The following is a 56510-nucleotide window of genomic DNA, read 5'->3' as shown; positions in this document are numbered from 1 at the left end:
GCGGGTATCTTTTGATTCGGTGTAAGGAAAATCTTTCATTTCTATTTCGTAAAAAGTTTTATGGTCGTTGTTACAGCCGACCGGATTTCGAAATCCTGAACATCGGTAAAATTGCTGCCTTTCGCAAATTTGGAACGGTACACAATCCGGTATTTTCCTGGTTGCAAAGGTAAATTTGTTTTGCTATTTCCTTCTGGTAAATTATAAATCCATTCCTGGGCACCTGTGTTGCTTAGTGTATAAATACTACCATAACCCTGTAATTCATTTGGGATGTTGAGAATACCGGGTGGTGGATAAGTAATGGTATTGGTTACGCCTGGTTTTACCGTATAGTTGTTTATTTGGATTCGGGGTAAGGTTAATATTTCAATATCATAATTTCCGGCTAAAACTTTCTGTTGGCTACCAAATGGCAAAGCCAGCAAATTAGTAGTAGCACCTTTTTGTTTCAGAATAGCCTGCACCTGGCCGTATGAGCTGGGGTTGTCCTGGCGCAGGTATAATATACCCTGAGGTGCTTTTACAGAAAATACGTTATGCTTACCAGGTTTAATAGCTAATTGAGATAACTCGATAGGTGGCACCGTATTTATTACCAAGTCATAACTCATCATAGCATCTATATCCAGAACATCCGGGTTGCCATTCTGCTCGCGGTAATGCACATAATTATATTCGGGCTGGCCCGTAATGCTATTTTTAAAAGTTAAATTAACATTGGACTCAATTGGTTTGCCTTTTTCATCGGTCAAATCAACCGAAACAGTAGTTTTATTAAGGGCCAGGTTTACAACATCACTCAGGATGTTACTAAAAGTATGAATGTTGGCTGCATCAAAATATTGGCCTACACAGGAAAATTGCTTCGACCAATCTGTATCTGCCCCAATTCCAATAACGAACGGCCGGAGAAATATTCGTTTCTGCTGCAAAGCCAGCGAGGCCGCACAAGGATCTCCACCGCAGGATTCTAATCCATCGGTAATAATAATGGTAATGTTACGGGCATTTTTATCAGGGGGAAAGTCATTGGCTGCCTGGGTTAGCGAATACGTAATGGGCGTATTTCCTTTGGGTGTAATTTGTTTCAGGCGGGTAATAATTTGACTTTCGTTGCCCTCAGAAAAAGGCACTTCCAGTTTGGTGTCTTTACAATTATTGGCCTCTTTGGGGTACAGATGCCCGTAAACCCGTAACCCAAGTTCTAAATTCTGAAAGTGTTGTAATGAATCGACCAGTCTGGAAAGCATTACTTTGGCTACCGCAACGCGGGTACTGGTTTCCCATTTAGCCTGCATACTGCCCGACATATCGAGCATAAATAAAATGCGCGTCTTTTGAGGAGGTGGTGTAGTATTTTGAGCTGATACCCACGTACTGCTAACTAGGCAGAAAACCAAAAAGAGTATAGCTAAAATCCGACGAATAGACATAGGCAAAAAAAAGCATTAGCGTAGGCTATACCATATAACCTACGCTAATTTTTAATTTTTAAAAGTTATAAATTAATAATCTCCCAGCGTCTCCATAGCTTGCAATAACGCCTGCTGCAATTGTGCATCATTGGGCGCTACTCCATGCCATTTATGGCTACCCATCATAAAATCAATGCCGTAGCCCATTTGGGTATGCATAACAACCATAATGGGCTGCCCCTGACCGGTTAATGATTTAGCTTCTTCTATAGTTGGTACTAATTCTGCAAAATTGTTTCCATTGGTTTCTAAAACTTTCCAGCCGAAAGCTTCAAATTTTGCCCGCAGGCTACCTAAATTCATAATGGCATCGGTAGGGCCATCAATCTGCTGCCCATTATGATCAATGAAAGCAATCAGGTTATCTACTTTATGGTGGGGGGCATACATGGCTGCTTCCCAAATCTGGCCTTCATCTAACTCCCCATCACCCATAAGTACATAAACCAGTTTATCATCCTGGTTTAATTTTTTTGCCTGAGCCGCACCCGTAGCCACTGATAAGCCTTGTCCCAGAGACCCAGAAGCAATCCGGATACCAGGTAAATGTTCATGCGTAGCCGGGTGGCCCTGTAAACGGGAATTCAGCTTCCGGAAAGTACCTAGTTCTTTTACATCAAAATAGCCTGCTCGTGCCAGCACGCTGTACCAGGCAGCCGAAATGTGACCATTGGATAAGAAGAACAGATCTTCGTCGGTTCCGCTCATGTTAAACTTTGGATTGTGATCCATTATTTTAAAATACAGGGCTACCAATAACTCGGTACAGCCAAGCGAGCCACCGGGGTGACCAGAATTTACAGCATGTACCATGCGCAAGATATCACGACGGACCTGGTAAGCTACGTTAGTTAATTCTTCTGTATTTTTGTTGAATGGGTTCATTCGAAAATCCGTTTATAGTACAAAACCTGATTTCAGCTGATAATTAAATTATTCAGCAATTTGTTTAGCGTGTTCTTTGGTATCTACTTTGGTAATAATGTCCTGTATAATTCCATTTTCGTCTATAATAAATGTATAACGCATGGTACCCATGTATTTCCGACCGTACATAGATTTTTCCTGCCAAACACCGTAATCTTCTACCATTTTTTTCTCTGTATCGGAAAGCAGGGTGAAAGGTAATTCATACTTTTTAATAAACTTTTGGTGGGCTTTAGTATCGTCTACGCTTACACCTATTATTTCGTACCCTTTTTGGCGAAGGGCATAATAATTATCGCGCAGGTTACAGGCCTGGGCAGTACAACCAGGAGTATCGTCTTTTGGATAAAAGTAAATTACGAGTTTCCGGCCGGTATAATCCGACAGTTTATGTAAAATACCATCCTGATCGGGTATTGCAAAATCAGGAGCAGGATCGCCAATATTTAATTTCATAAGAATAACGTACGGTAAAAATTATTTTGGGGCGGAAAGGTAATTAAATTAACCTGCTTGCTGCCCCGGTATTAAATTTAAAAATTATAAGTCTTTTTAAAGCTGGGTCCGAAAAACAGTTTCATTTCCAGCTGCATCTTTTAGCCGCACAACTAATTCCCCGGATAAGGGTTGCGTTTTATCCAGCCTTTCAGAGTAAAGCAATGCTTCTTTATGTTCCTGTTTAAGTAATAAAAACTTACCATTTAATTCGGCGCGGAAGGAAGCTATTCCCGATAAATCATCGGCATACTTTAACCTGACTTCCATCGGCGATTTGGAAACGAGTTTAAGCGTAGGCGGTTTTATATCGCTTAAAATCCTGTATTTCCCAAAGTTACGAGCCAGGAATGTAATGTTTTCGCCTTCCCAGACGCCACCCGTAAAGCCACGGCTTTTTCCCCAACCCATATAATATACATGCGTTTTACTTTTATCAAAGCTGCCGGCAGGGCCTTTTAAAGTTACTTTTAAGGGCTGGAAAACCGGAGTTGTTGGATTATTGATGGTGTACACGCCGTTTTCCATATTGGTATCAATATAAAGCGTATCGTATAAAGATTCCTTCTGGAAAATAATATTCATATTGCGGGTAGCAAAAGAGTAATCTGTACCCGAAGGGATTACTTGCTGAAAATTAAATCTGCGAGACACTCTATTCAATGCCATGGAGTCGGGCAAGCCACCACGTAAATCATATAAATAAACCGTATAAGAATCCTGTGTATAGCTTGGAATCAGGTCGTAGCGTATTTTGCCCACATACAGCTGTATGTTTTTAGCAATTTTAGCGGTGTCGGTGGCTATTACTTTCAATATATTTTCCGCAACCTCATACGATAAAGCTGTTTTCTTAATAGCAGGATTACGGGTAGCAAAGTAGATGGGCTTTTCGCCTTTCACCATGAATTCGAGGGTAGTGGTATTGTTGTAAGAATCCTTAAACAACATACTTATCCGCCGCTTTTCACCGGGTAAAACGCGTAGTTTGCCTTTTGTGGTGCCGGCATTATACAAAGGCAACTTGTTCCCATCATCTACATAACATTTTTGGAAGTTACGGCCACTGGTTTTGTAGAATTCGTAATTTATATGCCAGTTTACCTGTTTGGTATAATCAAATGGAACGCCATCTATTACATGCGAATAAAAGGGTTGTCCATCTACCAGAACCTCTACCTGTTGAACGCCATTTTTATTTAAAGCTCCTGTAAACTGGTCGTAAGCCTGGAATTCTAAGCCAATTAAGCCATGAACTGAAACCGTATCTGGCAGGGTAAAGTTTGTACCTTGCTTTACCGGTGAAAATTCGTACCGGCCAAAGCGGTTATTAATGCGTCCGTCTATCGAGAGGGTTTTAATAGCAATAGCACTGATGGTAGGAGCTATATTATCCTGAATTTCAGAGAATCCATATTTTAATGGATTCTGTAAGTTATTTTGCGCATCCCGGACTTCAAAGTGTAAATGCGGACCACCGGAGCCTCCCGTATTGCCGGAATAGGCAATAATATCTCCTTTTTTAAATACGAATTGGTCTTTTGGGAAACCTAATCGTAATTCAAAAGATTCTTGCTGGTAATGTTTTTGTAAAACATAATCGGCCACCGGCGGAATAAATTTTTCCAGGTGGGCATAAGTAGTTACCAAGCCATTCGGATGAGTTAGGTAAATCATATTCCCGTACCCATACGACGATACCTCAATACGGGAAATGTAACCATCAGCGGCGGCATAAACGGGTAGGCCTATCATCTGATTGGTTTTTATATCAATTCCTCCGTGAAAGTGGTTTGGACGGATTTCGCCCATACTTCCAGAAAGAAAATTTTGTTTTCCCGGCATGATGGGAAATTGAAAATAGCCCGTTGGTACCTGATTAACCTGTGCTTGGGTGGTAAGGTTAAACCAAGTGCCAATGGCCAGTACTCCTACTAAAAATTTCTTATTTAACTTCAAAATCTAAAAGCTTTTTATCCTCAATAAACCCTTCTAATCTGTCACCAATTTTTACCGGACCCACGCCCGCAGGAGTGCCGGTAAAAATTATATCTCCTGTTTTTAAGGTTATAAAGCGCGACATATACGCCAGCATATCGTCAAAGGAGTTTAACATCATACTAGAGTTTCCTTTTTGTTTTTCTTCCCCGTTTACCAATAACTTAAAGTTTATGTTTTTTAAATCCGGGAAATCTGTAAGAGGTAAAAATTCCGAAATGGGGGCTGAGCCATTAAATCCTTTGGCTAAGGTCCAGGGCAAACCTTTACTTTTGGCTTTCGCCTGTAAATCACGGGCCGTGAAATCTATGCCTAACCCAATTGCGTCGTAATATTTGCTGGCAAACTTGGCCCCAATATTTTTTCCTTCCTTGGAGATACGCAAAATTAATTCTACTTCGTGATGGATATCCTGGGAGTAATCAGGGAAGTAAAAAGGCTCGTTATTTCTTAAAATGGCCGTATCAGGTTTAAAAAATATTACGGGCTCATCCGGAACCTCATTTTTTAATTCGGCAATATGTTCCGCGTAGTTACGTCCAATAGCTAAAATTTTCATTTTCTTAAGATTTAGAACCCAAAATAAAACATTTATTCCTTTGCCTAAAAGTTTATTTATAATTGAAATTTAAATTGGAATGAATAAGGGTGTACAACCAGACCAGAACATTTTATATGTAAGAAACCGTATATACCAGCAATTGGCATACATTGTGTATATACCTAATTAAGCCAATGTACTTTTTAAATATTAAGCCTGTTATATATTTGCTGCTTTATACGTGAAAAGTAAACCTTTAAATTATTAACTATTTAAAGACTAAACTATGTTAAAAAAAATATTCTATTCAATGCTTTTAATGGGTACAGTGGCATGTACCACTGTACCCATTACCGGACGGCGCCAACTGTCCCTTGTATCTAGTTCAGAAATTCAAGCTATGAGTAACCAGGCTTATCGGCAGGTTATGGATACTTCCCGAGTGCTGAACGACAATAATGCGGCCATGGTAAAACGAGTAGGAGGTCGTATTCAGCGGGCTGTGGAACAATACATGGCACAAAATAATTACTCTGCCCAATTGCAAGGTTTTGCCTGGGAATTTAATTTAATTCAGAATAAGCAGATAAACGCCTGGTGTATGCCAGGAGGTAAAGTAGCCGTGTATACCGGCATATTACCAATTACGCAAAACGAAACTGGTTTAGCGGTGGTAATGGGACACGAAATTGCTCATGCCATTGCTAAACACGGCGAAGAGCGGATGAGTCAGGCGGTAGCAGCGCAGGCCGGAGGTTCTTTGGCAGGTGCCGCTTTAGGTGGCCGTTCCGGCGCTTCCTCCAATGTGTTTGCTAATGTTTTTGGTATTGGTAGCCAGTTAGGTATGTTACGGCACGGCCGTAGCCAGGAATCAGAAGCCGACCATTTAGGCTTAATTTTTATGGCCATGGCAGGTTACGATCCGCAGCAAGCTGTTCCTTTTTGGGAAAGAATGGCGGCTCAAAAAGGAGGTGCTGCAACGCCTGGATTTTTATCTTCTCACCCCTCCGACGAAACACGTATTAGGGATTTACAACGTTTAATGCCAGAGGCCCTGAAATATTATAAGCGGTAATTGTAAATAAAAAACAAATAAAAAAAGCTGATGCCTTATGTGCCATCAGCTTTTTTTTTGCGTATTTATAAATCTAAACTACTATTTATGTCTAAGAAAAGAATTGCCTTTATCTCTTTTCTGATTTTAGCTTTTTGCCTGAAATCAGATAAAGTAAAATAGCAATACCGCTTGAATTTAAGAGCTTACCTTCATAAAGCTGTTTCTGAGCTTAATGCGGGTTAATACCTTCTTCGTATACAAGGGGAATTCGCCTTTCATCATCCAGTCGTAATAACTTGGCTCTTTCCGTAGAACTTCTTCTACCGATACATTTTTATGTTTCCCGAAATTAAATACTTCTACGCCATCCGCATTAAACACAATTCTTCCCAATAAATCGGCGGCATTTTGAGAGGTAAATTTATGTAACTGCTGCATGTCGTTGGAAACCGGGAAAACTTCTTTTAGATCTGCAGAAACCATGGAAACGTTTTCGTACCTTATAATTTGAGCCTTTAAAATTTCGTAGGTGGCAATGGTATCGGCTTCGGCACTATGGGCATTTTCCAACGTTTTATCGCAATAAAATTTATAAGCTGCCGATAAAGTCCGTTGCTCCATCTGGTGAAAAATACGGCAAACATCTACTACTGACCGATTGGTAATATCAAAGTCTATGTTGGAGCGCAGAAACTCCTCGGCCAGTAACGGAATATCAAATTTATTTAAGTTAAACCCGCCTAAATCGCAGCCCTGCATAAATTCGTCCATACCTCTGGCTAACTGAGCAAAAGTAGGACAATTTGCCACATGTTCATCGTATATCCCATGAATCATGCTCGATTCCAACGGTATAGGTATAGTGGGGTTGATGCGTTTGGTTTTTAAAATCTCCTCACCAGTAGGTAAGACCTTTAGCATACTTATTTCTACAATCCGGTCTTTACAAATATCTACTCCCGTAGTTTCCAGGTCGAAAAAGATAATAGGTTTTTTCAGGTTTAATTTCATAGTTTTAACCGCTTATGCTTTTATGATTGATTGACCCAGTTCGGTAAGATTCATGTTATTGTAGGTTCCGGAACTCATCAATAGTAAGTTCTGGTCTTCCCACTCCAACGATTTTAAATAATCTGCTAATAAGATACTATCTGTAAAAACTTTAATTCTTGGGTTATTAAAATTGCTTAAAATATCCTGCTCTGTTATAGCAGGCATTCTTTTATGCTCTAAAGTTTTAGGGTTAAAATAAACTAAAGGTAAATCTGCCGCATCTAAAGCTCCTTTATACTGGGGCAAAAATTCTTTATTAAGGCTACTAAAGGTATGAAGCTCCAGGCAAGCTACTAAGCTGCGTTTTGGAAATTGTTGTTTCAGGGCATCGGTTGTGGCTTTTACTTTGGAAGGCGCATGGGCAAAATCTTTGTAAATCTGGCTGTTATTGTTACCAGTAATTAACTCTAACCGGCGAGCAGCCCCTTTAAAAGTGGCAAGGGCCTCATAAAACGCCGTTCCCTTTATGCCTATTTGCTTACAAACTTCTTTCGCCGCACTAATATTCCGTAAGTTGTGCTCCCCAAATACCTGAAGCGGAATATCCTCTTTTTTGGTTGCTAAATAAGTAATGCCGTTATGAATCTGGTGCTCATGAATAGAATAGCCAATATATTTTACATCCGGGTTGCGGGGAACACAAACGTGTAATACAGTCTCGTCGTCCTGGTTATAAATTAAGGTTCCGGCTTTAGGCGTTTGTTCTGAAAAAATGCGGAATTGTTTCCGGTACATATCTGCATCCGGAAAAACATTTATATGATCCCAGCTAATGCCGCTTATTACCCCGATATGATGCCGGTATAAATGAAATTTAGGTACCCGGTGAATAGGAGAGGACAGATATTCATCTCCTTCAATAATAATAATTGGTGCGTCTTCAGTAAGTTTTACCATATTTTCGAAGCCTTCCAACTGCGCGCCCACCGCGTAATCGAAGGAACGTTTATGGTATTTCAGCACATGCATGATGATGGAGGTAATGGAGGTTTTTCCATGACTGCCACCAATAACAATGCGTTGTTTATTTTGAGATTGTTCGTAAATAAATTCTGGAAACGAATAAACCGGTAATCCCATTGCTAAGGCTTTCTGCAACTCCGGATTATCTTCCCGGGCATGCATACCTACAATTACCGCGTCTAAATTTGCAGAAACCTTTTCCGGAAACCACCCTTCCTGTTCAGGTAATAAGCCAGCTTTAGCTAACCGACTTTTTGCGGGTTCAAAAATTTCATCGTCAGAACCAGTTATGTTTAAGCCTTTTTGGTGTAAAGCTAAGGCCAAATTATGCATAATGCTGCCACCAATCGCAATCAGGTGTATATTTTTAAGCTTCTGATTATCCATGTATAGATTCTATAGAGTAAACAAATGTACAAAAATTATCTTCGGGTGAAAGGCAGGTTTTTAAAAATGTGTTTCGGTTATGGGCTATTTTAAATAGCCGATGAAAATAGGTCGGTCCTGCTGTACTTCGGCAACAAATCTTAAATAATAATCTTTATATTTATAAAAAGCTGATTAGTTGAGAAGTAGTTAATCCACAGGCACGATGTGTATAACTTGTGCATAAAAGGCAAGCTGCTTTTTTTAGATTTGTACATGGAGGATAGCAAGTTAAAGATGACAACAATAAAAACAAAGGCACCCTGGACCAGTAAGTCTACTATACCGGCAGGTGTGGGAAAGTTGCCACCGCAAGCTTTAGAGTTAGAAGAAGCAGTTTTAGGAGCATTAATGCTGGAGAAGGATGCCCTTACTTCGGTAATTGATATTTTGAAACCGCAAAGTTTCTACAAAGATGCACATCAACGCATATTCTCGGCTATCCTGGCTTTATTTGACAAGTCTGAACCCATAGATATTTTAACGGTTACGCAGCAATTGCGGGAGCAAGGGGAATTGGAGATGGTAGGTGGCCCGTATTATGTCATGAACCTGACCACGCGGGTAAACTCAGCGGCTAATATTGAGTTTCACGCCCGTATTATTACTGAAAACTCCATCAAACGGGAGCTTATTTCAGTTTCCTCTGAAATTTTAACCCGAGCCTACGAAGATACCACCGATGTTTTTGAGCTTTTAGATAGCACTGAAAAGCATTTATTTGATATTTCTGAATCCAACATTCGGAAAAACTTTGATGATATGCGTTCTTTGATGCACAAAGCCATTAAAGAATTAGAGGAAAAGAAAAACCAGAAAGATGGTTTAACCGGAGTGCCAAGTGGTTTTACAGCCTTAGACCGGATTACTTCTGGCTGGCAACCTTCTGATTTAATCATTTTAGCAGCTCGTCCGGCAATGGGTAAAACGGCCTTTGTTGTATCTGCTTTGCGGAATGCGGCCGTAGATTTCAGAAAGCCAGTAGCCATTTTCTCTTTAGAGATGTCTTCTATTCAGTTGGTAAACCGTCTTATTTCGGCTGAAGCCGAGTTGGAAAGTGAGAAACTGAAGAAAGGTAATTTAGCAGATTATGAGTGGGCCCAGCTTAACCATAAAATTACTAAGTTATCAGAAGCTCCAATTTTTATTGACGACACCCCTGGTTTATCTATCCGGGAGTTACGAACAAAATGTCGTCGTTTAAAAGCCCAGCACGATATTCAGATGATCGTAATTGACTACCTGCAGCTGATGAGCGGAAATTCAGAAGGTGGCAAAGGTGGTGGAAACCGGGAGCAGGAAATTGCTTCTATTTCCCGGGCTCTGAAAATGCTGGCAAAGGAATTAAGTGTACCAGTAATTGCTCTTTCTCAGTTAAGCCGGGCCGTAGAAACCAGAGGTGGAGATAAAAAGCCTCAGCTTTCTGACTTACGGGAATCTGGCTCTATTGAGCAGGATGCGGACATGGTGTGTTTCTTATATCGTCCGGAATATTATGGCATCACAGAAGATGAAATGGGGAACCCAACCCAAGGAGTAGGTGAAGTAATTATTGCTAAACACCGGAACGGCTCTTTGGCTAACGTACCACTTAAATTTATCGGTAAGTTTACCAAGTTCGGTGACTTAGATCAAGGTTTTGGAGATAATCCCTTTGGCGAAATGGGCGCCTTGCCACCAAGTAATTTTGACGATCCGTTTGGGGGAGGAAATGCCGTAAGGTTACCAAGTAAAATGAACGGCGATTCCTTACCTAAGTCAAATTTTGAGGTAGAAGAACCACCATTTTAATTCTTAAATTTTTTAGAAAATACATCAATAAAAAAGGCCTTCTGCAGAAGGCCTTTTTTATTGATGTTAGCTAAACTTAAAATTATTTTAATTTCATATCAGAAATTATATTCTGAATACGACCTGTCAATTCCTGATCCACCTGATCAAAATCTGCTTCCGACGGTAATTCAGCGTTTACGCTAAAATAAAACTTAATTTTTGGTTCTGTTCCGGATGGTCGGGCAGAAATCTTGGAGCCGTCTGCTGTAATAAACTGTAATACATTGGAACGTTCCATATCAAAAGATTCTTCTGTACCAGCTTCAACGTTATTAATAATACCTGATTTGTAATCCCGGATTTCTACTACTTTAGATCCATTAATTTCTTTAGGAGGGTTAGAACGCAGTTCCTGCATCATTTCAGCAATTTCCTGCTGACCGCGTTGTCCTTTTTTTGTTAGCGAGATCAAATCTTCTTTGTAGAATCTGAATTCCTGATACATGCTAATCATTAGCTGGTATAGGGATTTTCCCTGATCCTTGGCCGCTGCTGCCATTTCGGCAATCATGGCACAGGACGCAACGGCATCTTTGTCCCGCACAAAATCACCCACCAGGTAACCATAGCTTTCTTCACCGCCACCAATAAATTGTTCTTTCCCTTCCAGGCTCCGAATTACTTCGGCAATGTATTTAAAGCCGGTTAAGGTCTGATAAGATTTTACCTGGTATTTTTTAGCTACTTCACCAATTAGTTCTGAAGTAACAATAGTATAGGCCACAAATTCTTTACCGGTTAATTTACCAGCTTCATGCCAGGCCTTAATTAAATAATAAACCAGTAAGCTGCCGGTTTGGTTACCATTCAGCAATACAAACTCGCCGTTAAGGTTTTTAACCGCAATACCAACTCTGTCTGCATCCGGATCGGTGGCCAGCACCAAATCAGCATCAATTTCTTTGGCTTTGTTTAAGGCCAGATTCATGGCATCTTTTTCTTCCGGGTTTGGATATACCACCGTTGGAAAGTTGCCGTCCGGAGTGGCTTGTTCTTCCACAATGGTTACATTAGTAAATCCTAAACGCTCCAGAACTTTAGGAACTAAGGTAATACCAGTACCATGAATGGGTGAATAAACAATTTTTAAATCTTTCTGGCTCTCAATTACTGCTTTATTTACGGCTGAGCCAACTACCCGATTAATATAAGCTTCGTCAACTTCGGCCCCAATTGTTTCTATGTTTTCTTCTTTTGGCTCAAATTTTATATCTTCTATAGAGGTAATGGCATTTACTTCAGCAATAATATTTTTATCGTGAGGAGCTACTACCTGGCCACCATCGTTCCAGTAAGCTTTATATCCGTTATATTCTTTGGGATTGTGCGAAGCCGTTAAAACTACACCGCTATGGCATCCCAAGTGCCGGATGGAAAACGACAGTTCAGGAGTAGGGCGTAAGGCTTCAAAAAAGTAAACTTTAATATCGTTGGCACTAAAAACGCTGGCTACAATCCGGGCAAACTCAGGGCTGTTGTTGCGGCTATCGTGCGCAATAGCAACTTTTACTTGTTCGTTGGGGAAAGATTTCTTCAGGTAATTACTTAATCCTTGAGTAGCGGCACCTAAAGTATATTTATTCATCCGGTTACTACCAACGCCCATAATGCCCCGTAAACCACCGGTTCCAAATTCCAGATCACGGTAAAAGGCATCTCCCAATGCTTCTGTTTCGCCAGTTTCGGTTAATCTGCGTATTTCTGCTTTGGTTTCTTCGTCATATGGGCCATTAAGCCAAGAATCAATTTTACTTTGTATAGCTGCTTCAATCATAAGTTTTAGCGTAGAAATGTTAAATTGTTTGGTGCAAGATGCACAAATTTTGTAAAATATATATTAAGAAAAAGATAATGTTTCGGATTCTGCAAGTATGTTCTTTGTATCCTTAGCAATTAAAAGATACTAAAAGATTTATACTAATTAATAGTTTACTGCTATCTTTTCTAAGAGTTAGTTAAACTTAAACTTAAACTATTTCCGATACTACTAATATTTGCAGTTGTGGGTTTCGGTTACTTACCGGAATAAAAGAATTTAGAATAGTTAGTTAATTTAATTTTTAAAATATTTAGATTTACTTGGAAATGCTGATTCCTGTTGTAAAATTTGTGTCACACAATAGCTAATGCTTTTATGAATATTACAGAGTTAAATTCTTCCTTGGAAGCTATAATCCGCAAAAAAGAGGAGTTAAGTAAATTATCTTATAATGACGCCCGCTATGATGATGTAGAGGAAGAACTGCACGACATGGAAGATGATTTTAATGATAATTACGGGGAATACTTAGAAGAAGTGCTGGCCGAAGTACATGACCGTATATGCCCAGATTCGGATGTATTGTTGCCAACAGCTTATTTGCCAAATAATTTAGCCGGCGATGAAGAGGAGCTTTCACATAAGGAAGGTGTTTGGGTGGATTCAGATGAGTTTCCTGACCGGGAAGTTCGTTTAGTATTAATACCTAACCCAACCCGGTTAATTTTATCGGTAGGTAAAAATATTAAAAAAGAAGTTTGGAAAGCTTAAGCCACTTAAAAAGTTGCTTCAGGCCATTAAGCTTTGAAGGTAGGCCATAAAAAAAAGTCCTGAGTTATATAACCCAGGACTTTTTTTTATGGCCTACTTATTTATTTTGGCAGGTACCCAAGCTTTTCCCTTACCCGGTTTAGGGTTTGGGAGCCTATAGCCCGGGCTTTATCAGCTCCAATTTTTAACTTTTCGTCTATTTCGGGGAGGTTATTCATGTAATAGTTAAACTGCTCCCGTTCCTTAGCAAATTTATTTACAACCAGCTCATAGAGTGCTTGCTTGGCGTGGCCATAACCATAATTTCCATTCAGGTAATTCTGGCGCATAGTTTCTACCTCGGCCTCTGATGCCATTAATGAATAAATTTTAAAAGTAGTATCCTCATCCGGGTTCTTAGGTTCTTCCAAGGACTTGCTATCAGAAACAATAGACTTAATGGCTTTCTTTAGCTGGTTATCCGGGGCAAAAATATCAATTATGTTACCGTATGACTTACTCATTTTTTCACCGTTGGTGCCCGGTATAATCATTACCGATTCGTCGATGCGGGCTTCTGGCAGAACAAAAGTTTCGCCGTAACGGTGGTTAAAGGCACTGGCTATATCCCGAGCCATTTCCAGGTGTTGCAGCTGGTCTTTTCCTACGGGTACAAAGTTTGCATCGTATAATATTATATCGGCAGTCATTAGTACCGGGTAAGTAAATAAACCTGCATTCACTTCGGCCAGCCGGTTTGATTTATCTTTAAACGAATGTGCATTGGCCAGCATGGGATATGGTGTAAAGCAGCTTAAGTACCAGGTAAGTTCTGTTGTTTCCGGTACATCCGATTGCCGGTAAAATATATTACGGTCGGTATCAAAATCAAAGGCTAACCAGGCAGCAGCTACCGCATAGGTATTCTGACGTAAAACCTCGGCATCGCGGACAGTAGTTAGTGAATGTAAATCTGCGATAAAGTATAGCGATTCGTTCTGACTTTTTTTAGAAAGCTCAATGGCCGGAATAATGGCACCTAGTAAGTTACCTAAATGCGGACGGCCAGAGCTTTGAATTCCGGTTAATATGCGTGACATGAAAACTTATTTTTTGCAAATAAAGCTATTTTAATGGAAAAATGCCTGCTTGTTTAGTCGAAAGAACAAGAGTTTAAAGTAATGTCGGGTTAAGACACAATGGAGCGGTCTTGAGCGGCTTCCGTTACTAATTGATTAGCTTGATTTATTCCCAGGTATTTATCTATAATAGCATGAGCAACATAAAGTATTGGGGTCATGATTATAGCTACAAAAAATTTATAAAGGTAATTTATAATAGAAACCGAAAAAACCATGGTAAGGGTCCAATTACCAAAAACGTAAAAAGCTACGAATAAAACCACTACGGTATCTACCAACTGTGAAACCAGGGTAGAGCCGGTAGCCCGGAGCCATATCTTTTTTTTGCCGGTAAGTTGACGCAACCAATGAAATACCGATGCATCGAGCAATTGGCCCAGTAAAAAAGCACAAACTGAACCAATGATAATGCCGCCTCCCTGGCGATAAATACTGTTAAAGGCATAATCAATATCAAAGGGCTTGCCATCTGGTGTTTTACTGTTTACATCCAGCCAGAAAGCTGCTGGCGGTAAGTTGGTGATAACAGTTATAACTAAAAAGGTATATAAAATAAGGCAAACGGTAATAATACTGATTTTCTTTACGCCTTCCTTACCGAAATACTCGTTTATAATATCAGTAGTAATAAAAACCACAGGCCAAATAATTACGCCGGCTGTTAAATTAAAATCAAAGGGCGTATCGGCAAAAAGATTTAAATGAGCAGGAGGTAAACCTAAGGAAGCTTCGCCGGAAAATATTTTAACCCCAATAAGTTCTGCTAAAACTGCATTGGTTAAAAAAATACTGCTTAAAATCAGAAAAAGGAGTGTTTTTTTTCGCTGAAACGGTGAGTCCATTATCTAAGGAGTAAAGTAAGTTGGTACTCCTGCAAAGAAAGCATAAAATTTTGTTTTGCCTCTTTTTAATCTAAAATACCAATTGTCTTGCCTTCCAAAGCCAAATTAGTATTATCAAAAACTTCTTTGGCCTCTTCCAGTAAAGGCGTTAAATCTTTATAGCGGGCAGAAAAATGACCAATCAATAAACGTTTTACCTGAGCCTTTAAAGCTAACGTAGCTGCTTGCCTGGCAGTACTGTGGAAGGTGTATTCAGCTCTTTCCCGCATATTATCCAGGAAGGTGGCTTCGTGGTAAAGCAAATCTACCTGCCAGATGTAAGGCAGAATATCTTCTTTATACCGGGTATCGCTGCAAAAGGCATAGGAGCGACTGTGCGATGGGTGGGTGGTGACATCGGCATTTCGTACGAGTATCTGACCGGAATCATCCAGTATATCTGCGCCATTTTTCAATTTAATTAATTGGGGCGGAGTCAGAAAATTAGGAAGTTTAGATTTTACCAGGTGCCTTGGTTTTGGCTTTTCCCGAAACAGAAAACCACAGCAGCTTACCCGGTGCTGCATGGGCAAAGTATGTACGGTAATGTACTTGTCTTCAAAAATCTGGGTGTGAACAGTAGTATCCAGTTCGTGAAAGGTAAGCTTAAACGAAAATTGGGTATTAGAATACTTAAACTGAAGCGTTAAAATATCAGCTAAACCAGGCGGACCATATAAAGAGAGGGGAGCCGTGCGCTGTTGTAAATGCATGGTAGAGAGCAAACCAAATAAACCAAAGAAATGGTCGCCATGCAAATGACTAATAAAAATACTAGAAATGCGCTGATGCTTTACTTTGTAACGCATCAGCTGCATTAGGGTGCCTTCGCCGCAATCAATCAGGTATAATTGATTACCTATTGTTAGTACTTGGGCGGTATGGTTTCGGTTAGGTGAAGGGGTTGCCGAGGAACTGCCTAATATTTTAAGCTCAAAGTCCAATCTGCTACCCGCTTTAACTATTCTTCTTTATTGGTTAAATCGCGTTCGATCTCATGTAGAAATACACGGTCGACAGCTTCTTCTACGGTAGGCAGAATGTTAAGAACCGATTCTAATTTAGAAATAGTAATCAGTTTCATAACGTGATCTTGCAAGCCAGCCAGGATTAATAAACCGTTAGAAGAATTGCACAAGCGATTCGCGATTAAGATAGAGCTTAAGCCAGATGAATCTGTATACTTAACATTGCTTAAATCCAGAATTAAATTCGTGATTCCTTCAGCATTTAATTTTACAAATTCAGATTTCAGATCAGGAGCAATAGTCGTATCCAGCTTTTTCTCATCTATCGTGATGATTGTATAATTCTCTTTTTTATCGATGGTGTATTTCATACGTACTGCTATATGGTTTTAAAGTGCGAATCTACCAAATATAATTGAAAAATATCGGTTTTGTTTATAAAATGTTTTGTTTTATGCTATTTTCAATCCGGTCTAAAATAGCATCATAACTTGTTTTAATAAATGATTGACCGGTAACTACTTCGTACAATTCAATGTAGCGGGCAGAAATTTGTTCTAACCAGGCATCCGACATTTCAGGTATTTCCTGTCCTGGTTTCCCCTGGAAATTATTGTCAATCAACCATTGACGTACAAATTCTTTCGAAAGCTGCCGCTGCGGAGCCCCTTTTTCCTGTAGTTCTTCATACCCTTCGCTGTAAAAATACCGGGATGAATCTGGGGTGTGAATCTCATCAATCAAATAAATTGTTCCGTTTGCCTTGCCAAATTCGTATTTGGTATCTACTAAAATCAGGCCACGTTTGGCTGCCAGTTCAGTACCCCGGGCAAATAAAGCTTTGGTATAGTCCGCTAATTGCGCATAATCATCTGCCGATACCAAGCCAGTCGCTACAATATCTTCCGGCGAAATGTCTTCATCGTGTCCTTCGGCCGCTTTAGTAGTAGGTGTAATTATGGGCTCCGGTAACTTATCATTTTCACGTAAACCTTCGGGTAACTTCTGGCCGCAAACTTCCCGTTTCCCACTGTTGTATTCCCGCCAGGCATGGCCGGCCAGATAACCTCTAATTACCATTTCCACTTTAAATGGCTCGCATTTCAAACCAATTGTCACATTTGGATCTGGTTGCACCTGCACCCAGTTGGGCACTAAGTCCGAAGTGGCTTTTAACGAAAAAGCAGCAATCTGGTTTAAAACCTGCCCTTTATAAGGAATGGCCCTGGGTAAAACCACATCAAACGCAGAAATCCGGTCAGTAGCTACTACTGCTAATTTATCCTGAAAATGGTAAACGTCGCGTACTTTCCCACGATAGAATTCAGTTTGACCGGGGAATTGAAAATTTGTTTCTTTAAGCGCTTGCATGTGTATTTTAACGTAAGATGTGGCAAAGTTAAAAAGATATTTGTACCCTCAAAATCAACATGAATATAGATTTTGATTTCTTATGCTTTAATAGCTTTTTCTTTAGTGATACCTTTCATAGGTAAGGGTTTTGGCAATAAACAAGGGAATGAAATAAATGTTATTTAAAGCAACAAAAGGGAAAATATATTATTTAGGTTTATACTCTTTTATATAAAAAATCCTATTATTAAAGTTAAAAGAAGTCGTATATAAGCATATTGAACATAAATATTCTTATTATGAAATACATAAATTTACCTTTAATTTTATTTAGTTTAATATTCGTTTCATTTGGTTGTCAAAAAGAATATATTGAGCCAAAGTCTTTAACAGAACAAACGGTTATAGATCTTCCAAGTAGAGCAGAAAATACACCTTGTAAGTCTTATTTTTACTATTATAATCAAGATAAAGTGCAGTTAGGAAATGTGTCTACCAAACGGGTTATTATTGGCTTCCAGGATGGGTTTACTACTGAACAGAAAAATCAGTTTATCTCAAACCACTCTTTTCTACAGAATATTGAAAGCGAAAACCATACAGGTAGTGCTGATGCTACGGTTATATTATTAAAAGAAGGCATTACTTGTTCACAGGTTCAGGCAGGACTGGATCTGCTAAAACAAAGCAAAGCGGTGCGTTATGCCACACCATTCTTTTCTAATGACGGTTCTGATCGTGGTATAACTAACCAGTTTATTGTTAATTTAAAATCTACTTCCACACTTGCCGATTTAGAAAATATGGCTAAAAGAACAAATACCAAAATAGTAGATCAGCTTTCCAACTTAACTTATATATTAAGTGCGGATAAAACCTCGCAGGGAAACGCTCTGGAAATGGCTAACTTCTTTCATGAGAATAACAAAATAGATTCAAGTGAACCTGACTTTTTCTTTATTTTTAGTGGCAGTTATGTTAGTAAAGATTAAAATAAAAAAGCCTCCCATTCGGGAGGCTTTTTTATTTTAAACAATATATTTTTTAACTAACATATACCGCATTTGCTTTATCTCGCAGGTTGTATTCCGAAGACATAACCTCGCCGTAAGCACCAGCTGTGCGCAATGCCATTAAATCATGGCGGTTTGTTTCCGGTAACATTACATCTTTAGCAAAGCAGTCGGTTGATTCACAAATAGGTCCTACTACATCGTATTTTACTTCCGGTAAAACGCTGCTCAGGTTTTCTATTTTATGATAAGCCTGGTATAGCATAGGACGCATTAATTCGGTCATGCCAGCATCCAGAATTGCAAAATTTTTGGTACGTCCTTTTTTAATGTATAAAACTTTAGTAATTAAAGAACCACATTGTGCTACCAAAGAGCGGCCTAATTCAAAATGGACCTGTTGTCCTGGCCGAACCTTTAAATTTTCGTTAAAAATTGCAAAATAACTTTCAAAATCCGGAATAAGATTCTGATCCGGATGGTAATAATCCACGCCCAAACCACCGCCTACGTTCAGGTGCGGTAATTCAAGACCCCGATCGTTAAACCAATCCTGTATTTCATTCACCCGGGCGCAAAGGTTATTAAACACCGTAAGATCTGTAATCTGAGAACCAATATGGAAGTGAAGCCCTATCAGTTCTATATTGGGCAGGGATTGTATTAGTTGGAGAACATCTTCCAGTTCCCATATATTTATTCCAAACTTGTTTTCATTTAAGCCGGTAGTGATGTGCTTATGGGTATTGGCATCTACATTTGGATTAATGCGTAGCGCCACGCGGGCCATTTTATCCTGTTGTTCAGCCAGCTCATTTATAACAGCTAATTCGTGCGACGATTCACAGTTAAAACAGAAAATATCGTGTTTTAAAGCAAAGTTAATTTCAGCATCTGATTTGCCTACACCGGCAAAAACAATATGTTCCGGCGAGAACCCCCGCTTTAAAGCCCGTTTTACCTCGTTACCACTAACGCAATCAGCGCCAAAGCCATATTTTTTTACTAATCGTAAAATAGGCTTATTGCTGTTTGCCTTCATGGCATAATGTACCTGAAAATTATACTTGCTGGCAGCACTTTGTGCTTTTTCCAGGGTTTGTTCAAACAGGTTTAAATCGTACAGGTAAAAAGGAGTAGGCTCATTTTTTAACTCCTTTAACTGGTCTTTAAGCATCGAAAAAGTTTCGGTTGAGCTAACTAATGCTTCGTTAATAAGGGACATTATCTGACTTTACTTTTTAATAAACTAATAGCAGAGTTACTTTTAAAATAGCAAAGAAATAGGAAAGAAACCTAAAACCAGGATATTCAAAAATAGAAATCTGAATAATTTTTACACAAAGGTAATGAAAATAAGCTACTTTGCCGTACTTAAATTACCTGGTAGCATATAAGAACGCTAACAATAAAAATTTCATTTTCGTTTAATAAGCTAAAAAAGAAGCGGTAACAGTTGAATTGTTTATAAATAAAAAGAGCGTTTCGTCTTATCCCGACAAAACGCTCTTTTTATTTTTGTATATTTAAGCTACCTGCTTCCTGCCGATGAGCCCACATCCTGGCCACCATCCTGAACGCTTTTTGCGCCTTGCCGGCCACCTGATTTAGGATACATATTTTGCGGAAGGTTTAAATTATCAGCATTATCTTCTGATGCCTTATTCACAGAGTTTATATCTTTAACCAACTGTTTGTCCTGATCTTTCTTTTGATTTTCCTTCATAGTAATTAAATTTTAATAGGTTCAAAAAGAAACCTTCTTGTAAAGGCTTACTTTATGTACGCACAATTCTTAATTATGGTACCAAAACTTCTGAAGAAATACAGGATCAGGTAAGGCTATTCTTCTTCGCGGAAGAATAATTGGTAATAATGGAGGTTTCGTTCTTCGTCGTAGCCTTTTACTATTTGGTCGGAGCGGCCATGTACGTAAATATGAAAGTTCTTATCCAGTTTAATAATGCTTTTCATGATCCGGCTTTGTTTCTTAAACGCTGAATCATGAATATCAAATTCTGGTAAAATTTCAATGTTATTTTCGTTTTCGTAATGACTTTTATAGTTCTGAAAGCTTTCAATCAGCTCGGGCTGGGCAATAACCTCGTTCTGGAACTGGTGCAGGTCAAACACCTCTTTCTCTTTCATAAAATCCACTGACTTTTTTAATAAGTCTACCTGGTCCATCCGGTTCATTTCATATTCTTCGGGAAGCCTTTCCTCCACAAATGATTTACACATACTCATCAGGTGCTGGGTGTGGAAATAATTATCCTGGCGGGATTTTACCCTCAAAAACTCGTCTTTCCAGTATTGGGCTTCGTTTCCTTTGTTCAGGTTGTCTATGGTAGCTACCAGATAGCCCTGGTCCCGGTCGGTATTAAAAATAAGGCAGCCTTTATCCAATTTATTTATGTTTACGCCGTCTTCGCTGTCTATATCAAATGTGTCGCCGTTCGGATATACTTTCAGGTACGTTTCCCGGGATTCTGATTTAAACAAACCAATGGCATCCATGGCTTCGCCGTCCAGTACACAATCTTTTAAATAAGTAATGTAAAACTCACCTTCTTTTACTTTGGGATGAGAACTTTGCTCATATAAATGCCGGGCCAGATTCACCGATTGCTCATAAATATCTTCCGGATTATCGAATATCCTGGAAACAAAGGAAAAAACCTCGTTCAAGTTGATATCAGATTCATGATGCAGGTTAAAATATTCATCGGACTTAAATGGAGAAAGGAAATACTTTAGAAGTAAATCTTTCACAAAACCATCCAGCTTCAGCTCGTCCTTCGAAAAGCGGATTCCTTCCTCTCTGGATTTATTGCCAACTTTATGTAATATAAGGTGCTCTAACTTAACTTCAGAAGTAATTAACATGAAATGCTATTATAAATTGGGGCACAAAGATACACCAGATTTTGGTGGGACAGATAAAGCAACACTAGCTAAAAATAAAAAGAGCCCGCTGTATAACAGCGGGCTCTTTTTATTGTAAGTAACGGTAACTTATTTAATTGCTAATTTAGTTTTTACTAAAGGTAAAACATCGTGGCTTTCTTTAGCATAAATAAAGGAACCAGAGCTGGTATCAAAAATATAATCGTAACCATTTTCTTTACCCACTTCCTGAATTGCTTTTTCAGCTTTATCCAGAACAGGTTTAAATAATTGCTCACGTTTGGCCGCTATTTGTTGCTGACTAACCATTTGCGCTTGCTGCATTTGCTGTTCTAAGTCTGTAATAGCTTTAATCCGGGTTTGTTTAACGGCATCAATCATAGTTCTTTCCTGTGCCTGGAAATCTGTGATTTTGCTTTGATAATCTTTTTGCAAAGCTCCGAATTGGTTTTCTAAATTCCGGACATAAGCAGTTAAATTCGCATCTGCCCGTTTTGCTTCGGGCATTAATTTAATTAATTCACCTGTGTTAATGTACCCAAATCGCTGGCTTGGGGCAACACTCGGTTCTTGAGCTGAAGTAGTGTTAGCCGCCTGAGCGGTGGTATCATTTGTTGGAGTAGCAGCAGGTGCCGGGGTGCTGGTTTCTGATTTTGTTTCAACTGCAGCTTTTTCATCAGCCTGCTTTTTCTGGCAGCCGGTAAAGAAAGCTGATCCGCCTATTGACAAACTTAAAATCAGTACTAAAAAAGGCCTCTTCATAAATGGTGTTAATTGGGTATTTTAAAAGTTTAGGGGTAGCAAAGTACCCATATTATCTGAGTTTTTCCAATTAATTTTAGTTAAAGGTTTTAAGAGTTTCTTTCAACATGCATAAATCAGAAAAATCTGGTGCCAAAATATGGGTTTTTCAGCATTAGCTAAAGGTTTGGTACTGTCTGATTTATTATAATTTTCACGGTAGGAATACTAATAAAAACCCAGATTTGACTTATTAAAATTGATAATAAGATAAAATATTGATCAATATTTGTATAATTAGCAAAATTATACAAACCCAAACTCCTTTTAATTAGATAAAATTTAGCTTACCAATGAGCCAGACTGTTGCTTTTACCGAAAAAAAATATGTGCCCACCCTTATTTTTGTCACTTCTTTATTTATGCTGTGGGGCATTGCCATTACAATGGGCGATGTCTTGAACCGGCATTTTCAAAATGTATTACACGTTTCTAAAGCAGAATCTGGATTAGTGCAATTCTCCATTTTTGGTGCTTACGCTGTTATGGGTATTCCGGCGGGGTTATTCATGAAAAGATATGGCTATAAAAATGGGGTGTTATTAGGGCTGATTTTGTATGCTATTGGCGCATTCTTATTTGTGCCAGCCGCTAACAGTGAGTCTTTTCTTGGTTTCAGGGCAGCTTTGTTTATACTGGCTTGTGGTTTAGCTACCCTGGAAGCCGTTGCGCACCCTTTTATTGGCGCTTTAGGCAATCAAAGTTCCAGTGACCAGCGCATAAACTTTGGCCAGGCCTTTAATGGTCTGGGTGCGGTAATTGGGCCCTTAATTGGAGGTTATTTTATTTTGCGAGCTTCCAGTGAGGCTCCAAACGACTTAAGTTCAGTTAAAACCTTATATTTTTGTATTGGAACGGTAATAGCCAGTATAGCCTTAGCATTTTCTTTTGTGAAAGTGCCTGCACTTTCTGATGCCCATGCAGCTCATGCTAATGCGGCAAATGGGGCAGCAGGCGCTCAGGTACAAGATAAACCATTAATTAAACAACGTCATTTCGTTTGGGCGGTAATTGCACAGTTCTTTAATGTTTGCGCGCAAGGAGGAACCTGGGCATTTTTTATTAATTATGGCCACGAAAAGATGGGCTTTGCCGATGAAGTAGCGTCCTATTATTTTAGCTTAAGCATGGTAGCCATGATGGTCGGTCGCTTCATTGGCACTTTTTTAATGCGATATATTGCTCCAAATAAATTACTAGCCACTTATGCCGTGGCCAATATAATCATGTGCTTGCTGGTAACACAGAATTTGGGATGGGTATCTTTTGTAGCTTTAATTATGTTGAATTTCTTTTTCAGTATCATGTTCCCTACCATTTTTAGTTTAGGGCTGAAGAACCTGGGAAAGAACACGCAGCAAGGGTCTTCTATTATTGTAATGGGTGTAGTTGGTGGAGCCATTTTTCCGCCTTTAATGGGTTTATTAGCTAACGAAGATGTAGCCAAAGCTTATTACCTGCCGATTATTTGTTATTTTGTTATCTTCTTATTTGGGGCTAAATTTTCAAAAGTGCAGGAGTAAGCAATTGGTTAGGCTTATTTTTAGGTTTACTCAAAAGATGAATCAGATTTTATAATAAAATGCCAAGTAATGGAGTTTGGTTTAAATATAAAGGAAGAGCAGTTTTAAATAAGTACGCCTATTTATAATTGCCTTGGGTAAAGTAAATTATTACATTTGTTTACATGGACAGAACCAAATTTAAAAGCTACCTGAAAAAGTTAGGAATTGCGGGATTCCTTTTTTTCCTGATAAAAGGCCTGATTTGGTTAGTTATATTATTTGGCGGGGCCAAATTTTTCTTTGGTGACTAAACCGGGTATTTTTATTTATTAGTAAGCCACATAAAAAAGAGGGAGGAAATAAGCGTTTCTTCCCTCTTTTTATTTTTATGCCTGCCTCCAAAGAATTCCAATTTTTAGCACAAAATAAGTTTTCTGGTGAGGATGCGGTAAAGCAATCAAGGTAAAGGCAATTTGAAAATGTATTCAGTATAAAACCTTTATCGGCACTATAGTCGCTAAAAGTATTCTTAAAAATTAATTTCTTTCTGCGCTTAATATTCAAGAATACTTCTAATCCTGCCACAATCCATTTTTTTGGCTTTAAATTTGGTATAATATTAAAAACATAAATGAAATCTGGGAAGTAATTTAGTTTATGAACGGTTAGGGTTTAAAATTAATATCAAATAAAACTAAGCTTTTTATTTTCTGAATTATCCCTTAATATGCAACCAAATGTGCCTGAACAAAAAGGCACTTTATTTATAGTTTATTTACATGAAGCGTAGAGAATTTTTATGGCAGACAGGTGCTTTAGCAGCTGGTGGTTTATTGGTACCTCAATTTTTAAATGCTGCCAGCCGGGAGCCTATTGGTTTGCAGCTGTATACGGTGCGCAGCTTATTAGAGCAAGACCTGAAAGGTACTTTGCAAAAAGTTGCTGACATTGGTTTTAAAAATATGGAATCGGCTGCTGGTTCTAAAGGGCATTATTACGGTTTAAAACCTAAAGAATTCAGCAAAATGCTGAAAGATATGGGTATGAAGCTCCGGAGCTCCCATGTAAAAGTAGGGTACAACGCTGGCAGCAACAAGCCTAAAAATGAGACCCTAACTTATGATTTACAAAAATTGGTAGATATGGCGGCGGAAGCTGGTCAGGATTACCTAACATGCGCTTACCTTGATCCGCATGAACGAACTAAGCTGGATGATTATAAAAGCCACATTGAGCTGTTTAACCGGGCTGGTGAGGCGTGTAAAAAAGCAGGAATTAAGTTTGCTTATCACAACCACGACTTTGAGTTTGTACCTATGGACGGACAAGTACCTTATGACCTGCTTTTGTCACAAACTGATAAGGACCTGGTAAAAATGGAACTGGATTTATATTGGGTAATTAAAATAGGGAAAGATCCGCTGGAATTGTTCCGGAACCATCCGGGCCGATTTGCTATGTGGCATGTGAAAGACATAGACAGAACTGAAAAAAGGTTTTTTACTGAAGTAGGAAATGGTACTATAGATTTTAAGCCCATTTTTGCGGCGTCTAAAACAGCCGGCATGAAATATTATTTTGTAGAACAAGATATTACGCCGGGAAACCCTATGGATAGCATAACTACCAGCTACCGTAACCTGAAAAGGATATTAGCTTAGTTATTTAATTTATACATTTATGGGCGGCCTGTTCTAAAACAGGTCGCTTTTTTTATGCGAATAGTGTAAGGCGAAGTTTCCATTTATTAATAGAGTGGGACTTGTTTAGCGGGAAGTCCTCTAAAAAGGTGAAGGTAACCATCTAAAATTATTTTAATTAAAATTGGGTTTAACTTTTGAAACCACATTAAGAAAAACAACAGATATACCTTTTAGTTAAAGTACACCCACCATAGAGGAGTCTGAAAGCTACCAGCTTTTAGAACCAAAACTTACTACCAACCTTAAACTTCAGACTCAAAGCCCTGGGATAAATTTAGTTAGAATATTGTTGCAATTAAAACGAGAAATTACCTACAAAATCAAAGCTTTAGGAGTTAATTAGCTATCAATATAGTCTCTTTAAGAGCCAGGACTTCTGGTATTTGGTGTAAAAATTAAACTGCTTTAAATTTTCCTTTATCGCAGATTTACAGTAATATGCTTCTTCATAATAACTAATAACAACCACCACAAAATTTAACCCAATGACCCTTAACCGAAGAGAGTTCTTATGGCAGGCCGGTGCCTTAACGGCCGGTGTCATGCTTGCCCCTCAATTAGTTCAAGCCGCAACTAAACCCCGAATAGGCCTGCAATTATATACTTGCCGGCAATTACTGGATCAGGATTTAAACGGTACATTAAAACAAATCGCCTCTATTGGGTACAAAGAATTAGAGTCCGCCTCCGGTGCAAAAGGACATTACTATGGTATGAAGCCAAAAGAACTTTCCAATATGGTAGCGGATATGGGTATGAAATTACGGGCGCATCATGTTACAGCGGGTCGTATCCCGCAGGCCGGGCAACCAGTACAAACCGATCCTACCCGGATGACTTTATTTGATGGATTACAACAACACGTAGATATGGCGGCAGAAGCCGGATTAAGTTATCTGGTTTGTTCTTCTTCCAATTTCTCCAACTTAGATGAGCTTAAAAGGGTTATCGAGTTATTTAATCGGGCAGGAGAGGCCTGTAAAAAAGCCGGAATGACTTTCGCTTTCCATAACCACGATCGGGAATTTAAACCAATGGAAGGGCAAATTCCATACGAGCTGATGCTTTCCCAAACCGATAAGGACCTGGTAAAATTTGAACTGGATTTATTCTGGATTTTAAAAGCTGGTACCGATCCGGTAGACATGTTTAAGAAGAACCCAGGGCGCTATGCCTTGTGGCATGTAAAGGACATGGATAATACCGAAAATAAAAACTTTACCGAAATTGGTAACGGGACAATTGATTTTAAACCCATTTTTGCCGCGGCTAAAACCTCCGGAATGAAATATTTTTTTGTAGAGCAGGATCGGACGCCCGGTAACCCGCTGGATAGTATTGCCATTAGTTACAAAAACTTATCTAAAGTGCTGGCTTAGTTTTAAAAAAAGTATTAACTATTAAAAAAGCAGCAGCTATTAATGGCTTCTGCTTTTCAATTTACTGTATTCCTGATTGAATAAATAAATAATTACAGTATTCAATTCACTTACCATTTGGCCCGTTCTAGGTTAATCTTTATTAAATATTAGACCTGTTGGTTTTGATTTTACCCCACAATATGAAAGTTATGACCTCTATTGGCAGGTTAACTTGTCTAGGATAAAGTTATTTGAATGCAGTTAAATGCATAAAATCTTTTTATACAAACTAATTGAACCAGAACTTAACCGTTATTAATAGATTCATTTTAATATAGAATAACTTTACAGCTCAGCATAAATAAAAAGGGCGACTAATAGTAGTCGCCCTTTTTATTTATGCTGAGCTATTTTTTACCAGAAGATGATATAAAGTGCGGCAACAATACCACAAATTAAAGTTGCACCAATGGCAAAAGGAGTAGATGTTTTAAACATAGAGGCATCGATTTCCAAACCTTTTGGATTGTTCTTGCTCTTCGGATCAAGCAGCGTCATGATAACCATTAAAGCTACCAATATCAAGAATACAATACCCATTCTATCCAGGAAAGGAATCTCCTCGAATTGGAATTTTAAGAAGGTAGAAAGTGGAATGGTAAGTACAGCGGCGGCTAGGGCAGCAGCAGAAGTGGTACGCTTCCAAAAGAAACCTAAAGCAAAAATGGCAAATACACCCGGCGAAATAAAACCTGTATACTCCTGAATGTATTGGAAAGCCTGGTCCAGGTTACGTAATGCAGGTGCTACTACTAAGGCTATAATAAACGAAACAACTACTACAATTCTACCAAAACCTACTAAACGTTTTTCAGAAGCATTTTTGTTAAAGAATTTCCTGTAAATATCTAAGGTGTAAATGGTAGAGATACTGTTTGCTTTACCAGCCAAAGAGGCCACAATAGCTGCAGTTAAAGCCGCAAAGGATAGGCCTTTTAATCCTGTTGGTAATAAGTTTAATAATACAGGGTAAGCGTGGTCTGGAATAACGTGGCCTGCCTGATTTGCCATTTCCTGTTGGAAGGAACCATTTTTAAACAAAACGTAAGCTGCAATACCTGGCAATACCACAATTACCGGCATTAATAACTTTAAGAATGCTGCAAATAAAAGACCATTACGAGCAGTTGGTAAAGTAGCGCCTAAAGCACGTTGGGTAATGTATTGGTTACAACCCCAGTAGTTCAGGTTAACAATCCACATACCACCAATCAGTACAGATATACCAGGTAAATCCATGTAAGCATCACGGGTTCCGCCTTGGCCATTCGGAATCATTAATTCGCCTTCCGATAAAATCATGCTGAAGTGGTCAGCCGCTTCTTTGCGAAGCATGCTTAAGCCATCTAAAAAGCCATTGCCGCCTGTACTAGTGGCAACTAATTCTAAGGCCAGATAAGTAGTAGCCAAACCACCTAAAACCAGTACGAATACCTGGATTACGTCGGTATAACCAATTACTTTCATACCACCCAGAGTAATGAAGATAGCGAATATGGCTAAACCGTACATGCAGTAGTAAAAATCAATACCAGTAACAGTTTCGATAGCTAAGGCACCTAGATAAAGGATAGAGGTTAGGTTAACGAAAACGTATACCAGAAGCCAAAAAATAGCCATTAAAGTACTTACGGCATCGTTATAACGATGGGATAAGAACTGAGGCATGGTATAAATTTTGTTCTTCAAATATATTGGAATGAAGAAAATAGCTACTACCATTAAGGTAACAGCTGCCATCCATTCATAAGTAGAAATGGCTAAACCCATGGCAAAGCCAGAACCGGCCATTCCAATAAATTGTTCGGCAGAAATGTTAGAAGCAATCAGAGAGGCCCCAATGGCCCACCAGGTTAAAGATCCCTCTGCCAGAAAGAAGTCTTTTGAGTCAGTAATTCCAGTGTTTTTTTTCTTGTAAATCCAGTAACCGTATCCGGAAACAATAAAAAAGTAGATAAAAAAAACGATGTAGTCGATCGATTGGAGTCCCATTAATTTTTTTAGTTATAGCCTCTAAATATAGCAGCCTTGCTATTCACTAGCAAGGCTGCTGAAAAAAAATCAAAACTTAGTGAAGTTCACTTTTAGATTTTTAAATATTAGATATATTGATTAATAATATTTTCAAGCAATTCTTGCTTACCGCTGATTTGCTGAGGCTCACCGTTGCGAATTGCAATTTGGGTTAACTCTTCGAAAGTAAGTTTACCTTGCTCAAACGCCTGGCCATCACCACTGTCGAAAGAAGCATACCGCTGCTGACGGATTTTTTTGTAATCAGATTTTTCTAATACATCAGCTGCGATTAATAAACCACGGGCAAAGGCATCCATACCACCAATATGCGCATGGAATAAATCATCCAGGTCAGTAGAGTTACGACGTAGTTTAGCATCAAAGTTAACTCCACCCGTCATGATTCCGCCACCTTCTAAGATAACCAGCATGGCTTCTGTTAATTCGTAAAGGTCTACCGGGAACTGGTCAGTGTCCCAACCGTTTTGGTAGTCACCACGGTTAGCATCAATAGAACCTAACATACCAGCATCTACAGCTACCTGTAATTCGTGGGCAAACGTATGGTTAGCTAAAGTTGCGTGATTAGTTTCTAAGTTTAATTTGAAATCGTCTTGTAAACCAAATTTGTTTAGGAAACCAATTACTGTTGCAGCATCAAAATCGTACTGGTGTTTGGTTGGTTCCATTGGCTTAGGCTCAATTAAGAAAGTACCTTTAAAGCCTTGTTTCCGGCCATAATCACGTGCCATTTCTAAGAAACGAGCCATGTGCTCCACTTCCCGCTTCATGTTTGTGTTCAATAAAGACATATAGCCTTCACGACCACCCCAGAACACGTAGTTTTCGCCACCTAAAGCAATAGTAGCATCAATAGAGTTTTTAACCTGAGTAGCGCCGTAAGCAATTACATTAAAGTCTGGGTTAGTAGCAGCACCGTTCATGTAACGTGGGTTAGAGAACAGGTTAGCAGTGCCCCATAATAATTTAATGCCTGACTCTTGTTGTTTTTGCTTGGCATACTCCACAATAGCTTGCATGTTCTTTTCAGTTTCCTGAATAGAGCTGCCTTCATCAATAAGGTCTACATCGTGGAAGCAGTAATAATTTACACCTAACTTAGAGGTAAATTCAAAAGCAGCATCCATTTTGGCTTTAGCATTACCTAAAACATCGGTTTTGCTTACCCAAGGGAACTGGCGGGTACCCGGACCAAATGGATCTTCACCGGTACCGTTAAAAGAATGCCAGTAAGCAATAGCAAACCGGAAGTGTTCGGCCATTGTTTTGCCAGCAACAACACGATTTTCGTCGTAAAATTTAAAAGCTAACGGGTTGTTGGACTCGCGGCCTTCGAAGCTTATTTTTTTGATGTTCGGGAAGTATTCTTTACTTCCGGTAGTGACTTTTACTGCCATTGAATTTGTTTAAGTTTATGGTTTAAAATTTAATTCGTACAAGTAAATAGTGTACGGAATAAAGTTTTAAGTTTGTTTAAAAAATTGATTAAAAGTAAATAGTATTCTTATTGAACAGCTGCTAACTGGTTTTCCAAAACCTTTAGCCAGCGCTGATAAATTTCTTCGTACAAAGATTGTAACTCTTTCTGGGGCTCTAAAGAGCGGGTACAGGTTAATCCTACAAAGGAAGAGGCATAATCTGGATAAATACCCGCACCCACACCTGCGGCACGGGCAGCTCCCTGCGAACCATCTGTATTATAAAGCTCAACTACTGTATCGGTAACGGTAGCAAATGCCTGCGCAAATAACGGACTTAAGAACATATTGGCATCACCGGCTTTTACGGTCTTTGCTTTAATGCCCATTTTGTTCATGATGTCAAAACCGTATCGTAAGGCAAATATGATTCCTTCCTGAGCAGCGCGAGCCAAATGGCCCCGGGTATGGGTGGTAAGCGAAAGCCCGGTAATAGTAGCACCTACCTGCTTGTTTTGTAGTATTCTTTCGGCACCGTTACCAAAAGGTAATATTGTTAAGCCATCGGCACCAATAGGAGCTTGGGAAGCAATGTCATTTATTTCCGGATACGAATACTGGTATTTATATTTTTCGGAAGTAAATAAGTTTTTGCGTAACCAGGAGTTTAATATACCGGTTCCGTTAATACAAAGTAAGGTGCCGGTTATAGGATTAGTCTCGGTGCTGTTTACATGCAAGAACCCGTTTACCCGAGAAGCCGGATCATAAGCAGGTGTTTGGTTTATACCATAAATTACGCCGGAGGTACCGGCAGTAGCAGCAATTTCACCCGGATTTAAAACTCCCAACGAGTAAGCATTATTGGGTTGGTCACCGGCCCGGTAGCCAATTGGGGTGCCGGGAGCCAAACCTAATTCCTGAGCAGCCACTTCAGAAACTTCTGCTTGACGACTAAAAGTTGGTACAATTTCAGGAATCAGATTAGCATCAATGCCATAATATTCCAATAATTCAAAAGCCGGCCGGTTTTCTTTAAAGTTCCAGAGAATGCCTTCAGAAAGACCGGAGGCAGTAGTTTGTGCCTTACCAGATAATTTCATAGCAATAAAATCACCAGGAAGCATAAATTTATCTATTTGGGCATAAATATCCGGTTCGTTTTCTTTAACCCATTTAAGTTTAGAGGCGGTAAAGTTGCCGGGTGAATTTAGGTAGCTACCCAGGCATTGTTCTGCCCCCAGGTCTATAAAAGCCTGATTGCCTATTTGCACGGCCCGGCTATCGCACCAAATAATAGATGGCCTTAATACGTTTTGATTTTTATCCACAACCACTAATCCATGCATTTGATAAGCAATACCAATTGCTTTTACATCAGCCGCCTGTATACCAGTTGCCTGCAATACCCGCTGCGTGGTCTCCTTAATATATTGCCACCAACGATTCGGATCTTGCTCGGCCCAGCCTTCATTCTGAACCAACATTTCCATTTCAACTTCCGGGGCAAAAGCCGATGCAACTGCTTTCCCAGAACTTGCTTCAAGAAGAGTAGCCTTCACTGAAGAGCTGCCAATATCATATCCTAATAGATACATGAATTATAATGTTATTGTAAATTTTACAATATTATAAATACTAAATTATATCTCCAAGTATATTTATTTTAAAATTATAAAAGTATTTTTGAATCAGGTTTTCACTATCAATAAGTAAAATAAATTAATTTACTAAATCAGATCAGCATCTGAAAAGAGTTTATACCTGCTTATTTAGTAATATTTTGTATTTTAGTTGCTTAATTGATTAACCTCAGTAAATAACAACTTTTTCCCATTATATCTTTTTATACGGACACCTTTAATATTTTATGGATTATAACCCGGACCATATTCTTCCCTCCATTTCTACCGACTCTATTATTTTTGGTTTAGACGATGATAAATTAAAGGTTCTATTGATGAAACGGGTAATTGAACCCGTAGGGAAGTGGTCGTTGCCCGGCGGATTTGTGCTGGAACATGAAGATTTGGATATTGCTGCTCGCCGTATTCTGGATCATACCACAGGTATGAATAATGTGTACATGGAACAGGTACACACTTTTGGGGAAGTAGATCGCTTTCCGGGCCGACGGGTAATTACGGTTGCTTATTATGCCTTAATTAACTACACCTTAGAAAATTTAAAACCGGGACCAGAAGCTTCTGAAATCCATTGGGTTGATATTACACAATTACCGGAACTGGCATTTGATCACCGTCATATAATTGATATAGCCCTGGTGCGGTTACAGGCTAAAGTAAGAACAGAACCAATTGGCTTTGAGCTCCTGCCTGCAAAATTTACCTTAACGCAGTTACAAAGGCTTTACGAAGCCGTTTTAGGCACTGCTTTTGATACCCGCAACTTCCGGAAAAAAATCCTTAAAATGAATTTGTTATTGCCGCTTAACGAAAGCCAAACCGGCGTGCCGCACCGGGCTGCTCGTTATTATAGTTTCAATAATGATACTTATGTTAAATTGAAGAAGAAAGGTTTTACTTTTGAACTATAACAATGGCATCGTACTATGAAAATATTAGTTGTAGAAGATGAACCAAAGGTTGCCGCCTTTATTAAAAAAGGGTTGGAAGAGCAGGCATATGAAGTAGATCAGGCCTACGATGGTTTTTATGGCAGAAGGCTGGCGCTGGAAAATGAATATGACTTAATTATTCTGGACGTAATCTTACCGCAGCAAAATGGACTGGAGGTTTGTAAGCAAATTCGGGAGAATAATGCGGTTGTGCCAATATTAATGTTAACGGCCTTAGGAAATACAGAAGATAAAATCAGAGGTTTGGATTCAGGAGCAGATGATTATTTGGTAAAGCCTTTTGTTTTTCAGGAGTTATTGGCCCGCATACGGGCTTTAACCCGACGCACCCACGATGGTCCGCGTAATGAGGTATTACGTATTGCTGATTTAGAATTGGATTTAGCTAAAAAGACGGTTAATCGATCTAACGTACCTATTAATCTTACAGCCCGGGAGTTTGCCTTATTACATTACTTGATGCGTAACAAAGAAAGAGTTGTTTCGCGGGTGGATATAATAGAACAGGTGTGGGAAACTTCTTTTGATACCGGTAGTAACGTAATAGATGTTTATATTAATTTCCTTCGGAAAAAAATAGATAAGGACTTTAGCCCTAAGCTTATTCATACATTAGTAGGTATGGGCTACGTGTTAAGAGAAGGGTAACTGTATGAAAATCCGGACCCGGTTAACACTCCAGTTTACCTCCATTTTTGCCATAATTTTAGTTTTATTCTCCTTAATTGTTTATTTTTTCTACTCCTATTCTGATAGTAGTGCCTTCTATGATAGTTTGGTAAACCGGGCTAATGTTGTGGCTCATGTTTACTTAGATGCTGATAAAGTAAGCAAAGAAAGCTATAGAAGGCTACTGCGTAAATATTACCAGACCCTGCCACACGAAATAGTACAGGTTTATAATTGGGAAGGGAAAAATGTATTTCGGGAAGGGGAAGGTTCCATTGCTATTAAGCCCGAACTGTTAGAAAGTGTCAGAAGAGAGGGAAAAATTCTGCTGCGGGAAAATAAAAGACAACTAGCCGGTATTATTTTTAATGATGAAAAGGGTAAGTTTATTGTTATAGCTTCCTCTATTGATGAGCTTACCCAAAAAGAACTGAAAGATCTCCGGTTGATATTAGGAGTAGGGTTTTTACTCTCTATGGTAGTGGTGGTAGGTAGTGGATGGGCTTTTTCCAAGCAAGCTTTGCGTCCTATCCTGAAAGTAGTTGATGAGGTGGAACAGATAAGTGCTTCTGATTTGCACCTTCGGTTAAGCCAGGCAGATGGGGCAGATGAATTATCACACCTGGCTCAGACCTTTAACCGCATGCTGGACCGGTTGGAAAGTGCCTTTGATATGCAAAATACCTTTATTTCCAATGCTTCGCATGAGCTGCGTACTCCATTAACGGCTATGATTGGTGAATTAGAGGTAGCCTTAATGAAGCCCCGCGAAATAACCGAATACCAACATGTTTTATATTCCATTCTGGACGAAGCCCGGATGTTAACCCGTTTATCAAACGGTATGCTCCAGATTGCCCATGCCAGCTTCGACATATCTAAAATTAAACTTACCCCTATCCGGTTTGATGAGTTGGTTTACCAGGCTGGTTCTGAAGCCCAAAAACGTAACCCTAAATTTAAAATTGATATATATTTTGATCAGTTGCCAGAAGACGAACGCAAAATAATGGTGAAAGGCAATGAATCATTGTTATTAATTGCCTTATTAAATGTATTTGAAAATGCCTGTAAGTTTTCGGATGGTAAGCCAGTGGCTGGTATCATAAAAGTAGATCACCAACGGATTTTATTAATTGTTAAAGACCAGGGGGTGGGAATTACTCCTTCAGATTTAAAAAAGGTCTTTGTGCCATTTTTTCGAGCCGATAATGTTCGGGATACTTCCGGTCATGGTATTGGCCTGCCTTTAGCCGAAAAAATAATGAAGCTCCACCGGGGCACTATCCAAATTTCCTCTCAGATAGCAGTGGGCACAGAAGTAACTATCAGCCTTTATAATTTATCGGAGATTTTAATTAAATTTTAATTAAAACAGCATTAAAATGACATTAATAAAAAATTAAAATAAAATTAAAATTTAATCTGTTTTTAATGTTATTTTAATGCTGTTTTAATATTGAGTTTCTAGATTATATGTTTAGATATCTAAACAATATAATATGCAAAAACAGTCTAGTACTTTTAATATTGCCTCTTTAAAGAAAGATTTACCAGCTGGTCTGGTTGTTTTTCTGGTGGCATTACCTCTTTGTTTAGGCATCTCTCTGGCTTCAGGCGCACCTTTATTTGCTGGACTTATTACAGGCATTGTAGGTGGTGTTGTGGTTTCTATGCTAAGTGGTTCTGCTTTAAGTGTCAGCGGACCGGCAGCTGGGTTAACTGTAATTGTTTTAAACGGTATTCAAAGTTTAGGAAGTTTTGAGGCTTTTCTATTAGCTGGGTTAATAGCAGGTTTTCTGCAACTGGTTTTAGGATTTGCAAAGGCGGGCATCATAGGCTTGTATTTTCCGTCTTCTGTAATCAGAGGCATGCTGGCCGCTATTGGTTTGATATTAATAATAAAACAAATACCACACTTTTTAGGGGCTAATGAGCATCTTCTCGGCGAAATGTCATTTTTTTGGGCAGATGGCAAAAATACCTTCTCCGAGATAAGACGTGGATTTAATAGCATGGAGAAAGGAGCCTTAATTATTGGCTTGTTTGCCCTATTAATTTTAGTTATTTGGGAAAGCAAACCGCTGCAACGAATTTCTTTTTTTAAATTGGTTCCCGGTGCATTGGTAGCGGTTATTGCATCTGTTTTTCTAAATCAGGCTTTTAATATTTTTAATCCTGACCTTTTTATTGCGGATACCCACATGGTACAGTTACCAGTTGTAGCATCTCCAGTGGAAATATTAGGCGAATTAAGACTTCCGGATTTTTCACAAATAACCAATCCGCAGATTTATATTACCGCTTTTACGATTGCTATAATTGCCAGCTTAGAAACTTTATTGAGTGTAGAAGCAGTAGATAAATTAGATCCGTATAAACGGATAACGCCTCCTAACCGGGAGCTTAAAGCACAAGGTATTGGTAATATTGTTAGTGCCTTATTGGGTGGTTTGCCCATGACAGCGGTAATCGTAAGAAGTTCAGCTAACGTAAATGCTGGTGGCCAAACCAAGCTTTCCAGTTTTGTACACGGTATTTTATTATTACTTAGTGTTCTTTTTTTATCTGAGTATATCAACCATGTTCCACTTTCTGCATTAGCGGCAATTTTATTGATGGTAGGGTTTAAATTAACGAAACCCGCTTTATATAAAGCTCAATGGCGGTTAGGAACTGAGCAATTTATTCCGTTTATCATTACTATTCTGGCTATTTTATTCACAGATTTATTAAAAGGTATCACTGTTGGTTTAGTAATAGGGATTTTTTATATATTAAGAGCTAACTATAAATCACCCTTCTTCTTCCAGAAGAATCGTGATCTTGGTGAGGATATTATTAGAATTCAGTTAAGTGAGAATGTTACCTTCTTAAATAAAGCCAGCATTGTTTTGACCCTTGATCATTTGCCTGAGAATAGCAACGTCATTATTGATGGCTCTAAATCTACCTTTATTGATTATGATGTGCTGGATGCCATTCATAATTTTAAATTTAATGCTTCAGCAAAAAATTTAAAGGTAGAATTAATAGGGATACCAGAAGTAACCAGTGTGGTTTCTCATTAGAGAATGTATTTGAATGTCTTGAAGTTTTAAATAATAAGTAGATAAAAAAAGCCGCTATTTTTAGCGGCTTTTTTTATCTACTTATTATTAGTTACCATTCATAGTCTCTGGATGAGGAAGATCCATAATTATATGGCGGACCATCGTTTCTGGAGTTGTTAGAACCCCGGTTTGAGCGGTAATCATCATTCCGGTGATTGCGCTCATATCGGTTTGCTCTTTCTCTATCTTCTCTTTCCTCTTCTGTAATCCGGTCCCAGGCATTACTGATATAATTACCTACCCGGTTAAAGAAACCTTCTTCTTCGTGATTGTCCATCCGGTTTTCGTTCCGGCGACTTTGGTTATACCGATTTTCATTGTATCCGCGCTCTTGATTATTAAAGTTTTGATACCTATTGTCAGGCGAATACCGGTTCTGATTATTATAGTTATTTTGGTCGTAATTTCGGTTTTGGTTATACTGCTGGTTACGGTTCTGATTCTGGTTGTACCGGTTATCATCGTCATTGGTCCAGCGGTTCCAAGTTTCGTTTATCCGGTCACCAGTTCTTTCAAAGAAATCACTGTCGCCGGAACGGTGACGGTCGTAATCCCGGTCCTGGGAATGGTTGCCGTAATTGTTTCTATATTGCCGGTGATCAACTTGCCAACGATTCTGATTCTGGTGTTCCTGGTTTTGGTTGCGTTGCCAGCTATTTTGTTGGGGTTGTTGCCGTTGTTGATTCCGGTTCTGATTTTCGTTCCCGTACAAATTTATATGTTCATTTGGGTGGCGCATTAACGAATTCCGATCATAATGATCATCAGTACTTGGGTCGGAGCCAGGCCGGTTAATATGGGTATTAGTGTTACTTGCCTGGTAAGGAGTTAGTCGCCGGGGATTTTCGTCACCAAACCTAAACGTATTGAAGGACGAAGTGTCCGAGTTTTCAAAATTTCTCATAGTAGTATATTATTTTAAGTGGATAATACCTAACTACTTGGCGCAAACCAAGTCTTATAATTTACGGAGAAGTCTTGGATAGGTTAAAAGTTTATGCATATACCCGCATTTTAGAGGCGCTTGCTACGATCTTGATTTTCAAATGGTTTTAAATTATAAAGCGTTTCCTTTAATAGTAAGATAAAGTTCTTTAAAAAGTACTAAACTATTTTATAAGTTAATTATGTTGTGTGGCTGTAGGTTTAAGTTATACCCTTTACAAAACAACATGAAGTTAAAATTATTAGCAATAGCAGTTTCTATGGCAGCCCTAACGAGTTGTGAAGAATTGTTTGATGATGGCACCAAGCTTGATGGGTCCACACCTTACATTATGCTAAGTTCCCCAAATGAAAATAGTGTTTTTGCTAAAAACCAAAACGTTGCAATTCACTCCGAAATCACTGATAAGGATAATATCAATCAGTTAGATGTAAATATTACCCAACTGAATCAGGATGGTAGTAAAGCTTTGTGGGGGTTTTCTAAACAGCCTAAAAAGAATCCGGTAATACTTGATACTACTTTTAATACGAGTAATTTGGCGGCCGGAAATTATCTGTTATCTGTAACTACCATTGATGGTCGTAATAATACAGGTACTAAAGAAATTAAATTTACTATTAGTAACTAAATATTTCATTTTTATAAAAAAGCCGGTATGTAATTACATACCGGCTTTTTTTGTTATACCCCAGACAGTTCGCTCTTATTTAAATTAAGTTCTTTAAACCAAGACATTGCCTGCACAAAATAAGGAGGTGGGAAATACCTGTAATCTCTTATTTTTGCATAATAGTTTTACCCTGGATAGCAGCATTGAAAGTTTGTATAGCAGAAAAGCCAAGTGTAGCGCGTGAAATTGCGCAGGTAATTGGAGCCCGAAATAAGAAAGATGGTTACTTTGAGGGCAATGGTTACCAGGTAACCTGGACGTTTGGTCATTTTTGTCAGTTGCGGGAGCCGGAAGATTACAAACCCGAATGGAAACGCTGGAGTTTACATGAATTGCCTATGGTGCCGGATCAGTTTGGAATTAAATTAATGCAGGACAAAGGCGTTCAGAAGCAATTTAAAATTATAAAGGATCTATTAAAAAATGCTACTGAGGTAATTAATTGCGGAGATGCCGGGCAGGAGGGAGAAGTTATTCAACGGTGGGTTTTAACGGAAGCAAAATTCAGAAAGCCTTTTAAAAGATTATGGATATCTTCTTTAACCGAGGAAGCCATCCGCCAAGGTTTTTCTGCTCTCCGCGAAGGAGCAGAATTTGACTCTTTATACCAGGCTGGAAAAAGCAGGGCCATCGGTGATTGGTTACTGGGCATGAACGCCACCCGCTTGTTTACGCTGAAATATGCGCAGGGCCGGCAACTATTATCGCTGGGGCGGGTGCAAACGCCTACCTTGGCCATGATTGTAAACCGGTACCACGAAATCGAGAATTTTAAACCTGAACCTTTCTGGGAGTTAAAGACCGTATACCGTGAAGCCGTTTTCTCCAGTACCGAAGGAAAGTTTACCATCCATGAAAAAGCCTTAAAAGTTTTAGAAGCGGTAACCGGAAAACTATTAACCATTACCGACATTGAAATTAAAAAGGGTACCGAAAGTCCTCCGCGGCTTTTTGATTTAACTTCTTTGCAGGTAGAATGTAATAATAAATTAGCTCTTTCTGCTGACGAAACTCTTAAAACGGTTCAAAGCCTTTATGAGAAAAAAGTAGTTTCTTATCCCCGGGTAGATACCACCTTCCTGCCAGATGATATGTATCCTAAAATTCCGGGTATTTTACAGAATTTAAGCAATTATAGTGCTTTAACGCAACCGTTGTTAGGTCAGAAAATTCGAAAAACAACCAAGGTATTTAATAATAATAAAGTTACCGATCACCACGCGATTATACCTACCGGCGGAAATGCCTCTTTAGGAAATACAGAAGCCAGAGTTTTTGATATTATTACAAAACGGTTTATTTCTGCATTTTATCCGGATTGTATTGTTAGTAATACTACTGTAACAGCTGAGGTTGATAGCCATGTATTTAAAGCCAAAGGTCGGCAGATATTAGAGCCTGGCTGGCGGGTGGTTTATGAGAAAGAAGCTAAAGAACCAGCCAATAAAGAAGAGCGGGAAGGCGAAGAGAAAGAAGATAATGCCATCCTGCCTATTTTTACCAAAGGCGAGCAAGGTCCGCACGAGCCGCGCTTGGATAGTAAAATGACCTCGCCGCCCAAAGATTTTACCGAAGCAACTTTGTTACGGGCTATGGAAACAGCCGGCAGACAAATAGAAGACGAAGACCTAAAAGAGGCATTAAAGGAAAATGGTATTGGCCGACCTTCTACCCGGGCCGCCATTATTGAAACTCTTTTCAGGAGGGAATATATCCGGAAAGATAAAAAAAGAATAATTCCTACTCAAACTGGTATTGATTTAATTGGAATCATCCAGAACCCGACTTTAAAATCGCCGGAACTTACGGGCCAATGGGAACGGAAACTCCGGCAGATAGAAAGCGGCAATTTTACTTCAGATGCTTTCTTACGGGAATTAAAAGAACTTGTGGGGGAAATGGTACAGGAGGTAAAGGCTGATAGGGGCACCATCCGTATTGAGCCTAAAGCTACGCCACCTGCACCAACTGAAAAGAAGGCACCAGCCAAAGGAGAAAAAAAGGAAAAAAAAGAAGCTTCGTCCGGATTAATTGGTTCGTGTCCGGTTTGCCAAATTGGTACGGTATTAAAAGGATCTTCGGCTTATGGCTGTTCTCGGTGGAAGGAAAACTGTCACTTCCGGCTTCCTATTGTTTTTAAGAATAAAACCTTAACAGAAAAACAAATCAGTACCCTTCTGCAAAAAGGAAAGCTGCCCCTGAAAGGTATTAAGGAAGAAGGGGAGGCTAAAGCAAATGATGGTGTATTAACGTTAGTAGAAGGGAAAGAGCTCTTTTTTGAGATAACGGAAAAAGCTCCGAAAGCTGCCCAGGTAAATATTTGTCCAAAATGTAAACAGGGTCAAATGCTGAAAGGTAAATCTGCCTATGGATGCAGCCGGTTCCGGGAAGGCTGCCAGTTCATTGTTCCTTTCGCTATTGCTGGTAAAACCATTTCCGATAAAACTTTTTCTGATCTTATTCAAAAAGGCAAAACACCTAAAATCAAAGGTTTTACTTCAACCAAAACCGGAAATAAATTTGACGCTTCTTTATTGTTAAATAGTGAATTCAAGGTGGTATTTCAGTTTGATTAACTAAGTGCTACTTTATTATTTAGGATTTTAAATAATATAGAATATAATTGTTTTGTAACTACAGGTTCAGGTAAAAAGTATAAGTATAGTAATATTTTGATATTGATACTTTTTACAAATGAAACAAGTGTATTTTTACCAGCGGACCTTGGGTTATTTGCTGGTACTGGTATTGCTTTTCATGGGCGTTTCCTGCGACCCATTCGATTATAGCCCCAATGAAGTTTTACTGGCTTCTGACGAAAAAAATTTAAACCAGAAAAATATTGATAAGATTACTGCCTTAGGTATAACAGCTACTGATACCTTAAGAATAGCTTTGATTTCTGATACCCAGCGTTTTTATGATGAAACAAAGAAGGTAGTTAACGTTATTAATGATATTAATGCCAACAAAAAAAGTCGGATTCACTTTGTAATTCATGGCGGAGATATTTCTGATTTTGGTTTGTTGGAAGAATACCGATGGCAACACCAGATTCTGAAGAAGTTAGCCATGCCTTATGTCGTGGTTTTAGGCAACCACGATTGTGTGGCCAATGGGAAAAAAGTGTACCGCAACATGTACGGACCCTACGATTTCTCTTTTCAGGTTGGGGCCAACCGGTTTGTTTTTATGAATACCAATACCATGGAGTTTGAAAGTGATATCCCACTTTTTGACTATATGGAAAACAGCCTGAAAGATGTAAATAATTATAAGAATGCCTTTATAGTTAGTCATGTGGCCCCATATGATCCTGATTATAATAGGGCTAAAGAAGAGCCATTTGCTTCCATCGTTCGGAATTACAAGGTAAAGTATTCCATCCATGGGCACCAACATACCCATAGTTTTAAGCAGCCTTACAACGATAACCAAAACTATTTAATTATTGGCAGTGTGGAAAAGCAATCTTTTGTACTCATGACTATAATAGGTGAAAAGGTGACTTATGAAGTAATCAAATTTTAAGCAGATTATCCATGAAGCTAAAATATTTACCCTTATTTATATTTTCCCTGCTAGTATTAAGGGCCCACTCTGGCAAAGCACAGGACTCGCAGAATTCAAATACCGACAGGCCCTGGTATTTACCAGACCATGTAGCCATACAATTTGCCGGCAACATTGGGTTATTAGCGGTTGGTCCTGGCTATAGCTACCTACGGGACAAGGTGGATACCGAATTTTTATACGGCATAACTCCAGGATTCGAAACCAATACCAGTATCCATATTATAACGGCTAAAACCTCTTACCATCCAGTGCTGTGGGAGTTTAAGAATGGCATCATGCTGGAACCCCTTAAAATAGGAACAGGAATTAGTTATTCCATAGGCCGCCAATTTCATACTACCTGGCCAGCCAGGTATCCGGATGGATATTATTGGTGGACTACCAGCTTTCGGTTTACACCATATCTGGGATTTAGCATCAGTAAAACAGTAGGAAACCAACAATCAGGTATAAAACGAATTGCTTTTTCTCCGGAAATTGGTACCCATGATTTAGCCCTGGTTAGTTTTCTAAATAACAAGCATTTAGGCTTTGGAAAAATTTTAAATCTGGCGTTTAATGCCCGGTTTATTTTCTAAAGCAACCTTTAAAGGTGCCAGGAGTTAAGTATAAACTACTGGTTTGTTTAAGAATTATAAGTTATGCAACCTATAGGGAAAATAATATTATTTGCCGGTTTGGGCATTGCTTTTATTGGCCTCATTATCTGGTTATTTGGCAACAAGCTAAACTGGTTTGGTAATCTGCCAGGTGATATTCGGATTGAGCGTCCTAATTTTAAATTTTACGCCCCAATAGTAAGCATGCTGTTGCTGAGTATCTTGTTTAGTGCGGTTATGTGGGTTATCCGAAGGCTTTTCTAAAGCGGGAGTTAAGTTGGCTTGGTGCATGATGAAAAAATATTTACTTCTGGTTCTCTGGCCGCTCGTGTTTAGCAGCGGCATTTTTTTGGTGGCATGCGATTCAAAACAAAGTGTAACCGGTGGAACGGATACTATATCAGAAGAGGATGTCGCTTTTGATGCCTTTAAAGAAAATCTTTTACATAAGTTTTGGCGGTTAAATCCGGAATGGGCTAGTTCTCAGGGTTTCCATAATTACGATACAGCATTGGTTGTTCCTACGGCTAATTACCGGAAGAACCTGGAAAGATCTTACAAGGGATTTCTAAAGGAGTTAGAAGCTCATGCCTTACATAAACTTTCACCTAATAACCGGACTGATTATTACATGATTCAGAATCACCTGAATAAAACTATTTGGGAAATTACTGAATTTGAAGAGTATAAATGGAATCCGGCCCGGTATAATATAGGCAGTGGCGTGGCTGAAGTACTAAACAGTCGGCACGACAACCTTACTAACCGGCTCCGGGTTATTGGTGAAAAATTAGCAAGAAGTATAATATACTATGAAACTGCAATAGATAATTTAGAAAAACCAACTTTAGAGCATACCCAATTAGCCATTCTGCAAAACAAAGGCGCATTAACTGTATTTGGGCCTGCTCTACAGGATTCAGTTGCAAAATCGGATCTGGCTCCCCACGAAAAGGAAATACTTAAACAGCGTATAGAAATAACCCGACTGGCTATTGAAAACTACCTGCGCCATTTAGAATATAAAGTATTGCCGGCAGTTTCAGCAGGTAAAAGCCGGAGTTTTCGGATTGGCTCATCTTTGTATGCGCGCAAATTTAATTTTGATTTAGAATCAGGTTTTACTGCGAATGAAATTTATCAAAAAGCAGTTTTGCGAAAGCGGAAATTGCACCAGGAGATGCTACGGCTTACGGAAGAGCTTTGGCCAAAATACTTTCCTGGTGTACCCATGCCCAAAGGATTACCCGCTGTTAAATCTCTTATAAGCCGGATTTCTCAAAACCATGTTCCTAAAGACTCTTTTCTGATAGCTATTCAAAATCATATTCCGGAACTGGTAAAATTTGTTAATGCTAAAAATCTGCTCACGCAAGATCCGACCAAGCCTCTTAAAGTCAGGATTACCCCGCCTTATATGCAGGGGATTGCTGGTGCTTCGGTTTCCGCTCCTGGCCCTTATGATAAAGAAGCTATAACCTATTATAATGTTATGCCCATAACGCAATATTCCCCAAAAGCTGCTGAAAGCTATTTGCGCGAATACAACCGTTATATGATGCAAATCCTGAATATTCATGAAGCCATTCCGGGACATTATACCCAATTAATTTATAGTAACCGGTCGCCCTCTGTAATAAAGGCCGTGTTAGGTAACGGGGCCATGATTGAGGGATGGGCGGTTTATGCTGAGCAAATGATGCTGGAGGAGGGGTACGGAAACAACTCGCCGGAACTGTGGCTAATGTGGTATAAATGGAATTTGCGGGTTACGCTTAATGCTATATTGGATTATGGTGTGCATGTGCAAAACATTAAAGAGGCAGAAGCTATTAAAATGTTAAGGGATGAAGGTTTTCAGGAAGAAGCAGAAGCCCAGGAAAAATTGCGGCGTGCCACTTTAAGTCAGGTACAATTAGCTAGTTATTTTACCGGCTTTACCGAAATACATGATTTACGCCAGGACTTAAAAAAGCAACAAGGAAAAGCCTTTAGTTTGAAAAATTTCCACGAACAATTTTTAAGTTACGGCAGTGCACCTGTCCGCCACATTAGGGAATTGATGCTGGATGATTGATAACTAGCTCATCCGTTATTTCTGAACCAGTTTTCGTAAGGCCATGGCATAACCTAAGTGTAAGCCATCGTGCATAGGTAAAAGCTGAATTGCCCCTTCAATAGAAGAAACGGTGCTGCCTAAACTGGTTTTATAAGGCGTAAATGGTCTAAAAATATTGTTTTCAAAATCTTCAGCTAAAAAATCTATAGTTGAAAAAAGATAGCTCTTTAGCAGTTCTAGTTCGGCTTGTGATACATAGGCTGTTGGCTTGGTTCCTTTTTGGTATTTAGTTATAATTTCTTCTTCTACCCGGGGAGTAACCTGGCTCATTTTATAACATAATACTTGTTGAGCAGCAATAATGTGCCCGAAATTCCAGATAATATTGTTATTAAAACCAGCAGGTATGGCATTTACAGCGTCCAGGGATAAGCCATTAATCAGGTTTAAGAAATTAGTGCGGGTAGCTTTAAGTATTTGAAAAGTGTAATCCATGTCTGAAATTAATAGTCTGTTCTCCTAGAAGGTAATTGATTTATAAAAAATATATTAAAACCACTTAATATTAGGAAAGCAATATTAGCAAAATGGTACGTTTATTGGTTGAGTTTAAAAAGATAAATAGATAGGATAATCTGGTAGATTTTAAAAATCCCTATCATTTTACTTTCGTAAACTCAACCAATAATTTTCAAAATCATGAAAAAAGGAATACTTATTTTGTTTGTTATGCTTACAACCGGAATGGTTGCGCAAGCTCAAGTTAGTCTGGGCCTTAAAGTAGGGGCAAGTTCTTCAACTGTTGATGTAAACAACCTTAAAAACAATTTATATCAATTTAAAGATGAAGGAAGTATTACCGGTTACCATGCCGGCGCTTTTGTACGGTTAAAAGCAGCAGGGTTTACGGTACAACCAGAAGCTTATTTTTCAACTACTGGAGGTAAATTAGAACGGAAAGAAATAAGCAGCAATAACGTAGAAGAGATAAGAGCACGGTTTAATCGGCTGGATGTGCCAGTATTGGTAGGTTTTAGCTTATTAAACTTAGTTAGAATTCAGGCGGGGCCGGTGGCTTCAGTACTGATGAATGGGAAATTGGGAGAAGAGCGAATAGAAAACTATTTAGACAAAACGGATTGGGGTTTTCAGGCAGGAGTTGGCATTGATATATCTAGTTTTTCTGCTGATTTACGGTACGAACGTGTTAATAGAGAATATACCAACCAAAGTACTAGTTACGATATAGGTAACCAGCAAGTTCTGGTAAGTCTAGGGTATAAATTATTTGGCAAATAAGTTTATAAAAAAGAGGGGCTGATTTACCAGCCCCTCTTTTTTATAAACTAGACTTCGCACATCCCATCAGAACAAGAAGCATCTTGCCCTTCGTTCGTAGTGATAGGCGTAATAACAGGCTTTTCTTCCTCCCAAACTTTTTCCAGCGTTTGTAAAAATAATTCAGAGGGTTGCGCTCCTGAAACTCCGTATTTGCGGTTTAATACAAAGAAGGGAACGCCCCTGATGCCTAATTGCTGGGCTTCAAAGCTATCCTGGTTTACTTCATTAGCAAATAAGTTATTTTCTAAAGTCTGCCGAACCAGCGCTTCCTCCAAGCCTATTTCTGTTCCTAACTGAACCAGCGTATCAGTATCGCCAATGTTTTTACCTTCCATAAAATAAGCCTGGAAAAGACGTTCTTCCGCCTGATCTTGTAACCCGTGTTTGGCAGCTAAATGAGTAAGCCGGTGAGCATGGAATGTATTAGCCGGAATGGTTTGGTCCATGTTGTAGTCTAAACCTACTTCTTTTGCCATGCCGGTTACCTGGGCATTCATTTGCTTTGCCTGTTGTGGGCTCCAACCTTTTTTCTCAGCCAATACTTCGTTGATGCTTTTGCCTGGTACAAATTGCATTTCCGGATCTAACTGGAAGCTATGCCACACTACTTCCACCTGGTCTTTATGCGGAAATTGTTCTAAGGCTTGCTCAAATTTGCGTTTCCCGATATAGCAAAACGGACAGGCTATATCTGACCATATATCAATTTTCATTTTTTCTCTTTAAATAATAAATTAAAACTGTCAAGATGTACCTTTTACCTTATAGGAAGAAGATAAACTTTGACTAAGTAAATTGCTCAAAGGTAGTGCCACTTTTTTTAGCTTGGATTCATTCGGTTAAATACCTGTTCCAGCTCTTGCCGGGAGGCCATTCTGGATATTTCGGAGGTACCATAACCAATCTCTTCCTGCCCGGAGGCTAACCCTGCCATCATGGCATCGGCAAAATCAGGTAAGGGTACGCCAAAGGTGTGTAATCCCGGCCCACCTAAATCGGTTTGTACGGCAGGTGGAATAATTTCTATTACCTTGATATTCGTTTTAGCTAATTGGTACCGTAACGATAACGTGAATGAATGCAAGGCCGCTTTGGTGGCAGAGTATACCGGCGCCTGGGCCAACGGCACAAAAGCTAATCCGGAAGTAACATTGATTATGGCCGAATTATTTTGCTTCTGCAAATGCGGAATAAATAAGGCTGAAAGATGAATAGGTGCTTCCAGATTTATGGCGATTTCTTGCTGAAATTCCTGCCAGCTCTCCTCAAACTCTGTATATGGAACCCGCCGCTGGATCCCGGCATTGTTTAAGAGTATATTTACCTGTGGTACCTCATCTTTTACCCAATAAAATAAATTTTGTCGGTCACTTTCAGCCCCTATGTCGCAGACAAAAGTTTTTAGACCTGGTAATTTTTGTCCAGCTTCCGCTAATTTATCTTCTCGCCGACCACAAATAGCTACTTGGCTGCCAGCCTTTAAAAACCGCTCGGCCAGAGCAAAACCAATGCCAGATGCCCCTCCGGTAATAAGTACTGTATTGCCTGCTAAATTCATATTTTAAATATTGCAAAGATTATAAGTTTCCCGTGGGGCCTATAGTTTCTTTTAGCTTAAAAATGAGTTTTATTTACTGGAGTAAAATACGCAGGATTGGGAGAAAGGTAGGGGAGCTATGGAGAGGTAAAATGGAAAATGTAAGAGAAATACAAAATAAAACAGGTATTAAGTATTTCTCTTACAAAATTATTTTAGCGATACTGGCACAAATAAGCTGTTTGGCCTTTTGATTTTACTTTAAAGGAGGCGTTAGCCGGTACTTCAAAGGTTTGGCCTTTAGTGAAAGTTTTATAATCCTGATCGCCTGGTAATAAAACAGTTAGTTCACCTTCTATTACGGTCATAATTTCGTGCTGGGATGTACCAAACTCATAATCGCCTTCTTCCATTACCCCAACTGTTGATTTGCCTTCTGGTGATTGGTAACCCAACGATTTCACCGTGCCACTAAAATATTCGTTTACGTTTATCATGATTTATGTATTTATGTATTTATGTAATTTTCAGAGATAAAAACTTTTATTATTCTTAATAAGCGGCGAATATAGGCAAGGACTTTAAAATTATTTTAGAAATATTTTATTTTGTTAATTATTAAATTTTTGCCAAAATAATAACTTATGCAAGAATTTTGGGTGCATATAAATAAGGGCAATATCAATATATGTCAAAACACGTATAAGCTCGTAGAATTTCAATGACAAAATTGAAATTTGTATAAACTTGATAAAAAAGTATAATACCTTTGGGGCATAAATTTTATGGAACCGTCCCTTTAAAACTAAAATTTAAAATTATTTAATAAACATCATGAAGAAATTAATTTTTGCATTGGCGGCTTGTAATATGCTTTTCTTAGCAAGCTGCGGTAGTTCAGAGAAACAAGCAGGCGAAGAATATTACGATCCGAATTATAAACCAACTGAAAACTCGTCTGCTTCCAGCGGCAATGGCGCACAAAACGGAACAGACGCTCAGGGAGGTACTACAGAAGTAGCTTCTGAGTCAGAGACACCATCTGTTAGTACGGAAGCTGCGCCGGTAGCCAATGCAGGGGCAACGGCCACATCTGGTACTACTACTCCGGCTGCAGGCGCAACGCCAACTTCGGGTACTACCACTCCGGCTGCCGGTGCTACTGCGGCCGCTCAGCCTAAAGCAGCTGCAGGTGGCGCTAATGTTGAGAAAGGGAAAGCCTTAATTGGCAAATCTGACTGTTTAGCCTGCCACCAGATAGATAACAAATTAGTAGGCCCGGCTTATAAAGAAGTTGCGCAGAAATATGAGTCTAATGAGAAAAACCTAAATTTCTTAGCTACAAAAATTATAAAAGGTGGCGCCGGTAATTGGGGCGAAGTACCAATGAGTCCGCACCCAACCTTATCGCAGGGCGATGCTAAAGAAATGGCACGTTATATTTTGTCTTTACGTTAAGATTTAGTTAAAAATATAAAATAAAAAAGGGGAGTTTATCATCCCCTTTTTTTGTGCATTAGCTTAAGCAATTACTTTATTATTCATACTTCCATATTTGATGAAAGGTATCTTTACATTCCTGTTTTATTTCTTCAGGTAAATCGGAGCCTGCATTAAAATGGAGCTCCACCTGCCCGGAAGCTGTACGCAAAGCATAATGATTATGCAGCCGATCATGCTCTTCGGTTTCGTTTTGCGGTGGACGTTTGTTGAAGAAATCAGCATGTTTTTCTTCTATACTTTCCATAGCTTTCTCAAAATTCTGGTTCTTTTGGGCATATTCTTCGCCATAAATAAATTCCGATATGTCTCTCATAAGATTGATCTTAATAACTTATTAAAAATACTTTGTTTTTACGCTTGTAAGGCACTTTTATTTGAGCCACTTGTACAAGTTATTGATATAATGTTAGTTTTGTATATCAGTAGTTGTATCAGTAGTTATGATAAGTGTCTATCTTTATCCCGATAAACCCAAGGCAAAAAAAACAGTTGTCATGGTTTGGGTTTCCCCTTTTAAAATCCGGGCTTCTACCGGAATTTCTGTTAACCCGAAATACTGGTTAAAAGACAAACCTTTCGTTTCCACTAAGCACCCCCGTTACGAATACATCCGAACCAAATTAATTGACCTGGACGGGCGTATTTTTAATGAAGCCATCCAGTATGAAAACCGGCCAAAGGAATTTACTTTGTCTGTTCTTCAAACCATTATTAATCCAGCCCGAAAAGTAAAGGATAACGGCAATATAAAAGATTGGTTTAACCAATGGCGGTGGGAGTTTCTGGCCTCCAAAAATAAGCTAAACCACCTGGATGTAAATGCCGAGAATAACCAGGTTTACCAGGACTGGAAAAAACAGGTGTTGCATAAGGAGCGGTACAATCTTCGCGGAAAGGAAGAACTTAAGAGCCAGATAAAAGGGCTTAATACCTATGTGGCCATGCGTACAACCGTAGGTTGGATAACCAAATTTAGTGAGCAAACCAAAGCGCAGGATATAGATAAAGAATGGTTGCCTGAGTTCTATCAGTTTATTTATGCGGAAAGTGAAATACGTTCTTCTAATTCTATCCGGCTGCTTCAGTCCAACTTAAAGAAGATCCTCAAAGAACATCAATTGCCATCGGAGTGGATTGAGGTGGTGAGTGCTGCCGAAACAGAAACCTTTGATTTGTACTGGCCGGAAGTTTTAAAACTGAAAGATACGATGTATGCTGATCCGTTGGTAGCGGAGGCGGCGCACACCTTTGTTATTAATTGCCAGTTGTGTTTGCGGTGGTCGGATTTAACCAGCTTGACCCCAGCCAGTTATTTAGAAATAAATACCCGGAAACACGGAGCCTTTAAAGCCATTATAAAAAAGCAGGTTAAAACGGAGTATACCACTTATATACCTATTCCACCAATGGCACAGGCATTAATTGATAGGTACGGCCGTATTCCGATACCCCGGAACCAGGATGGATCTTTTAATAATTGGTATTACTGGAAGCGGTTAAAGGAAGCAACGCAGGAAGCGAAGTTAGAACGCAAGGTATTATACAAAGGGAAACTGGTACCTTTGCATCAGGTAATTTCGGGTCACAATTCCCGGCAAACAGGAGCCAGCCGTATATTTGAGGTTACCCGGAATGATGCTTTAAAGGAAAAGCTTTTAGGGCATAAGTTTAAGAATGATCCTTATACAAAGGTAGCACCCGGTATCATTGCGGATGAATTATTGAGTGCCTGGAATTTAATTGAGGCTGAAGGGAATAAACAGGATTATTTTTTTATTGGCAATAGCTAAACGCTTTTTACGGTAATGGAGCTGGTAATTATAAGCCTTTGCTTTGCGGCTGGCTAATTGGATATCGTCAGCGGTATAAGCATCGGCAATCATTAAACTTCTTACCCAGCATTCCAAGCTTCTAAGTCTGGTAATAATGGCTAGGGTATGGGCATCATATTGGGCCTGGTGTTTCTGGCTGGAAAAGTTTGGTGGTGAAAAGAAAAGGGTTTGCATAATTGAAAGGATTTACTGTTTTATACTGGACAGGATTTCATCTAAACCTCCTTGTAGTTTTTTAATCTGCTGAGTAAGGAGCTGCACATCTGGTTTAGGAGGTTTTTCAAACAAAATATCTTCAGCCAGTATGCCATAAACAGATTGTAAATTATAGAGCATTTCCAGTGTAGGTTTAGACTTGCCTGATTTAATCTGATTTAGGGAGGCCGTCTTAATATTGATGCTGCGGCAAATGTCCGCATAAGTATCAGCTAAGCCAGCAGCAATCAGGTTATCAACTTTTTGGATAAAGCGGTTCCTGATCTGGGTTTCTATATCTTCGTTGTAAAGTTTTGGCATGGACGGTGTAGGGGTTGTATTTTTAATAGGGTAGGTTTCCTTGAAGGTGGCATACAGGATGTCTCCATTTTTTATCTGTTCACCAATGGCTTTTCTAGGATAAAATTTACCGTTACCTGTGGACAGGTAATTCTGAGTAGTCCATTTCATCAACTTGTCTTTCCCGTAGGACTCTCCAACCTGGACAATGAAAACCGGAGTATATACATCAATCTCAGCGCCTGATTCTACAAGCCATTTAAGGATATATAAATTGCACTCTCTGTCGCCTTTAATCTCTTCTTCAAAACAAAATATATGAAGAGTGTAATCTGGATTGTTTTTACTTATTTCCTTTTTTGTAGGTCTGTTTGGAGAAAGGGCAGTTGTATCAAAAATTGACATATCAATAGATTTAACAATTTAACTTATTCCGCACCTTTAGGTGGTAATTGCTTTTTCATTCTATTCATTTCCTCCATCAACTGCTCTGTTAAGGCCCGTAGGTCTTCTATATTTTCTTCAACCGTATCTACCTTATTAAATAGATCCTCATTCCGGTTAGGCATATAGTTGGACAGATACCATTTCACTTTCCAAAGGCCTAGTACATCATCATGCACAACTGAATAAGGCTTATGTGCCCGGTTGTCAGAGCGACAACGCAGAAAGCCTTTAGACCTAAGCCTGTTCTTGATCCGCTTTACCTGAACCCCTCTATCTTTACTTACTACCACATATATATTAAAGTCTTCTGCGGTTTCCCATTGGTCTTTGGGTATTTGTTCGCAAAGCAGCCAGTCACCTTCAAATAGGGTAGTTTCCATACTATCTCCCTTTACCTGTAGCCAATAATGGGTTCCTCCTCTGGCCATATAGCCGGGCAGGGTTGTATGACCTAGGCTGTTATAATAACCTGAAGACTGGTAACCGGATAAGTAATTAGCTGCTGCCTTCATATCAATCATAGGCACCATTACCGAATCTGAAGTGTCAGGCGTGATTATAATAACTTCATCTGTTGTTCTTAATTCTGTTGCTATAGGGGTATGCTTATTTGATTTAAACATATCTCCTTCTCCTCGAACAAGCCATTCCGCAGATATTTCAGGAAATCTATCTAATAGTTTCGCAATTATTTCAAAACCCGGTTTACTCTCTCTACTTCCTGGTAATAATGTGGCAATTGTTGTGTGTGAAACACCAATCATTTTAGAAAATCCTAAAACATTATCGTTTGAATACCTATCAAGAAGAATTTTTATTCGCTGATTTATAGACACTTGCAAATTAGATTGAAACAATTGCGAAATATTTTGAAATAATTGTTGCACTTGATTGAAACAATTGCGTATATTTGATAACAATTACAGCAATAACAATTACAACAAGCCAAGATAAGAAATGAAAATGGAACCTAAAACAGTTCGGGAAATCATGCCAGAAGATTTTACTATGATTCTGGCTAAAGAACTCAGAGTTGATCCGGCCAACATTAGCCGGGTTGTAAAACTTGAGAAGACTAACTCTAAATATTGGCCTGCTATTGAAAGATTAGCAATGGCTACGGATTCAAAGGCTTATAAGCAACGGCTTGCCTTTTTAGAAAAGAATTACCCATCACCAGTTAAAGCAGTTGCCTGATGAAAGCCGTTATCCCATTCTCATTTGCCGGTGTTGAAATCTCCAAAGATGGAGAAGGCCGGATTAGTTTAACTGACCTTTGGAAAGCTTCAGGTAATGATCGCTTTTCAAATCCTAATGCTTGGTTGAGACAAGATGCAACACAGACATTAATAGATACTGCTGCTGGAATTTTAAATACGTCCTCAGAACGTATTATAAAATCTAAAAAAGGGAAGGGAGGTGGCACATTCGCTCATAAACAAATCGCGTTGGCTTATGCTAAGTATCTATCGCCTGAACTTCACCTGACAGTTAACCAAGTCTTCTTGGAACGGATAGAAGAAGAGAAGAACCCTGATCTGATTATTGATCGTGGTATCAGAACCTACAAAAAACACGGCAAGTCTGATAACTGGATTGCTGAACGTTTGAACGGCAAAGTTGCCCGTCTTGCTTTTTGTGCATCTCTTGCCGCCCACGGGGTAAAGGGTATTGGTTTCAGAGATTGTACTAATGCTATTCTTACTCCCATGTATGGAGGTGGTGCTCAATTAGTACGGGAAAAGAAAAACTTACCTGTAAAAGCCAATACCCGTGAACATATGACCGAAACGGAATTAGCTGCTATCCGCTTTACTGAATTATTAGCTGCTGATAACATTGAAAAAAAGGGCCTTCAGGGTAACAAGGAGTGTGAATACGAGTGCTACAATACTGCAAGGTTGGTAGCTAAAACAATTATACAATCCCGAAACGCTGCCTAATCATGGATGCCTTAAACACCCACCTAAGCAGCTTTGTAAAAAACACGGCTGATTTTCTGGAAAGCCTGTCAACTACTGGCTATGTCTATAACCCCAGAGATAAAGAGCCGGGCCGCTTATACCTGCTGGTTCCTGCTACTACCATTATCCGGGTAGTTACCAGCCCTTGCAAGGTGCTGGAAGCAGGGGACTTGTTTATTCCGGAGCCTTGGAAGATGAGCGAAATATCTCAGCTAAACGGGCTTATCAAAATAGTATTCACTTATTAACTAACCTAGCCATGTGGATTGTCCTAACCTTTATCAGCTTTTTATTCTCTACAGCCTTTTTAGCTTACCTGTACCAGTTGCACAAGGGAAGCTGGAAGTACTGGATTTATGGGCTTCTATTCGCCTTAATATATGGAACAGGCACTCAATTACTCATTAATCTTATAACTGCTTAGTCATGGAAGCTATCAACCTAGATCGTTTTGCTTATCGGTTTAATGATATTGCTATCATTCGTGATTGCAGTCCTCAAACACCGTGGAATGATGCTCACCGGATGCCTTACGAGCCAAACTTTTTACGGGCTTTTAAAATATCTGAATCTCAGGCCAGATGCTTAAATACCGATGTAGCTAAATACCTGAAAAAGCTTCGTCCATCCTGGGAGATAACGTCTTATCCTTATTTAATTCCTAATCATTTGGAGTTGGCGGTATATCAGATAGCTGATCTGCTGAATTGTTCAGAAACCATTATCCGGCAGAATATCAACCGAAAAAAAGGAGAGGAGCATTATAACCTTCACATTAAATCAATACCAGGGAGCAAAACTGATTTCCGGGTATTCTATAAAGATGTGCTGGATTTTATAAACCGGAATTATATCTGTGAGCTGGAATTAGCGGCTTAATACATCTCAATACGACACTATAATCATAAAGTTTTATCAACCCTTATAATCTTACAATTATGCAAAATTCTTATTTGTACCCAATGAACTATGCTCCATCTTTTCAGGAGCTTACCCAAGCTAAATCTATTGGTGTTCCGGTTCTTTTCCTAAGCAGAGAAATCAGCGAAAAAGAAAAAGAAGCTGAGAAAATCCGAGCCAAAATTAAAAAGTTATTACGCTTTATGGAGGATGAGTTAATGGCCTATTGGCGCCTAGATCCTAAGGAAAATTCCTTATTCCATAAAGAAGGTCAATTAAGTAAGGATAAAAACGACATCACCATTCACATCAACAATGAAAGCCCGGTAGGGGTATTCCGCGAAGAGAAAGACCTAATGATGAAGCTTGGTAATGAGATTATTAAGGCGCCTTTTTTTGATGAATTGTATCACATTTCAACTGCTAAATAGCCATGCACAATAAGTACATCTTGATTGCCCTTAACCAGTTAGGCCGCCACTATCCCGGCTTCGAGCTTAGCGCCTACAACATCTACCTGATTATGCATTCCAATGGCAATTTTTCTGAATTCCATGAGTGTACCCTATTCTTTGATGGGTATGTCATTCATAGCAAGGAGAGATCCCTAAGGGAGATGTGTGATAACCTGAAGGTTAAGCTACAGGAAAAGTTTTCAGTCTATACAGAACAAGCCGCTTAAATCTTAGAAATATGCAAAACACCACTATTGCATCAGCTCAGGTTCTGGCCTATATCAGCCACCTGTTTTCTTCCGCTAAACCAAAGCTAAAAGATGTGACCGGGAAAGAGATTGTCTTCCCGGTTTACCTCAAACGGAAATGCAGCGACTACCTGAAAATTATCAGCCAATACCAGGCTGAGTTTCTAACTGATACCACAGAAGAAAAGGAAAGCCATCTGGTTACTTCCAAGGAGCAGTTGATAGTAGTGGATCACCTGATTTGTAATTCCTATGGGCAGTTCGGCTACCAACTTATCACGGAGGCTGAATACGAGCAGCACCAATTATTTATCACCAATTCATCTACAGCAAACTAACATGGCTAATTCAAAATACTCTACCAAAGAACAGAAAGAGCAGCTCTTAGCTCTTATTAAGAACCCGGTAATTAATGCCCATGAACGGGAGCAATTTGCCGGGATGATCAACGGTACCACGGAGGCTAGTGCGGCTGAAATGATCAACGCACTGACGCAGGGCATTAAGCAAAGAGAAGCAAAAGTAATTCAGCAAAAACAATCTAAACCTGTTTGTCATGGATAATAAACCAGCTAAACAAAGCAAAATGCAGGAATACTCCCTTGCTTCTGCCAGTTCCATTATGAATCTATCCAATGAACTGGCTAAGTTCATCAAGGATAAAAAGCTTTGCATGAATATTCAGGGCAAAGAATATGTACTGGTTGAAGCCTGGACTTTTGCCGGTATGAGTATGGGCTTATGTCCGGTTGTTACTGACCTGATTAATGAAAGCACTAATGAGGAGGTTAAATATAGGGCTGTAGTTGAGCTTCTAAATATCCACACTAATACAGTGGTAGGTCGTGGGTTTGCAGTGTGTTCTAATAAAGAAAAGGGTAAGAAGTTCTTTGATGAATATGCAATTGCATCCATGGCACAAACCAGAGCTACTGGTAAAGCTTATCGTTTGCCTTTAGGTTTCCTGATGAAGGCAGCCGGTTACGAAGCTACGCCGGCAGAGGAAATGGACTTCCAATCCAATACAGCAGAAGCTCCTAAACAGGAAACTCCTAAGCAAGCAGCACCACCAACACCGGAACCAGCTACCGATAAACAAAAGGAGCTTATTGTTACCCTTATTCA

General features: G+C 39.1%; 60 protein-coding genes (1 of these 60 cut by a window edge). 29 read left to right on the top strand and 31 right to left on the bottom strand.

Annotated features, from left to right (window positions below; genetic code table 11):
* The 6 genes from ADHAQ_RS0109025 to ADHAQ_RS0109000 form a co-directional block, all read right to left on the bottom strand.
* Positions 1–39: the start of a transketolase family protein gene (locus tag ADHAQ_RS0109025; RefSeq protein WP_026462658.1), read on the bottom strand. The gene continues 915 nt to the left of window position 1, outside the view; 39 of the gene's 954 nt are visible here — the first part of the coding sequence; the start codon lies at positions 37–39; its stop codon lies off the left edge, out of view.
* A gap of 2 nt (positions 40–41) precedes the next feature.
* Complete coding sequence (locus ADHAQ_RS0109020) at positions 42–1436, bottom strand: vWA domain-containing protein (RefSeq protein WP_026462657.1); 1395 nt, start codon at positions 1434–1436, stop codon at positions 42–44.
* A gap of 72 nt (positions 1437–1508) precedes the next feature.
* Complete coding sequence (locus ADHAQ_RS0109015) at positions 1509–2363, bottom strand: transketolase (protein WP_026462656.1); 855 nt, start codon at positions 2361–2363, stop codon at positions 1509–1511.
* Between the two features lie 48 nt (positions 2364–2411).
* Entirely contained in the window at positions 2412–2861 is a 450-nt protein-coding gene (gene bcp / locus ADHAQ_RS0109010) for a thioredoxin-dependent thiol peroxidase (RefSeq protein WP_026462655.1), read from the bottom strand.
* Between the two features lie 96 nt (positions 2862–2957).
* Entirely contained in the window at positions 2958–4859 is a 1902-nt protein-coding gene (locus tag ADHAQ_RS0109005; RefSeq protein WP_245590590.1) for a M23 family metallopeptidase, read from the bottom strand.
* The gene (locus tag ADHAQ_RS0109000) at positions 4846–5457 is read right to left on the bottom strand and encodes a fumarylacetoacetate hydrolase family protein (protein WP_026462653.1); all 612 of its coding nucleotides are present in this window, start codon (positions 5455–5457) and stop codon (positions 4846–4848) included. Before ADHAQ_RS0109000 ends, ADHAQ_RS0109005 begins: the two co-directional genes overlap by 14 nt.
* A 268-nt stretch (positions 5458–5725) precedes the next feature.
* Between ADHAQ_RS0109000 and ADHAQ_RS0108995 the strand changes: the two genes are divergently transcribed.
* Positions 5726–6514: a M48 family metallopeptidase gene (locus ADHAQ_RS0108995; protein WP_026462652.1), complete on the top strand. Its 789-nt coding sequence runs from the start codon at positions 5726–5728 to the stop codon at positions 6512–6514.
* Positions 6515–6691: 177 nt separating this feature from the next.
* On the opposite strand, the gene ADHAQ_RS0108985 is transcribed toward ADHAQ_RS0108995, so the two are convergent.
* Both ADHAQ_RS0108985 and ADHAQ_RS0108980 read right to left on the bottom strand, forming a co-directional pair.
* The gene (locus ADHAQ_RS0108985) at positions 6692–7507 is read right to left on the bottom strand and encodes a 3'-5' exonuclease (protein ID WP_026462651.1); all 816 of its coding nucleotides are present in this window, start codon (positions 7505–7507) and stop codon (positions 6692–6694) included.
* A 12-nt stretch (positions 7508–7519) separates the two neighbouring features.
* The gene (locus ADHAQ_RS0108980) at positions 7520–8899 is read right to left on the bottom strand and encodes a UDP-N-acetylmuramate--L-alanine ligase (RefSeq protein WP_026462650.1); all 1380 of its coding nucleotides are present in this window, start codon (positions 8897–8899) and stop codon (positions 7520–7522) included.
* Positions 8900–9175: 276 nt separating this feature from the next.
* Between ADHAQ_RS0108980 and dnaB the strand changes: the two genes are divergently transcribed.
* A complete protein-coding gene (dnaB, locus tag ADHAQ_RS0108975) occupies positions 9176–10729 on the top strand; it encodes a replicative DNA helicase (protein ID WP_051360170.1) in 1554 nt (517 codons plus the stop codon).
* Between the two features lie 82 nt (positions 10730–10811).
* Here dnaB and ADHAQ_RS0108970 read toward each other — a convergent pair whose 3' ends face one another.
* Positions 10812–12545: a phospho-sugar mutase gene (locus ADHAQ_RS0108970; RefSeq protein ID WP_026462648.1), complete on the bottom strand. Its 1734-nt coding sequence runs from the start codon at positions 12543–12545 to the stop codon at positions 10812–10814.
* Between the two features lie 360 nt (positions 12546–12905).
* Between ADHAQ_RS0108970 and ADHAQ_RS0108965 the strand changes: the two genes are divergently transcribed.
* Positions 12906–13301, top strand: a complete 396-nt coding sequence (locus ADHAQ_RS0108965) for a hypothetical protein (protein WP_026462647.1) — start codon at positions 12906–12908, stop codon at positions 13299–13301.
* Positions 13302–13402: 101 nt separating this feature from the next.
* Here the strand turns inward: ADHAQ_RS0108965 and trpS are convergent, their stop codons facing one another.
* From trpS to ADHAQ_RS0108940, 5 genes are all read right to left on the bottom strand, one after another.
* Entirely contained in the window at positions 13403–14380 is a 978-nt protein-coding gene (gene trpS / locus ADHAQ_RS0108960; protein WP_026462646.1) for a tryptophan--tRNA ligase, read from the bottom strand.
* An 89-nt stretch (positions 14381–14469) separates the two neighbouring features.
* On the bottom strand, positions 14470–15264 hold the full coding sequence (locus tag ADHAQ_RS0108955) for a queuosine precursor transporter (RefSeq protein ID WP_026462645.1): 795 nt from the start codon (positions 15262–15264) through the stop codon (positions 14470–14472).
* 65 nt (positions 15265–15329) lie between these two features.
* The gene (locus tag ADHAQ_RS0108950) at positions 15330–16247 is read right to left on the bottom strand and encodes a ribonuclease Z (RefSeq protein ID WP_026462644.1); all 918 of its coding nucleotides are present in this window, start codon (positions 16245–16247) and stop codon (positions 15330–15332) included.
* 17 nt (positions 16248–16264) lie between these two features.
* Positions 16265–16642, bottom strand: coding sequence for an STAS domain-containing protein (locus ADHAQ_RS0108945; protein ID WP_026462643.1), 378 nt, complete (start codon positions 16640–16642; stop codon positions 16265–16267).
* A 64-nt stretch (positions 16643–16706) separates the two neighbouring features.
* Entirely contained in the window at positions 16707–17642 is a 936-nt protein-coding gene (locus ADHAQ_RS0108940) for a phosphoribosylaminoimidazolesuccinocarboxamide synthase (RefSeq protein WP_026462642.1), read from the bottom strand.
* Positions 17643–17923: 281 nt separating this feature from the next.
* On the opposite strand from ADHAQ_RS0108940, the gene ADHAQ_RS0108935 reads away from it, so the two are divergent.
* Positions 17924–18616 carry a hypothetical protein gene (locus tag ADHAQ_RS0108935; RefSeq protein WP_026462641.1) on the top strand — a complete coding sequence of 231 codons (693 nt, stop codon included), beginning with the start codon at positions 17924–17926 and terminating at the stop codon, positions 18614–18616.
* Positions 18617–18668: 52 nt separating this feature from the next.
* Here ADHAQ_RS0108935 and lysA read toward each other — a convergent pair whose 3' ends face one another.
* The 4 genes from lysA to ADHAQ_RS25085 form a co-directional block, all read right to left on the bottom strand.
* Positions 18669–19862, bottom strand: coding sequence for a diaminopimelate decarboxylase (lysA, locus tag ADHAQ_RS0108930; protein WP_245590589.1), 1194 nt, complete (start codon positions 19860–19862; stop codon positions 18669–18671).
* 306 nt (positions 19863–20168) lie between these two features.
* The gene (locus ADHAQ_RS0108925) at positions 20169–20363 is read right to left on the bottom strand and encodes a hypothetical protein (RefSeq protein ID WP_026462639.1); all 195 of its coding nucleotides are present in this window, start codon (positions 20361–20363) and stop codon (positions 20169–20171) included.
* Between the two features lie 116 nt (positions 20364–20479).
* Positions 20480–21523 carry a nucleoid-associated protein gene (locus ADHAQ_RS0108920; RefSeq protein WP_026462638.1) on the bottom strand — a complete coding sequence of 348 codons (1044 nt, stop codon included), beginning with the start codon at positions 21521–21523 and terminating at the stop codon, positions 20480–20482.
* Positions 21524–21652: 129 nt separating this feature from the next.
* Complete coding sequence (locus ADHAQ_RS25085) at positions 21653–22306, bottom strand: OmpH/Skp family outer membrane protein (RefSeq protein ID WP_051359810.1); 654 nt, start codon at positions 22304–22306, stop codon at positions 21653–21655.
* A 332-nt stretch (positions 22307–22638) separates the two neighbouring features.
* Here ADHAQ_RS25085 and fucP point away from each other — a divergent pair, with 332 nt between their 5' ends.
* Positions 22639–23868, top strand: a complete 1230-nt coding sequence (gene fucP, locus ADHAQ_RS0108910) for an L-fucose:H+ symporter permease (RefSeq protein WP_026462637.1) — start codon at positions 22639–22641, stop codon at positions 23866–23868.
* Between the two features lie 252 nt (positions 23869–24120).
* Here fucP and ADHAQ_RS0108905 read toward each other — a convergent pair whose 3' ends face one another.
* Positions 24121–24435, bottom strand: coding sequence for a hypothetical protein (locus ADHAQ_RS0108905; RefSeq protein WP_026462636.1), 315 nt, complete (start codon positions 24433–24435; stop codon positions 24121–24123).
* Positions 24436–24629: 194 nt separating this feature from the next.
* On the opposite strand from ADHAQ_RS0108905, the gene ADHAQ_RS0108900 reads away from it, so the two are divergent.
* Positions 24630–25511: a sugar phosphate isomerase/epimerase family protein gene (locus ADHAQ_RS0108900; protein ID WP_026462635.1), complete on the top strand. Its 882-nt coding sequence runs from the start codon at positions 24630–24632 to the stop codon at positions 25509–25511.
* A gap of 527 nt (positions 25512–26038) precedes the next feature.
* Positions 26039–26932, top strand: a complete 894-nt coding sequence (locus ADHAQ_RS0108895; RefSeq protein ID WP_026462634.1) for a sugar phosphate isomerase/epimerase family protein — start codon at positions 26039–26041, stop codon at positions 26930–26932.
* A gap of 396 nt (positions 26933–27328) precedes the next feature.
* On the opposite strand, the gene ADHAQ_RS0108890 is transcribed toward ADHAQ_RS0108895, so the two are convergent.
* From ADHAQ_RS0108890 to ADHAQ_RS0108880, 3 genes are all read right to left on the bottom strand, one after another.
* The gene (locus ADHAQ_RS0108890; protein ID WP_026462633.1) at positions 27329–28966 is read right to left on the bottom strand and encodes a sodium/sugar symporter; all 1638 of its coding nucleotides are present in this window, start codon (positions 28964–28966) and stop codon (positions 27329–27331) included.
* Positions 28967–29073: 107 nt separating this feature from the next.
* Entirely contained in the window at positions 29074–30408 is a 1335-nt protein-coding gene (gene xylA / locus ADHAQ_RS0108885; RefSeq protein ID WP_026462632.1) for a xylose isomerase, read from the bottom strand.
* Positions 30409–30515: 107 nt separating this feature from the next.
* Positions 30516–32027: a xylulokinase gene (locus tag ADHAQ_RS0108880; protein ID WP_026462631.1), complete on the bottom strand. Its 1512-nt coding sequence runs from the start codon at positions 32025–32027 to the stop codon at positions 30516–30518.
* Between the two features lie 272 nt (positions 32028–32299).
* Here ADHAQ_RS0108880 and ADHAQ_RS0108875 point away from each other — a divergent pair, with 272 nt between their 5' ends.
* The 4 genes from ADHAQ_RS0108875 (at position 32300) to ADHAQ_RS0108860 (ending at position 36768) form a co-directional block, all read left to right on the top strand.
* Entirely contained in the window at positions 32300–32986 is a 687-nt protein-coding gene (locus ADHAQ_RS0108875) for an NUDIX hydrolase (protein WP_026462630.1), read from the top strand.
* Positions 32987–33001: 15 nt separating this feature from the next.
* On the top strand, positions 33002–33676 hold the full coding sequence (locus ADHAQ_RS0108870; RefSeq protein ID WP_026462629.1) for a response regulator: 675 nt from the start codon (positions 33002–33004) through the stop codon (positions 33674–33676).
* A 4-nt stretch (positions 33677–33680) separates the two neighbouring features.
* Complete coding sequence (locus tag ADHAQ_RS0108865; RefSeq protein WP_026462628.1) at positions 33681–35066, top strand: HAMP domain-containing sensor histidine kinase; 1386 nt, start codon at positions 33681–33683, stop codon at positions 35064–35066.
* 133 nt (positions 35067–35199) lie between these two features.
* The gene (locus ADHAQ_RS0108860) at positions 35200–36768 is read left to right on the top strand and encodes a SulP family inorganic anion transporter (protein ID WP_026462627.1); all 1569 of its coding nucleotides are present in this window, start codon (positions 35200–35202) and stop codon (positions 36766–36768) included.
* A 91-nt stretch (positions 36769–36859) separates the two neighbouring features.
* Here ADHAQ_RS0108860 and ADHAQ_RS0108855 read toward each other — a convergent pair whose 3' ends face one another.
* Entirely contained in the window at positions 36860–37714 is an 855-nt protein-coding gene (locus ADHAQ_RS0108855; RefSeq protein ID WP_026462626.1) for a hypothetical protein, read from the bottom strand.
* A gap of 268 nt (positions 37715–37982) precedes the next feature.
* On the opposite strand from ADHAQ_RS0108855, the gene ADHAQ_RS0108850 reads away from it, so the two are divergent.
* The 6 genes from ADHAQ_RS0108850 (at position 37983) to ADHAQ_RS0108825 (ending at position 44681) form a co-directional block, all read left to right on the top strand.
* Positions 37983–38387, top strand: coding sequence for a hypothetical protein (locus tag ADHAQ_RS0108850; protein WP_026462625.1), 405 nt, complete (start codon positions 37983–37985; stop codon positions 38385–38387).
* Between the two features lie 185 nt (positions 38388–38572).
* Positions 38573–41005, top strand: coding sequence for a DNA topoisomerase 3 (locus ADHAQ_RS0108845; RefSeq protein WP_026462624.1), 2433 nt, complete (start codon positions 38573–38575; stop codon positions 41003–41005).
* 118 nt (positions 41006–41123) lie between these two features.
* A complete protein-coding gene (locus ADHAQ_RS0108840; protein WP_026462623.1) occupies positions 41124–41960 on the top strand; it encodes a metallophosphoesterase family protein in 837 nt (278 codons plus the stop codon).
* A gap of 11 nt (positions 41961–41971) precedes the next feature.
* A complete protein-coding gene (locus ADHAQ_RS0108835; protein ID WP_026462622.1) occupies positions 41972–42583 on the top strand; it encodes a hypothetical protein in 612 nt (203 codons plus the stop codon).
* A gap of 63 nt (positions 42584–42646) precedes the next feature.
* Positions 42647–42868, top strand: coding sequence for a DUF2905 domain-containing protein (locus ADHAQ_RS27620; RefSeq protein WP_071781102.1), 222 nt, complete (start codon positions 42647–42649; stop codon positions 42866–42868).
* A 25-nt stretch (positions 42869–42893) separates the two neighbouring features.
* A complete protein-coding gene (locus ADHAQ_RS0108825) occupies positions 42894–44681 on the top strand; it encodes a DUF885 domain-containing protein (protein ID WP_051359809.1) in 1788 nt (595 codons plus the stop codon).
* A gap of 15 nt (positions 44682–44696) precedes the next feature.
* Here ADHAQ_RS0108825 and ADHAQ_RS0108820 read toward each other — a convergent pair whose 3' ends face one another.
* On the bottom strand, positions 44697–45158 hold the full coding sequence (locus ADHAQ_RS0108820) for a DinB family protein (protein ID WP_026462620.1): 462 nt from the start codon (positions 45156–45158) through the stop codon (positions 44697–44699).
* Between the two features lie 204 nt (positions 45159–45362).
* Between ADHAQ_RS0108820 and ADHAQ_RS0108815 the strand changes: the two genes are divergently transcribed.
* Positions 45363–45962, top strand: a complete 600-nt coding sequence (locus ADHAQ_RS0108815) for a porin family protein (protein ID WP_026462619.1) — start codon at positions 45363–45365, stop codon at positions 45960–45962.
* A 47-nt stretch (positions 45963–46009) separates the two neighbouring features.
* Here ADHAQ_RS0108815 and ADHAQ_RS0108810 read toward each other — a convergent pair whose 3' ends face one another.
* From ADHAQ_RS0108810 to ppnP, 3 genes are all read right to left on the bottom strand, one after another.
* Positions 46010–46717 (bottom strand): DsbA family oxidoreductase, encoded by a 708-nt coding sequence (locus ADHAQ_RS0108810; protein WP_026462618.1) that lies wholly within the window; start codon positions 46715–46717, stop codon positions 46010–46012.
* Between the two features lie 107 nt (positions 46718–46824).
* Entirely contained in the window at positions 46825–47562 is a 738-nt protein-coding gene (locus tag ADHAQ_RS0108805) for an SDR family oxidoreductase (protein WP_026462617.1), read from the bottom strand.
* 194 nt (positions 47563–47756) lie between these two features.
* On the bottom strand, positions 47757–48038 hold the full coding sequence (ppnP, locus tag ADHAQ_RS0108800; protein ID WP_026462616.1) for a pyrimidine/purine nucleoside phosphorylase: 282 nt from the start codon (positions 48036–48038) through the stop codon (positions 47757–47759).
* A gap of 337 nt (positions 48039–48375) precedes the next feature.
* Here ppnP and ADHAQ_RS0108795 point away from each other — a divergent pair, with 337 nt between their 5' ends.
* Complete coding sequence (locus ADHAQ_RS0108795; RefSeq protein WP_026462615.1) at positions 48376–48999, top strand: c-type cytochrome; 624 nt, start codon at positions 48376–48378, stop codon at positions 48997–48999.
* Between the two features lie 79 nt (positions 49000–49078).
* Here ADHAQ_RS0108795 and ADHAQ_RS0108790 read toward each other — a convergent pair whose 3' ends face one another.
* A complete protein-coding gene (locus ADHAQ_RS0108790) occupies positions 49079–49357 on the bottom strand; it encodes a hypothetical protein (protein WP_026462614.1) in 279 nt (92 codons plus the stop codon).
* A 127-nt stretch (positions 49358–49484) separates the two neighbouring features.
* On the opposite strand from ADHAQ_RS0108790, the gene ADHAQ_RS0108785 reads away from it, so the two are divergent.
* The gene (locus ADHAQ_RS0108785; RefSeq protein WP_157433380.1) at positions 49485–50834 is read left to right on the top strand and encodes a site-specific integrase; all 1350 of its coding nucleotides are present in this window, start codon (positions 49485–49487) and stop codon (positions 50832–50834) included.
* Here the strand turns inward: ADHAQ_RS0108785 and ADHAQ_RS0108780 are convergent.
* From ADHAQ_RS0108780 to ADHAQ_RS0108770, 3 genes are read right to left on the bottom strand one after another with little or no spacing between them, the layout of a single operon-like run.
* Positions 50781–51050, bottom strand: coding sequence for a hypothetical protein (locus tag ADHAQ_RS0108780; RefSeq protein ID WP_026462612.1), 270 nt, complete (start codon positions 51048–51050; stop codon positions 50781–50783). The two genes, ADHAQ_RS0108785 and ADHAQ_RS0108780, sit on opposite strands and share 54 nt — an antisense overlap.
* A gap of 12 nt (positions 51051–51062) precedes the next feature.
* Positions 51063–51776 carry an HAD family hydrolase gene (locus ADHAQ_RS0108775; protein WP_026462611.1) on the bottom strand — a complete coding sequence of 238 codons (714 nt, stop codon included), beginning with the start codon at positions 51774–51776 and terminating at the stop codon, positions 51063–51065.
* Between the two features lie 23 nt (positions 51777–51799).
* A complete protein-coding gene (locus tag ADHAQ_RS0108770) occupies positions 51800–52705 on the bottom strand; it encodes a S24 family peptidase (RefSeq protein ID WP_211240580.1) in 906 nt (301 codons plus the stop codon).
* A gap of 70 nt (positions 52706–52775) precedes the next feature.
* Here ADHAQ_RS0108770 and ADHAQ_RS0108765 point away from each other — a divergent pair, with 70 nt between their 5' ends.
* From ADHAQ_RS0108765 to ADHAQ_RS25075, 9 genes are all read left to right on the top strand, one after another.
* The gene (locus ADHAQ_RS0108765; RefSeq protein ID WP_026462609.1) at positions 52776–53015 is read left to right on the top strand and encodes a hypothetical protein; all 240 of its coding nucleotides are present in this window, start codon (positions 52776–52778) and stop codon (positions 53013–53015) included.
* The gene (locus tag ADHAQ_RS27190) at positions 53015–53761 is read left to right on the top strand and encodes a KilA-N domain-containing protein (RefSeq protein WP_051359808.1); all 747 of its coding nucleotides are present in this window, start codon (positions 53015–53017) and stop codon (positions 53759–53761) included. The genes ADHAQ_RS0108765 and ADHAQ_RS27190 overlap by 1 nt, the downstream gene beginning before the upstream one ends.
* Before the next feature lie 2 nt (positions 53762–53763).
* A complete protein-coding gene (locus tag ADHAQ_RS0108755; RefSeq protein WP_026462608.1) occupies positions 53764–54030 on the top strand; it encodes a hypothetical protein in 267 nt (88 codons plus the stop codon).
* A 178-nt stretch (positions 54031–54208) separates the two neighbouring features.
* A complete protein-coding gene (locus ADHAQ_RS0108750; protein ID WP_026462607.1) occupies positions 54209–54661 on the top strand; it encodes a hypothetical protein in 453 nt (150 codons plus the stop codon).
* 59 nt (positions 54662–54720) lie between these two features.
* Entirely contained in the window at positions 54721–55113 is a 393-nt protein-coding gene (locus ADHAQ_RS0108745) for a hypothetical protein (protein WP_026462606.1), read from the top strand.
* Positions 55114–55115: 2 nt separating this feature from the next.
* Positions 55116–55364, top strand: coding sequence for a hypothetical protein (locus tag ADHAQ_RS0108740; protein WP_026462605.1), 249 nt, complete (start codon positions 55116–55118; stop codon positions 55362–55364).
* 11 nt (positions 55365–55375) lie between these two features.
* Entirely contained in the window at positions 55376–55723 is a 348-nt protein-coding gene (locus tag ADHAQ_RS0108735; RefSeq protein WP_026462604.1) for a hypothetical protein, read from the top strand.
* Position 55724: 1 nt separating this feature from the next.
* Entirely contained in the window at positions 55725–55949 is a 225-nt protein-coding gene (locus tag ADHAQ_RS0108730; RefSeq protein WP_026462603.1) for a hypothetical protein, read from the top strand.
* Positions 55942–56510, top strand: a 569-nt coding sequence (locus ADHAQ_RS25075) for a hypothetical protein (protein ID WP_051359807.1), incomplete at its 3' end; no start/stop codon positions are given. The genes ADHAQ_RS0108730 and ADHAQ_RS25075, both read left to right, overlap by 8 nt.

Origin of the sequence: Adhaeribacter aquaticus DSM 16391 (assembly GCF_000473365.1) — a bacterium.
Lineage (GTDB): Bacteria > Bacteroidota > Bacteroidia > Cytophagales > Hymenobacteraceae > Adhaeribacter > Adhaeribacter aquaticus.
Note: the sequence above shows the minus strand (reverse complement) of the source record. Positions and strands in the feature narration are given on the sequence as shown.

What these genes read in the sequence shown, in the direction of transcription:
- ADHAQ_RS0109020 (WP_026462657.1), bottom strand. Translation starts at nt 1,436, where the DNA reads ATGTCTATTCGTCGGATTTTAGCTATACTCTTTTTGGTTTTCTGCCTA.
- ADHAQ_RS0109015 (WP_026462656.1), bottom strand. Translation starts at nt 2,363, where the DNA reads ATGAACCCATTCAACAAAAATACAGAAGAATTAACTAACGTAGCTTAC.
- bcp (WP_026462655.1), bottom strand. Translation starts at nt 2,861, where the DNA reads ATGAAATTAAATATTGGCGATCCTGCTCCTGATTTTGCAATACCCGAT.
- ADHAQ_RS0109000 (WP_026462653.1), bottom strand. Translation starts at nt 5,457, where the DNA reads ATGAAAATTTTAGCTATTGGACGTAACTACGCGGAACATATTGCCGAA.
- ADHAQ_RS0108995 (WP_026462652.1), top strand. Translation starts at nt 5,726, where the DNA reads ATGTTAAAAAAAATATTCTATTCAATGCTTTTAATGGGTACAGTGGCA.
- ADHAQ_RS0108985 (WP_026462651.1), bottom strand. Translation starts at nt 7,507, where the DNA reads ATGAAATTAAACCTGAAAAAACCTATTATCTTTTTCGACCTGGAAACT.
- ADHAQ_RS0108980 (WP_026462650.1), bottom strand. Translation starts at nt 8,899, where the DNA reads ATGGATAATCAGAAGCTTAAAAATATACACCTGATTGCGATTGGTGGC.
- dnaB (WP_051360170.1), top strand. Translation starts at nt 9,176, where the DNA reads ATGACAACAATAAAAACAAAGGCACCCTGGACCAGTAAGTCTACTATA.
- ADHAQ_RS0108970 (WP_026462648.1), bottom strand. Translation starts at nt 12,545, where the DNA reads ATGATTGAAGCAGCTATACAAAGTAAAATTGATTCTTGGCTTAATGGC.
- ADHAQ_RS0108965 (WP_026462647.1), top strand. Translation starts at nt 12,906, where the DNA reads ATGAATATTACAGAGTTAAATTCTTCCTTGGAAGCTATAATCCGCAAA.
- trpS (WP_026462646.1), bottom strand. Translation starts at nt 14,380, where the DNA reads ATGTCACGCATATTAACCGGAATTCAAAGCTCTGGCCGTCCGCATTTA.
- ADHAQ_RS0108955 (WP_026462645.1), bottom strand. Translation starts at nt 15,264, where the DNA reads ATGGACTCACCGTTTCAGCGAAAAAAAACACTCCTTTTTCTGATTTTA.
- ADHAQ_RS0108945 (WP_026462643.1), bottom strand. Translation starts at nt 16,642, where the DNA reads ATGAAATACACCATCGATAAAAAAGAGAATTATACAATCATCACGATA.
- ADHAQ_RS0108940 (WP_026462642.1), bottom strand. Translation starts at nt 17,642, where the DNA reads ATGCAAGCGCTTAAAGAAACAAATTTTCAATTCCCCGGTCAAACTGAA.
- ADHAQ_RS0108935 (WP_026462641.1), top strand. Translation starts at nt 17,924, where the DNA reads ATGAAATACATAAATTTACCTTTAATTTTATTTAGTTTAATATTCGTT.
- lysA (WP_245590589.1), bottom strand. Translation starts at nt 19,862, where the DNA reads ATGTCCCTTATTAACGAAGCATTAGTTAGCTCAACCGAAACTTTTTCG.
- ADHAQ_RS0108925 (WP_026462639.1), bottom strand. Translation starts at nt 20,363, where the DNA reads ATGAAGGAAAATCAAAAGAAAGATCAGGACAAACAGTTGGTTAAAGAT.
- ADHAQ_RS0108920 (WP_026462638.1), bottom strand. Translation starts at nt 21,523, where the DNA reads ATGTTAATTACTTCTGAAGTTAAGTTAGAGCACCTTATATTACATAAA.
- ADHAQ_RS25085 (WP_051359810.1), bottom strand. Translation starts at nt 22,306, where the DNA reads ATGAAGAGGCCTTTTTTAGTACTGATTTTAAGTTTGTCAATAGGCGGA.
- fucP (WP_026462637.1), top strand. Translation starts at nt 22,639, where the DNA reads ATGAGCCAGACTGTTGCTTTTACCGAAAAAAAATATGTGCCCACCCTT.
- ADHAQ_RS0108900 (WP_026462635.1), top strand. Translation starts at nt 24,630, where the DNA reads ATGAAGCGTAGAGAATTTTTATGGCAGACAGGTGCTTTAGCAGCTGGT.
- ADHAQ_RS0108895 (WP_026462634.1), top strand. Translation starts at nt 26,039, where the DNA reads ATGACCCTTAACCGAAGAGAGTTCTTATGGCAGGCCGGTGCCTTAACG.
- ADHAQ_RS0108890 (WP_026462633.1), bottom strand. Translation starts at nt 28,966, where the DNA reads ATGGGACTCCAATCGATCGACTACATCGTTTTTTTTATCTACTTTTTT.
- xylA (WP_026462632.1), bottom strand. Translation starts at nt 30,408, where the DNA reads ATGGCAGTAAAAGTCACTACCGGAAGTAAAGAATACTTCCCGAACATC.
- ADHAQ_RS0108880 (WP_026462631.1), bottom strand. Translation starts at nt 32,027, where the DNA reads ATGTATCTATTAGGATATGATATTGGCAGCTCTTCAGTGAAGGCTACT.
- ADHAQ_RS0108875 (WP_026462630.1), top strand. Translation starts at nt 32,300, where the DNA reads ATGGATTATAACCCGGACCATATTCTTCCCTCCATTTCTACCGACTCT.
- ADHAQ_RS0108870 (WP_026462629.1), top strand. Translation starts at nt 33,002, where the DNA reads ATGAAAATATTAGTTGTAGAAGATGAACCAAAGGTTGCCGCCTTTATT.
- ADHAQ_RS0108865 (WP_026462628.1), top strand. Translation starts at nt 33,681, where the DNA reads ATGAAAATCCGGACCCGGTTAACACTCCAGTTTACCTCCATTTTTGCC.
- ADHAQ_RS0108860 (WP_026462627.1), top strand. Translation starts at nt 35,200, where the DNA reads ATGCAAAAACAGTCTAGTACTTTTAATATTGCCTCTTTAAAGAAAGAT.
- ADHAQ_RS0108855 (WP_026462626.1), bottom strand. Translation starts at nt 37,714, where the DNA reads ATGAGAAATTTTGAAAACTCGGACACTTCGTCCTTCAATACGTTTAGG.
- ADHAQ_RS0108850 (WP_026462625.1), top strand. Translation starts at nt 37,983, where the DNA reads ATGAAGTTAAAATTATTAGCAATAGCAGTTTCTATGGCAGCCCTAACG.
- ADHAQ_RS0108840 (WP_026462623.1), top strand. Translation starts at nt 41,124, where the DNA reads ATGAAACAAGTGTATTTTTACCAGCGGACCTTGGGTTATTTGCTGGTA.
- ADHAQ_RS0108835 (WP_026462622.1), top strand. Translation starts at nt 41,972, where the DNA reads ATGAAGCTAAAATATTTACCCTTATTTATATTTTCCCTGCTAGTATTA.
- ADHAQ_RS27620 (WP_071781102.1), top strand. Translation starts at nt 42,647, where the DNA reads ATGCAACCTATAGGGAAAATAATATTATTTGCCGGTTTGGGCATTGCT.
- ADHAQ_RS0108825 (WP_051359809.1), top strand. Translation starts at nt 42,894, where the DNA reads ATGATGAAAAAATATTTACTTCTGGTTCTCTGGCCGCTCGTGTTTAGC.
- ADHAQ_RS0108820 (WP_026462620.1), bottom strand. Translation starts at nt 45,158, where the DNA reads ATGGATTACACTTTTCAAATACTTAAAGCTACCCGCACTAATTTCTTA.
- ADHAQ_RS0108815 (WP_026462619.1), top strand. Translation starts at nt 45,363, where the DNA reads ATGAAAAAAGGAATACTTATTTTGTTTGTTATGCTTACAACCGGAATG.
- ADHAQ_RS0108810 (WP_026462618.1), bottom strand. Translation starts at nt 46,717, where the DNA reads ATGAAAATTGATATATGGTCAGATATAGCCTGTCCGTTTTGCTATATC.
- ADHAQ_RS0108805 (WP_026462617.1), bottom strand. Translation starts at nt 47,562, where the DNA reads ATGAATTTAGCAGGCAATACAGTACTTATTACCGGAGGGGCATCTGGC.
- ppnP (WP_026462616.1), bottom strand. Translation starts at nt 48,038, where the DNA reads ATGATAAACGTAAACGAATATTTTAGTGGCACGGTGAAATCGTTGGGT.
- ADHAQ_RS0108795 (WP_026462615.1), top strand. Translation starts at nt 48,376, where the DNA reads ATGAAGAAATTAATTTTTGCATTGGCGGCTTGTAATATGCTTTTCTTA.
- ADHAQ_RS0108790 (WP_026462614.1), bottom strand. Translation starts at nt 49,357, where the DNA reads ATGAGAGACATATCGGAATTTATTTATGGCGAAGAATATGCCCAAAAG.
- ADHAQ_RS0108785 (WP_157433380.1), top strand. Translation starts at nt 49,485, where the DNA reads ATGATAAGTGTCTATCTTTATCCCGATAAACCCAAGGCAAAAAAAACA.
- ADHAQ_RS0108780 (WP_026462612.1), bottom strand. Translation starts at nt 51,050, where the DNA reads ATGCAAACCCTTTTCTTTTCACCACCAAACTTTTCCAGCCAGAAACAC.
- ADHAQ_RS0108775 (WP_026462611.1), bottom strand. Translation starts at nt 51,776, where the DNA reads ATGTCAATTTTTGATACAACTGCCCTTTCTCCAAACAGACCTACAAAA.
- ADHAQ_RS0108765 (WP_026462609.1), top strand. Translation starts at nt 52,776, where the DNA reads ATGAAAATGGAACCTAAAACAGTTCGGGAAATCATGCCAGAAGATTTT.
- ADHAQ_RS27190 (WP_051359808.1), top strand. Translation starts at nt 53,015, where the DNA reads ATGAAAGCCGTTATCCCATTCTCATTTGCCGGTGTTGAAATCTCCAAA.
- ADHAQ_RS0108755 (WP_026462608.1), top strand. Translation starts at nt 53,764, where the DNA reads ATGGATGCCTTAAACACCCACCTAAGCAGCTTTGTAAAAAACACGGCT.
- ADHAQ_RS0108750 (WP_026462607.1), top strand. Translation starts at nt 54,209, where the DNA reads ATGGAAGCTATCAACCTAGATCGTTTTGCTTATCGGTTTAATGATATT.
- ADHAQ_RS0108745 (WP_026462606.1), top strand. Translation starts at nt 54,721, where the DNA reads ATGCAAAATTCTTATTTGTACCCAATGAACTATGCTCCATCTTTTCAG.
- ADHAQ_RS0108740 (WP_026462605.1), top strand. Translation starts at nt 55,116, where the DNA reads ATGCACAATAAGTACATCTTGATTGCCCTTAACCAGTTAGGCCGCCAC.
- ADHAQ_RS0108735 (WP_026462604.1), top strand. Translation starts at nt 55,376, where the DNA reads ATGCAAAACACCACTATTGCATCAGCTCAGGTTCTGGCCTATATCAGC.
- ADHAQ_RS0108730 (WP_026462603.1), top strand. Translation starts at nt 55,725, where the DNA reads ATGGCTAATTCAAAATACTCTACCAAAGAACAGAAAGAGCAGCTCTTA.